The following is a 45,867-nucleotide window of genomic DNA, read 5'->3' as shown; positions in this document are numbered from 1 at the left end:
GAATTCAAGTCCGCAAAGCCTCCACTCCGTCGTTTTTAATTCCCTAAATCTTTAAAAATGCAAAGTTTCCCCCTTCTCCCTCTTCTGGAAACCCATCCCCTAGCCCCGATAGAAGCGGAAATCCTTTTGTTTTGGGGTTCAAAACAAAAGATTGCAGCGGATAGCAGGAAATTGCTCCTAATTATTATTAAAATTCCAATTTTAGAAATTCCAAATTCCAAAAATAAAAGGCTTCGCTGCGCTCAGCCTGATAAACTGTACCTATATATTATATATCTATAAAAACAAACCCGACAGATTTTAGAAACTTGTCGGGTTGGAAATGAGAATTACTCTATTATATACAATAGAGCAAAAAGCTATATTATATAATATGTATTACTGATTTAAAGTATCTATTACTTCTTTGGTGATTTCGATGCTTTTTAGTTTTGCTTGGTGACCGAAGATCAGACTTATTACCATTAGTTCGTCGACTCGAACGCAGCCCATAAACTTTTTTTCCAACCAATCACCAAACCACCTCAAGCCAGCAAGAAAACCACACCACTTAAAACCAAAAGAAACAAAACTTCATCACAATCCCACACTCCCCTTCGTAATTATAGCACAATTTTATTTACCATTAAAAGCCAATAACAAATAAAAACCTACCCAAACAACTCCCTACCAACAAAAAAAGAACATAAAACCTCAATCACCAAACAAACACTTCACCAATCCAAACCACACAATCAATTATTTAAAAATCTCCAAAAACAAAACTGAAAACCATTCAAACAAAAAAAGCCACTCGATCTGAGTGGCTTTTGTGATCCCAGAAGGATTCGAACCTTCGACCTACGCATTAGAAGTGCGTTGCTCTATCCAGCTGAGCTATGGAACCATTACTGTAAAATTTCTTAGAAAAGAAATCAAAACTTGTTACATAAAAACAAAAAAGCCATTCCTAAAGAATGGCTTATTGTGATCGCAGAAGGATTCGAACCTTCGACCGCCTGCTTAGAAGGCAGGTGCTCTATCCAGCTGAGCTATGCGACCATTATTTCAATTGTAGTCGGGGTGGCAGGATTCGAACCTGCGACCTCCTGCTCCCAAAGCAGGCGCGATAACCGGGCTACGCTACACCCCGAGGCAAAATTAAGCGGAGAGACAGGGACTCGAACCCTGGCGACGGTTACCCGTCGACAGATTAGCAATCTGCTCCATTACCGCTCTGGCACCTCTCCTTGCTCAAGGAATTGCTTCCGTTTTGCGAGTGCAAATGTATAACAACATTCCATATCTCACAAGCTTTTTTTTGAGTTTTTTTAGTTTTTTTTGATCTTTTTTCAAAACCACTTCACAATCAAACGAATAGAATTAACAAAAATTTCACCTTAAATTTAAAATTCACCCTATTCAATACAAAATTTGAATTTATTCAAATAAACATTAAATTTGCTTACTAACTATTATTAAACAGAAAATGAACAAAAGAGTTGTTATCGTTTCTGCCGTTAGAACACCTATCGGAAGTTTCATGGGCGGGTTATCAACTGTACCTGCACCAAAATTAGGCGCTGCTGCTATAAAAGGAGCCCTTTCAAAAATTAACCTTGACCCAAAATTAGTCGATGAAGTTTTCATGGGAAATGTAATTCAGGCGGGCGTTGGACAAGCTCCAGCACGTCAGGCTGCATTATTTGCCGGATTATCAGACGAAGTTGCTGCTACAACAGTAAACAAAGTATGTGCATCTGGAATGAAAGCCGTAATGTTTGCTGCACAAGCAATTGCATGCGGAGATGCTGAAATTGTTGTAGCGGGCGGAATGGAAAGCATGAGTTTGATCCCTCACTATGTACAAATGCGTGCTGGAAACAAATTTGGTCCTGCAACTATGTTGGACGGAATGCAGAAAGATGGTTTGACAGATGCTTACGACAACAACGCAATGGGAGTTTGCGCTGATTTATGTGCTACTGAATACAAAATCAGCCGTGAAGAACAAGACGCATTTGCAATTCAATCTTATGAGAGAAGTGCAAAAGCTTGGGACGCTGGAAAATTTGACAATGAAGTTGTTCCTGTTGAAGTACCGCAAAGACGTGGCGAACCAATTATATTCGCTAAAGACGAAGAATATACTAATGTGAAATTAGACAAAATCCCGTCTTTAAGTGCCGTTTTTACAAAAGACGGAACTGTAACTGCTGCAAATGCATCAACAATTAATGACGGAGCCGCTGCTCTAGTTTTAATGTCTGAAGAAAAAGCAAATGCTTTAGGTTTAAAACCTCTAGCTTACATAAAAGGCTATGCAGATGCTGCTCAAGAACCAAAATGGTTTACAACAAGTCCGGCAAAAGCTTTACCAAAAGCTTTAGACAAAGCGGGAATTTCGATTTCAGATGTTGATTTCTTCGAATTCAACGAAGCTTTTTCTGTAGTTGGATTAGCCAATGCAAAAATATTAAACCTTGATAACGATAAAGTAAACGTAAATGGTGGTGCAGTTTCTTTAGGACATCCTCTTGGAGCTTCTGGAGCGCGTATAATCGTAACTTTAATTAATGTTTTAGAACAAAACAATGCAAAAACTGGAGCTGCTGCAATTTGCAACGGTGGTGGTGGTGCATCAGCAATTGTTATCGAAAGAGCTTAAAAAACAATATCTCAAAAAATCAGGAGTTATAAATGTAACTCCTGATTTTTAACTAATAAATTTCCTTAAATGTTTGGAATTTGCAATTTAGCCATAGTACCCGTTAGAGCTGAAGCCAGCGACAGAAGTGAAATTGTCACACAACTTTTGTTTGGCGAACATATCGAAATTTTAGAACGTAAAAATCAATGGGCGCGAATCAGGATTCAGTTTGATGATTATGAAGGATGGGTAGATTCTAAGCAATATCAGGAAATTACCAAAGAGCAATTTGATTTGTTGAGCAAAGAATCAATCATCATGAATGCTGATTTGATTGATTACATCACAGCTCCAAACAACCTATTACTACCAATTCCGCTTGGAGCATCTTTATCCTTTTTAAATAACAACGAAATCAATACCGCTAATTTTGATTTTGAAGGAACTAAAACCAGTGGAATAAAACCCAAAAGCGCTTTAATCAAAACGGCTTTTATGTATTTGAATGCTCCCTATTTATGGGGCGGAAAAACACCTTTTGGTATTGACTGTTCTGGTTTTACCCAAATGGTTTACAAATTAAACGGTTACAAAATTCATCGTGATGCTTCACAACAAGCACTTGAAGGCGACCCTTTAAGTTTTATTGAAGAATGCGAACCTGGTGATTTGGCTTTCTTTGATAACGACGAAGGAAATATTACACATGTAGGAATCATTATGGACAATAATTACATCATCCACGCAAGTGGAAAAGTACGTATTGACCGTTTGGACCATACTGGAATTTACAATCCTGAAATAAATAAACATACTCACAAACTTCGTGTAATCAAGAAAATTATTTAAGTTTTATATAAAAAAAATCCTACTTTTGTAAAAACTTAAAAAAATGAAAACAGATGGCAAAACTTGAATTATCCAAAACAGGCTTTCAGATTAATAACGTAAAAATCGAATTCCCAATTGACATTTCAGTTTTAAAACAAGCGTTAGGAGAACCCAGATACATCAAAAAACAATACAATCATGTTTTTACTTGGGATAACCAAGGCATTATGGCTTTTTCCAAAGAAGGAAATAAAGTTGAAAGTATTGGAATCGAATTAGAACTTAGAGAGTATGATTTTTCACCAAAAAAAATCTTTACGGGAGAATTTCTTTTTGAAGGACAAGAATTGTTTCAACACTACGAAAACAACAAAAATGAGCTTGTAAAACTTTTTAAAGGCGACAGAAGTGGCGCTTTCATTCTTAGCGGAATAAGTATTTGGTTTGACAAAGAAGGTGGAAAAATTACTGGTTTAAGCATTTCCCCAGCTGAAGAAAAAGAAAAGAAAATCACGGCGCCTCTTGATCCCGAATTCACTTTATTCAAGCCTTTGTGGCAAGAATGGATTTCAGAAATCAATAAAATTGTTTCAACCAATAATGACTATTACAATCTAGAAGATGGGATTTCTTTAGAAGAGATTCAACAACATTCTTCTTTAGAAGATGATATTACAATTCCTCTGGCATTAGTTAACTTTTACAAAGTTCAAAATGTATATTACGATGCAGTTACTTCGGCTTTTCAGATTTTGATCAATAATTGGCCATACGAACTTATTCCGTTTGAAGATATTAAAGAAGAATGGGAATCAATTCAAGATTTACAATTCCACGAAGATGATTTGCCAGAACAAGAAATAGATTTCGAAAAAATCAACACAAACAATTACGCCAACCCAAAATGGATTCCGTTTGCTACAGGAAGAAATGGCGATTATCTAGTTTACGATACAGATCCTGCTTCAAAAGGAAAATTTGGGCAGATTATCGAATTACAAAACGAATCTTGGTCTAGAGATATTGTCGCAGAATCGTTAGAAGAATTGATTCAAAACGAGATCAATAATTTGAGATCTGGTAAAACAGAACATTTTGATTTTATTATTGGCAAAGAGAATTAATGCACGCGGATAAAACGTATTCGCTTTGCGAAAACGCGGATTTTGTGCGGATTTCTTTTTTGTTTTTCTCCCGCAGATTTAGCAGATCTAGCAGATCTATTTTTTCTTTTAATCTATTTAAAATCCGCTTAAATAACATCGCTAACCATTCGTGAAATTAATCCATTTACCACTCTTTAATGTGTAATAAATAAATTCGCGAATTGGTGGCTTAAAAAACTAAGCACTCAATCGAATCGTCTTTCTAAATTAAGATAGACTGTTTCGCTTTTATTTATTAAAGACTTTTTCTATAAAACCAAATTTTATAAGCAATTTAATCAATACACTTATCATCGTATAGATTAGCTCCCATATTTATATTTATGATGTTGCATATTTTACATTCACAAAATAAACAAATCACATTTTTAATTATAAACAAAACCTTACATTTTCTATCGATTTTAAATATTTAAAAACATGGCAAAACTAGAATTATCTAAAACAGGCTTTCTGATTAACAATGTAAACATCCAATTCCCAATTAATATCTCAGTTTTAAAACAGGCTTTGGGAGACTACAGATATATTAAAAAACAATACAGCCATATTTACACCTGGGATGATCTTGGAATTATTGCCTACTCTAAAAAAGGAAATAAAATTGAAACCCTAGCTCTTAAACTAAAACATAGTGAGTATGATTACTATCCTAAAAAAAACTTTTCAGGTAAATTTACATTTGACGGCCATGAATTATTTCAATATTATGAAAACAACAAAAGTAAACTTGTAAAAATTTTTAGAGGAGATAAAACAGGAGCTTTCATCCTAAACAGAAAAAGCGTTTGGTTTGGAAAAAGAAATGGAAAAATTGCAACAATAGAAATTTCCGTTAGCGAACAAGAAGAAAAAAAAGAAAAAAATAAAGCTATCCTTGATCCAGAATTCAAATCATTTGAATCTTTATGGCAGGAATGGATTACAGAAATAAATAAAATTGTCTCAACTAATAATGATTATTATAATCTTACTAATGGGATTTTCGAAGAAGACATAGCAGAACACACTGAACTTGATGCCAATATAAAAATACCAGCGGCATTAATCAACTTCTACAAAGTCCAAAATGTAAATTATGATCCTGTAGCATCTGTTTTTCAATTTGGAGTAAGCAATGGGATCTATGATTTAATTCCTTTTGAAGATATAGCAAGGGTATGGAATTTTATACAAAGTTTACAATACGATGAAGAAGATTTAGAAGATTTACCAGAACAAGAAATAGATTTCGAAAAAATACAAACCAACAACTATGCGAATCCAAGATGGATTCCCTTTGCCACAGACCACAATGGAGAATATTTGCTATACGATACAGATCCTGCTGCTAAAGGTATAGCTGGACAAATCATATTACTTCACCGATACGGAGGAAGATACATTGTCGCTGATTCTCTAGAAGAATTAGTTCGAAATGAAATCAAAAATTTAAAAGAAGGTAAAATCGAGCATTTTGATTTTATTCTCGGTAAATAAAATTTATTCTTTTTTCTCTCGTAGTCCCGATAGCTATAGGGAACAAATCGAACAGATTATAAAAAATCCTTTTTAAATCAGCTTAAATCATTTAAAATCTGCGTGAAATAAAAAATCATTTCTAATCCACTTAATCTGTGGCAAAAAAATTAGCGAAAATTCGTGAAATTCGTGGCCAAAAAACCTAAGCACTCAATCGAATCGTTTTTCTAAACTCAGAAGGACTATTCCCTTTTTGTTTTTTAAAGAATTTATTGAAGTGGCTTTCATCAGTAAAACCAAATTCATACGCAATTTCATTAATACGCTTATCGCTGAATTTCAAACGATGTTCAATCAGTTTCGTTTTATAATTACTGATATATTGTTGCATGGTTTCGCTCGCATGTTTCTTAAAATAACGACCTAAATACGTATTCGAAATTCCGAAATAATCGCTGATTGATTCCGCTTTAATCTTTTCAGGATAGTAAATATTATTCTGAATATATTGTAAAATATCCATCGCTTTAGCTTCTGTACTTATTGAAACTTGCTCCGGCAGATATTTCGCAATATTCCTTGCCACAATAATAATCAGCGTATTCACCAATTGCTGAATCAATTCCTGATTATAAACATCTTTATCCTGATGTTCACGGCAAATCGCTTCAATCATCACTTTTACCAAACATTTATCCGGATCATTTTTAAGAATACAACCCGGTTGATGATTTGCATTTTGAAGAATATATTCCAAACGCTGAATATTTTCATTTTGCAGACTCGAATTTTTCAAATAAATATCATTGAATCTTAAAAAGAAGAATTTCGTTTCCGTTTCAATCGTGAAATTATGACAATCCTCAGGGGTCAATAAAAACAAATGTCCAGGATCGTATTCAAAAATATTCTTATTAATACATTGTCTTCCTGTTCCTTCCAGAATATAAACCAATTCGAAAAAATTATGACGGTCTCCAACATCTGGATATTCATTCAGCGTTTCAAAAGAAACCGTAAAAGGCTCATATAAATTTTCTTTTTTCATAATTCAAATTATTTGAAGATGCAAATATACCTAAAAAAGACAAATATATACCAAATAAGAATCATAAAAACAGTATAATTTTGCCCTATCAATTTTAAACGAAAAAAATCACTATCATGGAATATAGAAAATTAGGCAATTCAGAACTAGAATTATCAACCATCACTTACGGTGCTTTTGCGATTGGCGGAACAATGTGGGGAGGAACAGAAAAGAAAGATTCTATCGACTCGATTCACGCTTCAATCGATCATGGCGTAACTACAATTGACACAGCTCCTTTTTACGGATTTGGCTTAAGCGAAGAAATGATCGGAGAAGCGATTAAAACTCACGACCGTTCTAAAATTCAATTGCTTACTAAATTTGGAATGGTTTGGGACGGAAGCAACAACGGAAAAGGTGATTTCTTTTTTGACGCAGATGATAACGGTAAAAAAGTTCCAGTTTACAAATATTCATCAAAAGCAAACGTCATTAAAGAAATTGAAGAAAGCTTAAAACGTCTTCAAACCGATTATATAGATCTATTGCAAATTCACTGGCCAGACTCCACTACTCCAATTTCTGAAACAATGGAAGCTGTGGAAACTCTTATTCAACAAGGAAAAATCAGAGCTTTTGGAGTAAGTAATTACAACGTTGCACAAATTCAAGAAGCACAAAAAACAGTTCAAATTGCTTCAAATCAAGTGGCTTACAGCATGCTGAATCGAAAAATAGAAGAAGAACTTATTCCTTTTACAGTATCAGAAAACATCGGAATCATTGCTTACAGTCCAATGGAAAGAGGTTTATTGACTGGAAAATATTTCACAGACAGCAAATTAAAAGAAAACGATCACAGAAACGGTTATTTCAGCCAATTCGATCTTCAAAAAGTAAAAACTTTAGTAGAAGAATTAACTTCTTTAGCACATGCAAAAGAGGCAAGTTTGTCGCAATTAGTTCTTCGTTGGACATCTTTACAAAAAGGAATTGCAATAGTTTTAGCTGGAGCAAGAAACGCTGAACAAGCTATTTCTAATGCCAAAACAATGGATTTTGATTTATCAGCTTCTGAATTGGAATTCATCAATCAAGCGATTGCTAAAATAAAATAATTCTCTTTTTAAAAATTTTAAACACATAGAAACATAGCTTTACTCTACGAACAAAGGCGTTTCACTTACATCAATAAACATAGGCGCTATGTGTTAGAAACGAGTTTCTTTCAATTTCCTTCTCAAGAAAGAAAAATCTATGTTTCTATGTGTTTAAAAAATCTCAAAACTTAAACCATAAAAATAATTTGGGTGTGTCCCAAGGGCCGGGCTATCCGTTGCAATCTTTTATGCCGAACCCCGGCACAAAAGGATTTCCACTCCTATCCCTCACACATCCGTTTTCATAAGAACAATTAATAAAATGAAAAAGATATTTATAATTAACGGCGGACAAAAATTCGCACATTCAGGTGGAAAATTCAATAAAACCGTTCAAGATTGGACAGTTGAATTTCTTTCTAAAAACAACGATTACGAAATAAAAACAACTCACGTTGAAGACGAAATTGATCTTCAAAAAGAAGTAGAAAAATTCGTTTGGGCAGATTTAATTATTTATCACACACCCGTTTGGTGGTTTCAAATTCCGAACCTTTTCAAGAAATACATCGACGATGTTTTCACGCAAGGACACAACAATGGAATTTACAAAAGCGACGGGAGAAGCCGTGTAAACCCAGACATTAATTACGGAACTGGCGGACTTTTACACGGACGCAAATACATGCTTACCACAAGCTGGAATGCACCCGCAACGGCTTTTACACTTCCAGGAGAATTCTTCGACGAAACTTCTGTAGACGACGGTGCAATGTTTGGCTTCCACAAAATGAACAAATTCACAGGGATGGAACGCATAAACGGATTTCATTTCCATGACGTTGAAAAAGGAGCTACACCAGAAAATATCGTTATCTTTAAAGAGAATTACACGAAACATCTTGAAGAAACCTTTAAAAACTTATAATTATGATTTCGATTACAGCAATTTTAAAAAGTAAACCAGAACATTTAATTGAAGTTCAAAACATGCTGACACACCTAGTAGCCGAAACTAGAAAAGAAGCCGCTTGTATTCGTTACGATTTACATACTTCAGAAAATGTTTTTATTCTTTGGGAAGAATGGAAAGATCAAGTTGGCTTAGATTTACACAACAGCCAATCTTACCTTCAAGATTTCATCAAAAAAACTGAAAGCTTAGTTTCAACACCTATTCAGGTTTACAAAACAGCTCAGATTCTATAAGTTTTGTTTGCCACGAATTACACTAATTCCACCAATTTTCTTTTTTAAAATTAATTCGTGTGAATTCGTGTAATTCGTGGCGAAAAAAAATCTTACACATTATTCAGAAAAAAGCTAAATTGCCTCACATTCACAAACATAAAAATATGAGTCATTATCATCTTGCCGAAATTAATATTGCCAAAATGAAAGGAATCGATATTAACGACCCAATAATGAAAGAATTTGTAGATAATTTAGACACCGTAAATACTTTAGCAGAAGAAAGCGAAGGTTTTATCTGGAGATTAAAAGACGATACAGACGGTTACAATGCCACAAGCTTGAATCCGTATAATGACGAGCAGATTATTATCAATGTATCCGTTTGGGAAAGTATCGAAACTTTAGAACATTATATGTACAAAACTTTTCACAGCGAATTCTTAAGACGCAGAAAAGAATGGTTTCATAAATTCGGAAAAGCGCATACTGCTATGTGGTGGATTCCAAAAGGACAAATTCCAACTATGGAAGAGGCGGTAGAAAAATTAGATTACCTGCAAAAAAACGGTCCATCAGAATTAGTCTTCGATCTTCGAAACAAATACCCCATGCCAATTAACGCATAGTTTTCTTTTGCCACGAATTACACTAATTTCACTAATTTTCACTTTCCGAATTAAAAATTAATTCGTGCAAATTCGTGTAATTCGTGGCAAAAAAAAATCTTTATTTAATCCCTCCAAAAGCTCCGAAACACATGTTTTTGTGTAAAATTTCGACTTTTGAAAAACCTACTTTTTTCATCAAATCCAATTGGTAATTCATAGACCTTGGTGAATCTTCTTTTTCGATATAATCCAAAACTTTCTGGCGATACTCCGCACCTCCTATTCCTTCCAAATATTCTCCGTAACGTTGCCAAGTATATTCGTTCAACAAATCAGTATCTTGTGTGATTAAGTCCGAAATCATTAAACAGCCGCCTGGTTTCAATAATTTGAATAATTTAGTGAAAGTCGTTTCCCAATCGTTATCATCACGCAAATGATGCAAAACCGCACCAGCCAAAATAATATCAAAACTTCCTTCTTCTAAAGCTATCTCACGAATATCGCCTTGTTTTATTTCTACTTTTCCGTTTGTTTCCTTTGAAACTCGTTCAAAAGCGCGCTCTAACATTGGCAAACTCAAATCGACCAAAGTGCAATTTAAGCTTGGTACTTTAGATAACATCATTAAAGTATAATTTCCTGCTCCACAACCTACATCCAAAACGTTTTTTGCATTCGGAACAATTCTTTTTGAAGCTTCGGTTATTAATTCTAAAGAAGTAGTAGCATCAATTGTAGCTACTTGTCCAGTTTCTAAATTTGAAAATCGTTCGACATCATTGTCAAATCGTTCTTTGATTTCTTCAATAGTTGATTTTTTCATGGTCTTTGTTTTTTGATTTTTCACGCAGATTTAAAAGAGATTAAAGCAGATTTAAAAATGATTTTCTTTTTTTATTCTCTACGATTCAGATAAAAAAGATCTGTTTTGATCAGCTTAAATCTGCTAAATCTGCGTGAAACTTATTTTTTATCTTTTTTAATCTCTCGCAGATTGGGCAGATTGAGTGAATCTTTTTGCTATTATATTGATCGGGAAATTACTATGATTATAGATGATTTATCTAAATTAATAATCTGCTAAATCTGTTTAAATCTGCGAGAGGTTTATTTTCATATTTCAAAATTACCTCTTTCATAAATACTTTAAAAATACTATTTTTATCAATTAATAATACTCTAAAAGTATCATGGAATTACGTCACTTAAAATATTTTCTGGCTGTTGCCGAAGAACTAAACTTTACCAAAGCCTCAGAAAAACTATTTATTTCTCAACCACCATTAAGCCGACAGATAGCAGAATTGGAAGAAGAACTTCAGGCAAAACTTTTCATTCGAAACAATAAAAAAGTAGAACTTACTGAAGCGGGAAAATATTTTAAAGAAGAAGTAACCACAATTTTTCAAAATTTGGAACGTATTTCAGTCAAAACAAAAAAGATTGCAGAGAATGTTTCGGGTGAATTTAGAATTGCCTATATCAGTTCGATTTATTCTGCTGTCATTTCCGATTTAATAAAACATCTGAAAGCACAATTTCCTTACGTTAATTTCAAACTTTTCGAAATATCCACAACCAAGCAAATCGACGCTTTAGAACAAGGGAAAATTGAAATGGGAATTATCAGATCTCCTATTCATTCTCCTAAAATAAAATCGTATTTATGGTTTAAAGACGGATTTTCATTGGTTTATAATAAAAATGCCTTTCAGCTAAAATCAGAAAACGAGATTTTAAAACTGAAAGACGAAACGTTTATATTTTTCAACAAAGATTACGCACCACATTATCATGAAGTTTTACTGGAACTTTGTGCTTTTTATGGCTTTACGCCGAAGATTATCCACGAAGCTAATAATATCAACTCAATCGTACAATTAGTCAAAAACGGATTGGGAATTTCGATTGTTCCATCCAATATTGCGAAAAATAATAATGACTCAGAAATTGGTTTTATTGAGTTGAAAAAAGTCAATTTATATACGAATGTGTCGCTGATTACTTCAAAAGATGATTATTCTGAAATCACGCAATCTGCTGTTGCCTTTTTATTGCCACAAAGGCGCTAGGACACTAAGTTCATATTTAATCTCGCAAAGACGCAGAGTCGCAAAGTTTTTTTGTCATTTCGACGAAGGAGAAATCACACGCGGGATTCGATAAAGATTGGCGATCTTGATTGTGGAGTTTCTAGTGTGATTTCTCCTTCGTCGAAATGACAAACTATGTAAAAAACATCTGTGCAATCAGCTTAAATCTTATAAAATCTGCGTGAAGTAAAAAACTTTGCAATTCTGCGACTTTGCGAGAGATTCTTTTCAAACTATAATTAGTGTGAATTCGAGTAATTCGTGGCTATAAAAAAATTCGTTACAAATTAGTACAGAAATCCACATCAGAAAAAGAGAACTTTTAAATACCTTAGCAAACTATAATTCCATTCCTTAAAAATTAATACAAAATGGCTGAACAATCTTCAATTCAGTGTCCAAACTGCGGAACTCCTATCGACGTCAATGATGTTTTAAAACATCAGTTGGAAGATAGCATCCGTAAAGAATTTCAACAAAAAGCAAACGTTCAAAACCGTGAGTTAGAGCTTAAAAACGAGCAATTGGAAAAAGCCAAATCCGAATTTGAAGCGAAGAAAAAACAGGAAAACGAACTTTTTGCTGAACGTTTGGAGCGCGAGAAAAAGACTGCCGAAAAAGAAATTTCAGAAAAACTAAAAGCAAAACTGGAAGAAGAAAACAAAGATCGTTTGTTATTAATGGAAAAAGAACTCTCTGAAAAGTCTGAAAAAATCAGAGAATTGAATAAAATGGAAGGTGAAATCGCAAAATTACAACGCGAGAAACTGGAAATGAAAGAAGCGATTCAAGCTGAAGCCGAAAAGCAGTTAAATGCGCAATTGGCTTTGGAACGCGAAAAAATTAGAAAACAGGAAGACGATAAAAATGAATTGAAATTCAAAGAACTTCAGAAACAGCTCGAAGAACAAAAAAAGCTGACTGAAGAAATGAAACGCAAACAAGAGCAAGGTTCAATGCAATTGCAAGGAGAAGTAATGGAATTAGCAATTGAAGAATGGCTTGCCAACAACTTCCCTCTTGACAGCATTGACGAAATCAAGAAAGGCGCCAACGGTGCTGATTGCCTTCAAGTGGTAAACACAAGAGAACATCAAAATTGCGGTTCTATTTATTATGAAAGTAAAAGAACCAAAGCGTTTCAACCTTCTTGGATCGAGAAATTCAAAAACGATATCAGAACCAAAAGAGCCAATATTGGAGTTTTAGTTACTGAAGTAATGCCTTCAGGAATGGACCGAATGGGAATGCGCGACGGAATCTGGATTTGCACGTATGAAGAATTTAAAGGTTTAAGTGCCGTTTTGCGTCAATCTTTAATTCAAATTAATCAGGCGGTTCAGGCGCAGGAAAACAAAGGCGATAAAATGTCGATGTTGTACGATTTCCTAACGAGCAACGAATTCCGTTTGCAGATTGAAGGAATTGTAGAAGGTTTTACTCAAATGCAAAGCGATCTGGATTCTGAGAAAAGAGCAATGCAGAGAATCTGGAAACAAAGAGAAAAACAAATCGAAAAAGTGGTTCACAATACGTTAGGAATGTACGGTTCTATTCGCGGTATTGCCGGAAATGCTGTTCAAAGCGTAAAAGCTTTAGAATTGGATTTTATTGAAGAAGAATCTGATGATGAAGAACCAAAAGAATTGTTTGAATAATACCATAGACGCCAACAAACTGAATAATCATTCCGATTTAAAGTGTTTTTTTCTATTACCACTTTTTTCATAAGCAAACTATATTACATAAGAAAAGTAATACATTTGCAATTACCATATGGAAGTAAAAAATAAACTACTTAAATATCGAAATTGAAATATGCAAGACAATCATTTTTTAAACAATGTTTTCCAAAATTCAGAATTGACTAAAGACGAATTAGTACAAATTATTCCTCACTTTAAGCAAATAGCATTTAAAAAAAATGATTTTTTACTTCAGGAAGGAAAAACAGCAAATTATTATTGGTTTGTAGAAAGCGGTTATATTCGTTCGTATGTTATCGATCCTCAAGGAAAAGACATTACTACAAATTTTTATTCCGCTCATGATATTGTCATCGACTGGCCTTCCTTTTTTCTTCGTACCCCAACTCGAGAGAACATACAAACATTGACAGATTGTATTTGTTGGCAATTGGATTTTCAAACATTTCAAGAGTTGTTTCATAGCATTAAAAATTTTAGAGAACAAGGCAGGACAACATTGGTAAAAAGTTATTTTGGCTTGAAAAGGCATAACGTTTCTATGATTGCAGACCAAGCAAAAGACAGATACATGCAGTTATTAAAAGAAAAACCACATATTATTCAAAATGTTTCTATACAGCACATTGCAACCTATTTAGGAATTACAAGATTTTCTTTAAGCAGAATTAGAAAAGAAATTTCACAATAATTGATTTATTGCCATATGGCAACTTTTTTACAATACTAGCGAGATACTTTTGTCAAAATAAAAATGAAAAATTATGACAACTTTAAAAGAATTTATGCTACTATTCCGATTTGTTTCGTCTAATGAAAAGTTCACTCAGGAGCAAGAACAAGAAATGCACAAACAATGGGGAAATTTTATTGGCAATATTGCAATGCAGGGAAAATTGGTAAGCACCCATCAATTAGGATTTGAAGGAAATCAAATACTATCTGATCTATCAACTGTGAATGGTTTTAAAATTTCTAGCAATGAAATCGTTGGTGGTAACATGATTTTAAAAGCAAAAGATATGGAAGAGGCTATTTTATTAGCACAGAAATGTCCAGTTTTGCAAATGGGAGGAAATGTTGAAGTACGAGATATTTTACCAATAAGTTAAAAATTCACCTAAAATGAATAAGAAAATGATTTTCGCAATTTTAGGTCTTGCTATCATAGTATTTTTGGCATTTGGATTTTACAAAGCCAATGAACTGCAAACAATCAACATCGTAAAAACGATTACCATTAAGAGCACAAATGAAAAAGCATTTGACATGGTAAAGCTTTTAGGAAATTATCCAAAATGGTCGCCATTTTTAGCGCAAGATCCAAGCCAAAAATATGAAGTAAAAGGCACCGATGGTACTGTTGGAGCTCAGTTTCATTGGAATGGAAATAAAGGAAAAGATTTAGGCTATCAGGAAATTACCAAAATACAACCTTTTAGTTTTATTGGGATGAAATGTAATATTGAAAAGCCATTTAAAGCAGAACCTACATTCAATTATAGCTTTAAGGAGGTCAAAAATGGTATTGAAGTTACACAAGATTTTAAATTGCAATCAGGTTTAGTAGATGCATTTTTTATGTGGTTATTTGGAGTGAAATCTCAAATGGATAAAACCAATCAACAAGGAATGGATTTACTTAAAAAAACAATAGAAAATAATTAATGCTAATCACAGTTTTTATCATCATCACTCTTTTGGCTCTGCTATTGTTTTATTTTGGAACAAGCGGAAACAAAAGAGTTTTGTTTTTATTTCTAATTTGGCAAATCGTGATTGGAATTCTTGCAGGTTCTAAAATCTTTGAAAGTAAACCTTATTTGTTCCCACTTGTAATTTTAGTAACCCTCACAATAACTTTTTTAGCATTAAGACAAATTGGTACAGAAAAAATCAACACCAATATTTTGCTATCTATTCATGTTTTAAGAATACCTGTGGAACTTGTTTTATTTGAGCTTTTTCTACAAGACAAAATTCCATACCTAATGACATTTAAGGGATGGAACTTTGATATAATAAATGGAATTTCTGCATTAGCAATTTTGATTTATCAAATAATAAGCAGAAGAAAAATCAAAAATCAATTTTTCTTTCTTTGGAATATTTCTGGAATATTATTCTTGATATTTATTGTTTCATTGGCAATTTTATCATCGCCTTTACCCATCCAACAATTCGCATTTGAGCAACCAAACATTGCTGTTTTAGAATTTCCATATTGCTTTTTACCAACTTGCATTGTTCCGATTGTTTTAATGTCGCATATTTTATTCTTGAAAAGCTTAAATACTAAGTTTATCCAAAAATGAGAATAAAAAAAACTCTCGCAGATTTTGTAGATAAAGCAGATATAAATCCATTTAATCTGTAAAATCAGTGGCAAAAAATAAATCCGCTCAATCTGCAATCCCGATAGCTATCGGGAGCGGGAAACGAAATAATAAGCAAAATCAATCCACTTTCTTAAAGACAATCAATTTCCCCGAAGGATTAGACAAAGTCAATTGATTATTTCCTAGAGAATAAGTTGTAGTATTTTGTAAAGCTTTCAAAAACTCACTTTCTTTGTTTCCTTGCGGACATGCCATTAAAGTAGAAACAACTTTTGTAAAACGTAAAAGATCTTTTTCAAAAAAGATTTGTCCAGTTATGGAATTACAACCGCCATATCCCATAAACTTATTTTCAGCCGAATTAATTTCAATTCTTGGAAACTCTTTCTGAAAATCAGTTGCAAAAACTTTGTAGCCATTTAATTCTTCTAGAACCCAGATGTCATGAAGTCGATAATCGGTTAAATATTTTCCGCATCCGCTTAATTTCTTCGTTTCTAATTCTGAATTATTTTTGATTTCAACTTTTACGCTATAAGGTGAAATTGCTCCAGACATAGAATCCTGACAATCTAAATGCTGAATTGTAATGGTTGCTGAAGTAGTTTCATTACTTACTTTATACATTTTCACATTAGCATCCATCGCTCTAATCGCATCGACGGCAGGAAAAGTAATTTTTTCTTTCCCTGGTATTAAAGATGTAAAAACGATTTCTTCATTCCCTATTTTAATTCCCCAAAACGGTTCGTTTCCAGTTCCTTTAAAATAATATTTTAAATCTTCTTCTGTAGAACTTGTTGAAGTAGTTCCTGCAGCATCATTATTTGATGTCGTTTTACAGCCTATTATTAAAATTGATAATAACAATATTGAAAGTATTTTTTTCATGAGATATCAGTTTAAAAAGTATTTATTTTTAAAAACACCTATAAAATTCTTATGAATTTACGACATTTTTTTGAAACGCTTATTTAGAATCTTTTCAAATTTAAAAAAACTAAGTAGCTAAAAAATCATTCAAAACCCGCACTAAGTATAAGATTAAGACGAAATACGTAGTATTTAAAACATACATACGACTTAAAAAATACTCGACATACGTATTTTTATAAGTATAAATACTTATATTTGCGTAGTAATACTTAATTAAAGAAATCATGATTAGAGTAATAGTAGTTGGAAACGGCATGGTTGGTTATAAATTTTGTGAAAAGTTTGTTGCAAAATCAGGACAAGAGAAGTATCAAATCACAGTATTTGGTGAAGAACCAAGACGTGCTTACGATCGCGTTCACTTAAGCGAGTACTTTGGAGGAAAAACAGCTGATGACTTATCACTGTCAACTACTGAATGGTACGAACAAAACAATATTATTCTAAACACATCTGAATTAATTACAGATATCAATCGTGATGTAAAAACAATACATACGCACTTAGGCAAAACACATATGTACGACTACTTAGTTTTGGCTACAGGTTCTTCAGCTTTTGTACCGCCAATTGAAGGCGTAGAAAAAGAAGGTGTTTTTGTTTACAGAACCATTGAGGATCTAGATGCAATTATGGCTTACGCCAAAAAAATAAAACAAAAAGGTGCTACTGAAGCTGCAGTTTTAGGGGGAGGTTTATTAGGACTAGAAGCTGCAAAAGCTGTTCGTGATTTAGGATTAAATCCTCATGTAGTAGAATTTGCACCGCGTTTGATGCCAAGACAATTGGATCAAGGCGCAAGTGATATGCTTCAATCAAAAATAGAAGAATTAAATATCGGAATTCATCTTAACAAAGCAACACAATATATTGACGGAAAGGAAAGTATAACGGGAATGATGTTTGCAAACGACGAATTGTTAAAAGTAGACATGTTGGTTATATCTGCCGGAATTAAACCTCGTGACGAACTGGCTAGAGTTTCGGGACTTGAAGTTGGCGTAAGAGGCGGAATTGTGGTAAACAATCAAATGCGAACATCAGATCCTTCTATTTTTGCAATTGGCGAAGCGGCACTTTACAACCAAAACATCTACGGACTTGTTGCTCCAGGTTACGAAATGGCTGATGTAGCCGCTGAGCAAATCTTAAATGGCGACAAAACCATGAGAGAAACCATCGATATGTCAACACAATTGAAATTGATTGGTGTAGAAGTGGCAAGTTTTGGGGATCCTTTTATTGAAAATGAACATGTTACTGCCATTGTTTACGAAAACAAATTAAGTGGTATTTATAAAAGAATCAACGTTACAAAAGATTCTAAAACACTTTTAGGTGGAATTTTAGTTGGTGATTCTAGCGATTACAATTCACTTTTCCAGATTTATAATAACGGAATGGCATTACCTAAAAATCCAGAAGATTTGATTTTAGGTTCTCGCGACGGTTCTGAAGGTTCATCTTTAGGAAGCGTAATGGATTTGCCAGACACGGCTGTAATCTGTTCTTGCGAAAATGTTACGAAAGGCTCTATCTGCTGTAAAATCTTAGACGAATCTTGCGCTACTTTTTCAGATGTTGTAAAAGCAACTAAAGCAACTTCTGGCTGTGGAGGCTGTAAACCAATGGTTTCTGATTTGGTAAAAGCTACTCAAAAATCTTTAGGAAAAGAAGTAAAAGAAGTCATCTGCGAGCATTTTAGCTATACCCGTCAAGAATTATTTGATTTGGTAAAAATCAATAAATATGAGAATTTCTACGATGTGCTGGATCATCATGGAAAAGGCGATGGTTGCGAAATTTGTAAACCCGTTGTAGCTTCGATTTTCTCCAGTATTTACAATGATACAGCGAATAAACACGTAACCACTCAAGATACCAACGATAGGTTTTTAGCGAACATTCAACGAAACGGAACTTATTCAGTTGTTCCAAGAGTTGCTGGAGGCGAAATCACTGCCGAAAAACTAATCGTTATTGGCGAAGTAGCCAAACAATTCGATTTATATACAAAAATCACTGGAGCACAAAGAGTTGATTTATTCGGAGCGCATTTAAGTGATTTGCCAAAAATCTGGAAAATCTTAATCGAAAATGGTTTTGAAAGCGGTCACGCTTACGGAAAATCGCTTCGTGCTGTAAAAAGTTGTGTTGGAAACGCTTGGTGTCGTTACGGAATGGACGACAGTGCCGGATTTGCCATCGAACTAGAAAATAGATATAAAGGAATTCGTTCTCCTCATAAATTAAAAGGCGGTGTTTCTGCCTGCATTCGCGAATGTGCCGAAGCACGCGGAAAAGATTTCGGATTAATCGCTGTTGAAGGCGGATGGAATTTATACATCTGCGGAAATGGTGGAGCAAATCCAAAACACGCAGTTCTTTTAGCTGAGAAAATCGACAAAGAAACTGTGATTAAATACATGGATCGTTTCTTAATGTATTACATCCGCACTGCTGGTCCACTTATTAGAACTTCAACTTGGTTAGAAAAATTAGACGGTGGCTTAGATTATTTGAAACAAGTAATCATCGAAGACAGTTTAGGAATCTGCGAAACGTTGGAAGCCGAAATGCAGACAATGGTAAACACATTCGAATGTGAATGGAAACAAGTGCTAGAAAAACCAAGATTAATGAAACGTTTCAACCACTTTATAAACTCAGATGAGAAAGACGACAACATCGCTTTTGTTCCAATGAGAGATCAAAAAATGCCAAAAGCTTGGTTATAAACATAGTCTCGCAAAGACGCCAAGTCGCAAAATTGAATTAGTAAAGACTTTAAAAAAAACTTTGCGCCTTAGCGCCTTTGTGGCAAAACAACATAAGCTCCAAAAAAAAGAAAAAAAATCATTAAACGTTTGCTGTCCTTCTTACCCTCTTTTTACTGCGCCATCATAACTCTCATGATTGTAAAAGAGGGCTAAGAAACAGGAACCAAAAATTCAATCAAAATGGAAGAAATCTTAAATCAATACGAAACAGTTCACGCGAGCGACGCAACAATTTGGTTCAAAGCTGGTAAAGTAGAAGATTTTCCAACCAACCGAGGCGGATGCATCAAATACAAAAACAAACAAATCGCGATTTTCAATTTTGCTCGTCGCAACCAATGGTACGCTTGCCAAAACGCATGTCCGCACAAAATGGAAATGGTACTTTCAAGAGGAATGACGGGTTCAGCAGACGATATTCCGAAAATTGCCTGCCCGATGCATAAAAAAACTTTCTCTCTTGTTGATGGTTCGAATTTAAACGGTGAAGATTATAGCATTGCCACTTATCCGATTAAGATTGTTGAAGACGAAGTTTTTGTTGGTTTCATAGATTAATTTTTTAAGCCACAGATTTCACAGATTAAATGGATTATCCTTTCTTTGCCACGAATTCTACGAATCTACACGAATTATATTTAGTGGAATTCGTGAAATTCGTGGCAAAAAAAACAACTAGATTGTTGATACAGAGTAATCGGCTTCAACAGATTTAATCCAAAAATCCCTTTAATCTGTGGCAAAAAAGAAAAACAAAAATTCGCGCTAATTCGTGAAATTCGTGGCAAAAAAAATTACGTATCTTTGAAATCTATTATCCAACCAAAAAATGAATACACCTTTTCAAAAAGCAAGTGAATGGATTGATGCTGAAAATGCTCAGGATCCAAACATCGAATTAGACCAAAACACCGAATATCCAAAAGAATTACTGTATTCAAACAGGATGTACGAAAAACTGATGCAGTTTGAACCAAATGCGTCAGAAGAAGTTCAGATCGCTTCAAAAGCGCAACATATCTGCCGTTGGAAAGTGGCCCGCGAATCCTATCCAATGGATCGTGTGGGTTATTTAAAATGGAGAGAAGAACTGAAAAAATTCCACGCCAAAACTACCGCAGGAATATTAGAAAAAGCTGGATACGACCAAACTTTCATTGATCGTGTTTCTTTTTTAATTGAAAAGAAATTACTTAAAAAAGATGCTGAAACACAATTGCTGGAAGATGTAATTTGTTTGGTATTTTTAGAATATTACTTAGAACCTTTTGTTGAAAAACACGATGAAGAAAAGCTGAAAAACATCATCAAGAAAACTTGGGATAAAATGTCTGAAAAAGGACACCAGGAAGCTTTAAAAATCAACTATTCTGAAGAAAACTTAAACCTTATAAAAGCTTCTTTGGGATTGTAAAAAATATGAAAAAGGACAATCAAGAAGCAGAAAAAATCACTTTCAAAAATTTACGACGACTGTATTTTTTTGCGCTTCTTACTATTGCCTTAACCATAATTATTAGTCAGTTTCTGGTTCAATACAATCTGAATCAGCAGTTAAGCGATTCTAAAATCATTAATTTTTCTGGAAAACAGAGAATGCTGAGTCAGAAAATCGTCAAAGAAGTTCTGATTTTACATTACGTATCTGATTCGGCTACAGCCAAAAAAATTTCGCACTTAAAAGAGGTTTTAGCACTTTGGAAGAAAAATCAAAATGCATTAGAAAACGGAAATGATAGTTTGGCTTTTCCAAAACAAAAATCAGAAACACTTTCTAAATTGTATCTGGAAATTAATCCGATTTTCAATAAAATTGCACAGACAACCGATGCTTTTTTATTAAATCTTCAACAACAAAAATCAACTTCTGAAAATCAAAAACTGGTTCAAACTATTTTAAGAAACGAAGGAATCTTTCTTTCGAAAATGAATCAGATTGTAACCCAATACGATCTTGAAGCACACGAAAAAGTAACCGAACAACGCCGAATCGAATATTGGATTTTTGGTTTTACTCTTCTGGTTCTGCTTCTAGAATTCTTCTTTATTTTCAAACCAACCAACAAGAAAATCGAAAGGTTAATTGCCAAGCTTTTATCTTCTGAAAAGAAAGCTTTAAAATTGGCTTATGACACGGAAATTATCTCTGAAATCAAAGAAAACTCGGTAAAAGAACTGAAATCGCTCAATTATGCGATGGAAAATACTTTGCTGTATTGCCGAATTTCCCCAGACGGTTCGATCATTCATATTGGAGAAAAATTCGCCAAACTTCTTAATTACACCAAGTTTTCTTCCAACAAAAAGTTCTCTGAAGTTTTAACCGAAGACGAAAAAGAACAAGTTAATTTCGATCGTCTTATTTTCGAAAAACAACGAAGTGGCTGGCAAGGCGAAATCAAAATCGTCAATAAAGACGAAAAAGAAATCTGGCTCGATTTATCAATGGTTCCTGTAATGATCAAAAAAGACGAACTGGAACTTTTGATTGTTTGTTTCAACATTACCGAACGCAAAAAAGCGCAACGCGAAGTCGAACGTTTGAATCTTGAAAATACAACAGAAAAAATCAATCAGCAAAAGATTATTTCAAGCAAAATCGTTGAAAATCAAGAAAACGAACAAAACCGAATCGCCAAAGAAATTCACGACGGAATCGGTCAAATGCTTACAGGTTTAAAATTCAGTTTAGAAAGCATCAATCTGGATGACAGAGAAAAATCAGAACAAAAAATTGAATATTTAAAGAAGCTTTCTCTGGATATTATAAAAGGAGTTCGCACGGCAACTTTTAACCTAATGCCACCAGAATTAAGCGATCACGGAATCGTTTCCTCACTTTCAAAACTGACTCAGGAACTTTCAAAACTTACCGGAAAAGAAATCCTTTTCTACAACAAAACCGATTTTGACCAACGTTTAGATTCGCTAATCGAAATCAATATTTATCGCCTTACGCAAGAAGCAATCAACAACGCCATCAAATACGCCGAATCGTCACACATTATTGTACAACTTTCGCATAGCGAAACACTTTTAAGCATCATCGTAGATGACAACGGAAAAGGCTTTGACGTAAATTCAGTCGACAAAAAACGCAACAGCGAATCTGGAATGGGGCTTTTATTTATGAAAGAAAGAATCCAATACATTAATGGCCGTGTTTTCATGAATTCTATTCCTGGCGAGGGAACTAGAATTACTTTCAACATCCCAATACTTAAATGAGTGAATGTGCCAATTTGATAATTAGATAATTTTCAGCAATGAAGTAATTTTCTAATTGACACATTAACTAATTATTTCATTAATCAGGGCGAGCCACCATTAGAAAAAGTGGGCAAACAAACTTTGTCTACATTCGCCCACTTTCCCTAATGCTGTCGGGCTATCCGCGCTACTTCGGTAGCCAGCTCCTATCCCTCTCGCGGGCAAACGATTTCAAAAGACGTTTTTATTTTCAACGGTTTGTCATTTCGACTGAAAGGAGAAATCACACTAGAAACTCCACAATCTAAATCGACAGTCTTTGTAGAATCCCGTGTGGGATCTCTCCTTCGTCGAGATGACAAACTAGAAGGAAAAAACTTTGTCAAAGTTTAAAACTTTGACAAAGTTAAACGTGCAACATTTGGAATTTGAAATTTCAATATTAGAACTTAACTTTCTAATGATTTTTTAATGTTGGAATTTGGAATTTAAAAATTTTGGAATTTATTTTTAAAAAAGTACGTATATTAGCGTCTTCTTTATAGATGAATATACGTAAAAATCGAGAATATAAATTAAGTAATTATGAGCAATATCATTCGTGTAGTATTAGCAGATGACCATGTTTTTGTTAGAGACGGAATCAAATCTTTACTTGAAAACGAAGCAAACATTGAGGTTGTGGGCGAAGCGATTGATGGTCTTGACGCACTTGAGGTGGTTGCTGAAACAAAACCCGATTTACTTATAGCCGATATCCGTATGCCAAACATGACGGGTATAGAATTAGTAGAAAAACTTAGAAGCGAGAATAACAATGTGAAAATCATCATGCTTTCGATGCACGAATCGGAGGAATATGTTTTGAAATCTATAAAAGCTGGAGCTGATGGTTATTTGCTAAAAGGTTCTTCAAAAGAAGAATTTTTAAAAGCTTTACATAGTGTTTCTGCTGGAGGAAAATATTTCAGTGGTGATATTTCATCTATTTTAATTGGACAATTGACCAATTCGTCAGTATCATTAGAACCTAAACAAACTTTAGGAGAAGAAATGATGATTACCAAAAGAGAAAAAGAAATCCTGACACTTTTATTATCAGGAAAAGGAAACAAAGAAATCGCTGAAGCTTTAGATATTAGTAAAAGAACTGCCGAAGTACACCGTTTCAACTTAATGAAAAAACTGAAAGTGAAAAACTTAATGGAACTTTCTAATAAAGCGGCTGAGTATTCTTTAATTTAAAAAAAATACGTATAAATACGTAATTATTTTTCAAAAACTGCGTTTTAGCAGGTTTTAACTAAGTTATAGTACTTATTTTTACATAAAAATATAAGTGCTATGAAAAATACAAACTCACTATCGCAATCACACAAAATTTTATTTTTGAACACATTGGCTTTTACAGTGTGTTTTGCCTGTTGGACATTAAACGGCGTTCTAGTAACCTTTTTAGTTGATAACGGAATTTTCCATTGGGATGTTATTCAGGTTGGATGGCTTTTAGGTATTCCAATTTTGACTGGATCAATTATGCGTTTACCAATCGGAATCTTGACAGATAAATTTGGCGGAAAATATGTTTTTTCACTTTTATTACTGCTTTGTTCAATTCCACTCTTTCTCCTTCCCTACGCCGACAGTTTCGCGATGTTTGCTTTACTAAGCTTCTTATTCGGAATGGTCGGAACTAGTTTTGCTGTTGGAATTGGTTATACTTCTATCTGGTACCCAAAAGAATGGCAAGGACGCGCCCTCGGAATCTTCGGAATGGGAAATGCCGGTGCAGCAATTACTACCTTTTTAGCTCCTTCTCTGCTAAATCATTTTTCAATAGATGATCCACAAAATGGTTGGAAAGTGTTGCCTGTTATTTATGCCGTTTCACTAGTGGTTATTGGTATTGCCTTTTTAATCTTCGCTCAAAACAAAAAAATAGAAAGCAGTGGAAAAACAATTTCTCAAATGCTTACACCGCTTAAATCACAAAGAGTTTGGCGTTTTGGGGCGTATTACTTCTTAGTTTTTGGTTGTTTTGTGGCCTATTCACAATGGTTATTGCCAAACTTCATGAACGTTTACCAAACCAGTTTAGTTCTGGGAGGTTTATTTGCAACGATGTTTAGTCTGCCTTCTGGAGTAATTAGAGCATTTGGCGGGTATTTATCGGATAAATTCGGAGCGAGAAAAGTGATGTACTGGGTTTTGGGTTCTTCTGTAATTTTAAGCGCTTTATTATCAATTCCTAAAATGGAAATCACTACTTCAGGACCAGGAATATTAGCTTCAAAAAAAGGAGTTGTAAATGCAATAAGCGATAAAACAGTAAAAGTTGGAGATAAAGAATATCCTATTGCGCAAAAAACAGCAAATACAGCTGAAAATGCAATTTTTCCAACAACTTCAAGCTGGCAAGATGTAGTTGTAGCGCACAATCAAAGTGTTGCTAAAAAGGAACTAATTGCAAAAGGTGTTACTGTAATTAAGTTTGATGCGAATATGTGGGTTTTCTTGGTTTTAGTAATTCTAATTGGAATTTCTTGGGGAATTGGGAAAGCTGCAGTTTACAAACATATTCCTGAATATTTCCCAAATGAAGTTGGAGTTGTGGGTGGAATGGTTGGAATGATTGGCGGTTTAGGCGGATTCTTTGGCCCAATCATCTTCGGATACTTATTGACTGCAACCGGAATTTGGTCAAGTTCATGGATTTTTATTCTAATCTTTTCAATTGTTTGTTTGGTTTGGATGCATTATACTATAACACAACTTTCTAGAGAAAAAGAAATTAAAGTTCGTAAAGCAAAATTAGAGCCTGCTTATTAAACTTAGATTAAAAAAAAATTAGAAATATGATTGTAATCATAGCAAAGAACAGCTTTTTCTTATAATTTTACCCTCGATAAAAACTTACCAATTTTATGAAAAAATTTAAACTAATCTTTTTACTTATCGTCGGATTAAGCTTTGAAATTCAGGCACAGGAGTTAGATGTCAATCTTCAAATCAGACCACGTTTTGAATATCGAAACGGATTCAAACAACCTCTGAATTATGGTCAAGAAGGAACATCGCAAATTTCTCAGCGATCCCGCTTAGGTATTAATTACAAACAAGAAGATTTTATTGTAAAACTGACTTTACAAAATACCCGAACTTGGGGAGATGTACCAACAACAGCTACAGCCGATAAAAATGGAGTAGCAGTATTCGAGGCTTGGGCGCAATACAATTTTACTGAAAAGTGGAGTGCCAGAATGGGACGTCAAGTGCTTTCTTACGATAATCAGCGTATTCTTGGAGGATTGGATTGGGCACAGCAAGGACAAAGTCACGACGCATTAATTGTTTCTTATCATGATGAAACTCAAAAATTGGATTTTGGAGGTGCATACAACTCAGATGCTGAAAATCTTGTTCAAACAACTTATAATGTACCTAATATGTACAAAACACTGCAGTATGCTTGGTACCACAATCAATTCAGTGAAAATTTCGGAGCAAGCTTCTTAGCATTGAATACAGGTTACGAATATACTCGTAATCCAAATACTCCAACGAATAAAATTCTGGTAGATTACAAGCAAACTTTTGGATCTTATTTGACTTATAAAAAAGGTAAATTAGATACTAGCTTTTGGGTGTACGGACAAACTGGAAAAAGCAATGATCGTCAAGTAAGCGCTTGGAATGCTGCTGCAAATTTAGGTTACAACATAACAGAAGCTTTTAAAGTAGATTTAGGTTATGAATTTTTATCTGGAAAATCTTCAAATGATGGAAGTTCAGTACTTAAATCTTTCAATCCGCTTTTTGGAACCAATCATGGATTTAATGGCTATATGGATTATTTTTATGTTGGAAATTACACAAACAGTTTTGGTTTACAAGATGCTTTTATTAAACTAAACTACAATGTAAATAAATGGCAGTTTGCTTTGATTCCACATGTATTTTTAACTGCTGCCGACGTAGTTACACCTGTAAATGAGAAACTAGATTCTTATTTAGGAACTGAGGTTGATGCAACTTTTGGATATAATTTCAAGAAAAACATAACAGTTACAGGAGGTTATTCTCAAATGTTCGGATCTAAAACAATGGAAGTTGTAAAAGGCGGAGATACTAGCCATACTAATAATTGGGCTTGGTTAATGATTTCTGTAGATCCTAAAATTTTTAGTTGGAAAAAATAATTTTTCAATAAAATTAAGTTGTAAAAATTACCCTTTTCTGAAATCAGAAAAGGGTAATTTTTTTTTAACATACAAAAGCTTGTTATATAATTTAATTATCTATATTTGAATCGATTATGAACCCCCAATTCTATCCTGATGAAACCATTTTTAAAATTATCTATGTTGACCACTTTTGTGGTTACTCAAACTGGTATTGCTCAAAAATTTAATGATGCTTTAATTTCGCAAGGCTCAGAAATAAATTTCGCAAAAACAGAAAAAAGAGGCATTAAAAAAAACAACATGATCTACTATGTTGAAAATGACTTACAAACAATATCTGCTTACAAAAAGAAGAAATTAAAATGGCAGACCAATGTTATTTCTGTTTGTGGAAATCCGAAAAAAGGAAATCCTGAAATAAGATACATCGGTTACAATACAGACAAACTTCTTATCGTAATGGGAAAACACCATTTTGCAGAAATTGACATCAATTGCGGTACCACAAGACTTGTTGGTTAGGATTTAAATACAGAGTGATTTTTATAAATCGAATTTTACACAAAAACACCCTCTTTCAAAATCAGAAAGAGGGTGTTTTTTTTTTACAAAATAAATTTAATTATTAAGTATATTTGATTTCTTTCGTCAACTAATATCTAATCACTATGGAGACATTCACAATTCAATTTAAAGAACATATTGCAAAATTCTCTACAGCTCCATTTTTATTTATAGGATCAGGATTTTCTAGAAGATATATAGGATTACCCACATGGGAATTATTATTAACAGAAATCTGTGAAGAACTAAAATTATCTAAACCATATAACTTCTATAAATCTAACGCTGATTCACAACTGCCAAGGGTTGCTTCATTGATTGGAAATGAATTTAATGATACATGGTGGAGTAACGATGATTTTAAAGAAAGTAGAGAAATTTTTCAAACTCTAACTAATAGTAAATTTTCACCCCTAAAATATGAAATTGCAGAGAAGATAAATAAAAATATGCAACTTTCAACAGAAGAAATAATTGAAAAAGAAATTAAACTACTAAAAAAAATTAATATTGATGGAATAATAACAACAAATTGGGATCAATTACTTGAACAGTTGTTTCCTGATTTTATAAAATTTATTGGCCAGCAGGAACTAATTTTTTCAGAATTATTTTCAATTGGTGAAATCTATAAAATACATGGCTGTTCCTCTGCTCCTAATTCATTGGTTTTAACCGAAGAAGATTATGAAAATTTCGAGGATCGAAATGAGTTTTTAGCTGCTAAACTACTTACAATATTCGTTGAAAACCCAATCATTTTTATCGGTTACAGCTTAGATGATAAGAACATTCAATCCATCTTAAAATCAATAATTAGATGTTTAACCAAAGAAAATATTGGTAAATTAAAAGATAGATTAATATTTTGTCAATGGAGTTCGACAGCTACTGAAACCACAATAATTGATAGTACAATTTTGATCTCTGACACAGTAATTCCATTGAAACTTATAACACTAAATAACTTTCTAGACATTTATACAGTACTTGCCAACAACAAAAGGAAATTACCAATAAAAATCTTAAGACAGATGAAAGGCATGGTTTATGACTTCGTCAAATCGAATTCTTCTAAATCCAAAATATATGTAGCCGATAACTTAGATGATATTGAAAATTTACATGAAGCAGAATTTGTATATGGCGTTGGCCTTAAAGATCGCTTTGCAGAAGTTGGAATAAAAGGTATAGAATTTAAAGACGTTTTAATAGATTCAATAATATCCAGAAACTGGGATCCTTTGAAAATTTCAATCCTTTGTTTACCATCATTAATGGGAAGATACATCCCTTTCTTTAAACATTTAAATGCTGCTGGACTTTTAAATGAATCGGGTAAAATAGATGAAAATAGCGACATCAAAGAGTTTTCCCCTGAATTTATCAAAAAAGTAATGATGTAAAAGTAGAGTCTTTCTATCCCTCAAAAAACTATGCAAAAAAGAAAGATGAAATAAATGAAACCTACTCTACATTACAAGAATTGCATCAAACAGATAATCAACTACATATCTTAATTTACACACCATTATTATCTCCAGAAAAAATAAATTTAGAGCAATTAAAGATTTATTTGGAAGCTAATATTGATTTGATTAATGATAGCAAATTAGGCACGCACTTTAGAAAACTTATCTGTCTCTATGATTATCTTTCATTTATTAATAGTAATGCAAACTAAATGGATACCTGGACTCAGCGTTGGGACGACCGTTATAAAACAGAAGAATTCGCATACGGCGAAGAACCCAACAATTATCTTAAAGAACAAATTCAAAAATTAGAAACTGGCTCGATTCTTTTTCCAGCCGAAGGCGAAGGACGAAATGCTATTTTTGCTGCAAAATTAGGCTGGGAAGTTTCCGCTTTTGATAGTGAAGAAGGCAGAAACAAAGCAATTTTATTAGCAAAAAACAATAATGTTTCAATCGATTATCAAGTTGGCGAATTGGGAACTTTAGATTTTCAGGAAGAACAGTTTGACGCAATCGCTTTAATCTATGCACATTTTCCAGCTGTCATAAAATCTGAAATACACAAACAACTGAATCAACTTTTGAGAAAAGGCGGAATTCTAATTTTTGAAGCTTTTAGCAAAAAGCATTTGGAATATGTAACCAAAAATGAAAAAGTTGGCGGACCAAAAGACATTGAATCCTTATTTTCAACAGAAGAAATCAAAGCTGATTTTCATAATTATGAAATCATAGAATTAGAAGAAAAAGAAATCGAACTCAGCGAGGGTCTATTCCATAACGGAACTGGTTCTGTAATTAGATTTGTGGGAAGAAAAAAATAATAACTATTCGACGTGGAGACGCACTGCGGTGCGTCTCTACAAAAAAACTCAGCATCTTAGAGTCTTAGCAACTTAGAATCTTAGATTAAAAATACTTATGCTCCATAATCTCAGATCGAAGCGTTGAAACTTCCAAAATCCCAACACGTTTTCCTTCCGTTTTAATTAAAGCTTCTTTTTTAAGACTTGATAAAATGCGAATCGCTTGTTCCTCTGTAGTTCCAGCAAAATCTGCGATTTCCTTTCGCGAAAGCTCAATATCAATCAAGCCATTTTTTTGTCCGAATTTACGATGAATATAAAGCAGTAAATCAATCACACGTTCGCGGACATTCATATGAGCAATCTTTCGGATATTATTTTCGCTTTTGTTTAATTCATCAGCATAAAAAAGCATTAAAGCATACGTAAACTCTGGAATATTTTGAAGAATTTCTTGCATCGTTTCATTACTGAAATTACACAATACAGTATCTTCCAGAGCGTAAGCGCCGATCAAATAACGCTTGCTCGTTCCGAATCCTCGAAAGCCAACTGTATCTCCATTTGTCGTTAAACGAACAATTTGTTCACGACCGTTAATTCCTGTTTTTACCGTTTTTGCTTTTCCTTTACAAATAAAATAAAGTCCTTGCAAAGGCGCTCCTTCCGTTATAAAACGTTGTGACTTTTTGCAAACAAAACTATTTTTCTTCAAAATGTATTGTTTCATTTGCTCTAAATGCAAATGCCTTTTGATGAAACAATTTTCATTTAAACAATTGTAACAAATAGATTCTTCTTTCATGAGTTCAATTTTTCGGCATTAAAAGTATTTGTTGATCCTCAATTCTTTTATCAAAAGTAAAAAAATAAATCAAAAATTAAGTATTAATACTTAAAAAATACTTATTTTTGTTTTGAGTTAAGTAAGTGATTTATTTAAAACCGAACTATAATGCAAAGTACGAAGATCAAAACTACCTGTTCCTACTGTGGCGTTGGCTGTGGTATAATCGTAACCAACGATGCTAAAAATGGTGTAATGGTCCAAGGTGACAAAGATCATCCGGTAAACAAAGGAATGCTTTGTTCTAAAGGAATGAATCTGCATTACGTAGTTAACGATACTTCAGACAGAATTTTATATCCTGAAATGCGAGGCAGCAAATCTTATCCGCTGGAACGCGTAAGTTGGGATACCGCTTTGGATCGCGCAGCGGCAGTTTTTACTTCTATCATTAAAAAACACGGACCAGACAGCGTTGGATTTTATATTTCGGGACAATGTTTAACAGAGGAATATTACTTAGTCAATAAACTCGTAAAAGGTTTTTTGAAAACCAATAATATCGATACCAATTCCAGACTTTGCATGAGTTCTGCGGTTGTGGGTTATAAAAAGACTTTCGGAGAAGATTCTGTTCCAATTGCTTATGATGATATTGAATTAGCAGATACTTTTTTAATTACAGGTGCAAATCCTGCTTGGTGCCACCCTATTCTTTTTAGAAGATTAGAAAAACACAAAGAGAAAAATCCGAAGACTAAAATCATCTGCATCGATCCAAGACGAACAGATACTGCCATTTTCTCTGATTTACATTTACAGATTATTCCGGGTTCAGATATTATTTTATATCATGCCATTGCCAAACGTATTATCGAAAAAGGTTATGTCGATCATGATTTTGTTAAAAATCACGCAGAAAATTTCAAACAATATAAAGATTTAGTTTTAGGAACCTCGCTTGAAAAAGCTTCCAAACTTTGCGGTATTCCAGTAAACGATATCAAACTCGCTGCTGATATTATCGGAAAAGCAAAAGGATTTATTTCACTTTGGGCTATGGGTTTAAATCAAAGTGCTGTTGGTGTTGACAAAAACACAGCTTTACTGAACTTATCTTTATTGACGGGACAAGTTGGGAAACCAGGTTCTGGACCATTTTCATTAACGGGGCAGCCCAACGCAATGGGCGGACGCGAAGTGGGCGGCATGGCAACACTTTTGGCAGCGCACAAAGACATTGCAAATCCAACGCATAGAAAAGAAGTTGCTGATTTTTGGGGCGTCGATGAAATTTCAGACAAACCAGGTTTAACGGCCACAGAAATGTTTGAAGCCTTAGAATCTGGTAAAATGAAAGCGGTTTGGATTATCTGTACTAATCCATTAGTAAGTTTACCCGATTCTAGAAGAGCCGAAAAAGCACTTCAAAATGCAAAATTTGTTGTAGTTCAAGATATTTCGCATAATGCAGATACGGCCAAATTTGCCGACTTATTATTGCCTGCTGCGGGTTGGTTGGAAAAAGAAGGAACAATGACCAATTCAGAACGTCGTATTTCGTATCTGCCAAAAGGGATTAATCCGCCGGGAGAAGCACTTCCAGACATTGAAATTTTAATTCGTTTTGCTAAAAAAATGAATTTCAACGGATTCAATTTCAACAGTGCCGAAGAAGTTTACAAAGAGCATTGTGCACTTACCAAAAACACTAATATTGACATTTCCTTTTTAAATTATAATCGTTTAAAAAGTGAAGGCACTTTTCAATGGCCAGTTCCAGACTACAATCATCCTGGAACTCCACGATTATTTACAGATAAAAAATTCTATACACCATCTGGAAAAGCAATTTTTAATCTTCCTGTTTCTATCGAAAATACATCGGTGCAACCAAATGACGAATTCCCTTTTATTTTAACAACGGGAAGAATCCGCGATCAATGGCATACGATGACCAAAACTGGAAAAGTATCGCGTTTGTTAACGCATATTCCAAGTCCGGTTTTAGAAATAAATCCGATTGATGCTTTTAAAAACGATATTAAAAATGGCGACATTGTTGTGGTTTCAAGTAAAAACGGAGAAGTTCGCGTAAAAGCAAAAGTTACCGATTCCATTAAAGAAAAAGTATTATTTCTGCCAATGCACTGGGGAAAACAGCTTGAAAATGATTTAAACAGAACCAATAATTTAACGAATATCGTTGTCGATCCAATTTCAAAAGAACCTGATTTTAAGTTTACAACAGTTTCGATTAAGAAATACGTAAAACCTTTTCACAAAATTGCCATTGTTGGCGCTGGAGCGGCTTCATTCCGATTCATTCAAAACTATCGTGAATTTAATTCTACAGATGAAATTATAGTTTTTTCGAATGAAGTAAACCCGTTTTACAATCGTGTTTTACTTCCAGAATATATGACGGGAGAATTTACTTGGGAACAGCTTCTAAAAGTCAAAGACGGCGAAACTTTCAGTAAATTAAAAATTACCATGAAAGCCGGAGTTGCCATTGAAAAATTAGATCCAAAACAAAAAACAATCGTAGATAGTCAAGGCGAAACCCATACTTTCGATTCGTTGATTATAGCAACCGGAAGTCGTCCATTTGTACCTGAAAATGCACAGCTTCATCTTCCTGGACGTTTTACAGTTAGAAGAAAAGAAGATGCCGACCGTTTAAAAAAACATTTAGACAGCACGAATCTTCCACCAGAAGAACAACATGTTGTCATTATCGGTGGTGGGTTATTAGGATTGGAATTAGCTGCGGCTTTAAAACATAAAAAAGTAAAAACTACGATTATTCAGCGTGCTTCACGTTTGATGGAACGCCAGTTAGACCGAATTTCAAGCAAATTACTAGCCGAAGAAGTGCAGCTTCGTGATATTCAGATTTATTTTGACAATGAAGTCAGCACCGTATTTGAAACCGATAATCCAAACGAAATTGAAATTGCTTTAAAAAGCGGTAAAATCATAACTGCAAATGCGATTGTCTATACAATTGGAACAATTCCGAATATCGAAATTGCTCGCGAAAGTGGGCTTGCATGTGGACGCGGCGTCAAAGTAAATCAATATTTACAGACCTCAAATCCAGATATTTTTGCAATTGGAGAAATAGCCGAATTCGAAAATAAACTTTTCGGAATCACTTCTGCTGCCGAAGAACAAGCTAATATTTTAGCAAATTTCCTTGCGGGTGATATCAGCAGTTATTACAAAGGCTCGATTTTAATGAATATTCTAAAATTAGAAGACATCAATCTTTGCAGTATCGGCGATTTGACCATTCCAGAAAATGATGATTCGTACGAAGAAATTGTTTTTACCGATTTGAAAAAACGTTACTATAAAAAATGCATCGTAAAAGACGATCTTTTAGTCGGTGCGATTTTAATGGGCGATAAAAATGAGTTTGCCGAATTCAAAACCATGATTGAAAGCAAAATCGAATTGTCAGATAAAAGAAATACACTTTTAAGAGGAAGCTCAAACGCAAAACCTGTTTTAGGAAAACTAGTTTGCTCTTGCAGTCAAGTCGGTGCTGGAAATATTGAAGAAACTATCAAAAGTGGGGTCAGTGATTTCACAGAATTATGTAAAAACACAGGCGCAGGTTTAGGCTGCGGAAGCTGTAAAACAGAAGTAAAAGAGATATTGGCGAAGTGTAAATAAGTTTTCAGTTACAGTCACAGTATCCAGTGAAAACTGTGACTGAAAACTGTGACTGAGACTGCGACTGAGACTGCGACTGAAAACTGAGACTGAAAACTAAGAAAAAATGGAACTAACAAGATTAATAGTAAAAGGAGGCGTTATTTCGCCAGGGGAATTACGAGAAGTAGTTAATATTGCTTTGGATGAAGGTTTGGATTCTATCTCCTTTGGTTCCAGACAGGATATTATTTTTCCGAAAGGATTTAAATCTCTTGACAAAACCACTTTAGGTAAACATCATTTTGTTTATCCAGATCAAAAAAGCGGAAATAATATTGTTTCCTCTTATGTTTCAACCGATATTTTCAGAAATACAAACTGGCTTACCGGAAACCGTTTTTTATACATTTTAGAAGAATTCAAAGAACAGCAAAAACTCAAAGTCAACATAACTGACCCAAAACAGCAATTGGTTCCTTTGTTTACGGGGCATTTGAATTTTATTGCTTCGGAACTGGAAGATTATTGGTATTTGTACATTCGTCTTCCAAAATGGGAAAAAATGGAAGTTTATCCAGTTTTACTTTACACCTGGGATTTGGCTAAAATTTATTACGAAATTGAAAAAATCTACGAAGAAGATTCTATTGACATCGAATTGCTTTTCACTTTGGTCAGCGAAGCTTTGGACACCAATAATCGAACCATTGATAAACCATTAAATATTCCGTTTTATCCATTTCCATATTATGAAGGAATGAATAGAATGGGAATTGATCAATATTGGCTTGGATTATATTGGCGAAATAATCTTTACGATTTGGATTTTCTAAAAGAAATGTGCGATTTGTGTTTTGAATGCAAAATCGGGAAAATCTGTATCACACCTTGGAAATCTTTCATTATAAAAGGAATTCCAAAAGATCGAAAATTAGAATGGGAAAAATTTCTCGGAAAAAGAGGAATCAATGTTCGTCATTCTTTGTTAGAATTAAACTGGCATTTACCCGTTGCAATGGAATGGGCTTTAAACTTAAAAACTTTCTTAGTTCGAACATTAGATCAATTCGACATCAGCACATACGGATTAAATTTCGGAATTTCGGAATACAACCGTGATGGACATTATTTTACTTCAATTGTCATCGAAAAGAACGAACTTCCTGCGGCTTTAGAATCCATCAAAATTCGAGATACTTACAATGTTTTGTTTGCCAAGAACTTCGACCCTAATACACGAGAATATATTGTGCACTCTCAAGACATTGACAAATTGGAACTTCCAACAATTTTAATTGAATTAAGCCGAAAATATTTTGAAGAATTAGGAAATACAGCTTCAGAAACAACTGAAAATCTGCAGAAAAAAGAAAAACCGCAGTTGGATATTTACCAATGCCAGGAATGTTTAACGCTTTACAATTCAGAATACGGAGACGAAACACAAGGCATTCCAAAAGGAGTTTTATTTGAGAATTTACCCGAAGATTATTGTTGTTCTTTATGTGAAGCTCCAAAAAGTAATTTTACAATTTTAGAACTTGTAAAACAGTAAAAACTTAATTTTCATGTATTTAAAAAAAATGCGTATATTTAGCTAAGCTAAGAATCCGCATCAAAGCATTATACCTCAGATGCCATTTAACATTCTTAGTATCAAGCTATTTTACTCAACAAAAAAATACAGTTATGATAAAAAGAAATCCAAGTACTCCTGCTGAAAATGCAACCGATATTCCAGCAGAAACAGCTGTAGAAACCACTACAGAAGTTCAACCAGAAACTAAGACAACAGTTAAAAGAACAACGAGAACTGCTACAAAAACACCAGCAACAAAAGCTACTACTTCTAGAACTACAGCCGCAAGAACAACAGCTACAAAAGCACCTGCAGCCACAGTAAAACCAGTAACAAAAACACCAGTAAGAGCCGCTTCTAAAACGACTCCAAAAGCTACCGTAAAAAAAGTCGCTGCAACACCTGCAAAAAAAGAACCTATAGTTTCTGAAATTGTAGAAATTAAAACTAATGATGCTTCTGAAAACAAGCCCGTTGTAACTGTTGAAAAAATTGGCAAAGAAAAAAACGATATAAAATCAAAGCTTAAAGCTAAACTGAAAGCCAAAAAAGAAAAGGAAAAGAAAAGAGAAAAGGCAATTAAAGCGGTTATCAAAAAATTGGAAAAAGCGAAAAACGCCAAACTAAAAGCTGCTGAAAAGAAAAAAGAAAAGGCGAAAAAGGAAAAGGCAAAAGCTCAAGCTAAAAAAGCCGCTGAAAAGAAAGCACAAGCTTTGAAAAAATCAAAGGCAAAAGCTAAAAAGAAAAAATAATTTGAAGTAAGGTTTGACGTAAAGTTGAACCTTTTTTTATTTAGTCTTTTTTGTCATTTCGACCGAAGGGAGAAATCGCACTAGAAATTCCGCAAAGTAAAGAACCAATCTTAGTCGATCAACTAGTGCGATTTCTCCCTTCGGTCGAAATGACACACTAAATGAAAAATACCGTATCTACCCTCCAATCGTAATCATACTGCGATTATCAAAATGTTTAGCAGGATCATTTATTTCTGAAACACTAACCATTCCTGCTCGAACTTTCTTTTTATTTTGAATAGAAGTCATAATTAAATTCTCAATAGATTCCCCATTTCTAAAAGCCGTCAATAAATCAGTTTCAGAATTAGAGAAAAGGCAATTTTTTATTTTTCCGTCAGCCGTCAAGCGGATTCTGTTGCAGCTGTCACAAAACGGATTGGTAATGGAACTGATGATTCCGAAATCGCCTTGAAAATCTTTTATTTTATAATTTCTTGAAGTGAAGTTTTTTTCGTCTTCCAACTTTTGAATTTCATCTGAAGAAAAACTGTTTTCAACTAAAGACAGAATTTCTTTTTGTGAAACCATTTTACTCCTATCCCACTCGTTTCCTGCAAAAGGCATGAATTCGATAAAACGAACAGAAATTGGTAAAAATTGAGTCAGTTTTACAAAATCAACAATTTCATTATCATTAAAACCTTTCATCAAAACTACATTTACTTTTACCTGAAAATCATTATTCAAAAGCAAATGCAGATTGTCAATTACTTTCTCAAACTGATTTCGAAGCGTTATAGAAGCAAATTTTGACGAAACTAAAGTATCTAAACTCAAATTGATTTTTTGAACTTTAAATTGTTTTAAAGTCTCAATATGACGGTCAATTAAAATTCCGTTTGTTGTTATCGAAAGCGAAATATCTAATTCTGACAATTTAGAAACGATTTCTGGAAAGTCTTTTCGAAGCAAAGGTTCGCCACCAGTTAATCGTATTTTGTCAACACCATTTTTTACGAAAGTTTCAGCAATTGCAAAAATCTCTTCAGCCGTCATTAAACTGGCTTTTGGAGAAAGCACGATTCCGTCAGCCGGCATGCAATACGTACAACGCAGATTGCATTTTTCCAGCAGCGAAATGCGCAAATAATTATGTTTGCGCCCAAAACCATCCGTTAAAATAATGTTAGAGGATGTCATGATTTTTTCCTTTTAAAATATGAAAAACGTGCATCACATGCGGAAAAACAGCATCCATCGATTCTCGTACGCCGTTTGTTGAGCCCGGCAAAGCCAAAACCAACGTTTTGCCTAAAGTTCCTGCAACGCTTCTAGAAAGCATCGCATATGGCATTCTTTCTTGTCCATAACTACGAATTGCTTCTTCGATTCCTGGAATTCGACTTTCTAATAATGGCGCCAAAGCTTCTGGTGTAACATCTCTTGGAGACAAGCCTGTTCCGCCTGTAAAAATCACTAACTGATTTTCTTTCGCGAAAGCTTTAGTTTTTTCCTGAATAATATCCAATTCATCTGGAATAATTTCATAATGCGAAGTTTCAACTCCATACGAATCTAACTTTTCTACAATTGTTTTACCAGAACGATCTTCTTTATCGCCTGCAAAAATCGAATCGGAACAAACGAAAACCGCAGCTTTGATTACATTCGGGAATTTATTTTTGAAAGATGATTTTCCACCTTCTTTATTGATTAATTTGATGGTCGAAATTTCGATTTCTTTGTCTATCGGTTTTAGCATATCGTACATCGTCAATGCTACAATTGATGCGCCGTGCATGGCTTCAACCTCAACGCCTGTTTTGTAAACCGTTTTTACTTTGAAAATAATATGAATATCCAAAGCTTCGATATTATATTCTACAGCAGTAAATTCAATTGGAAGTGGATGACAATCGGGAATAGATAAATGCGTGTTTTTAACAGCAAATAATCCTGCCGTTTTTGCCATTTCAAATACGTTTCCTTTTGGCACTAAATTATTCACAACCGCATCAATTGTTTCCTGCCTGCTGACTTTTACAATTGCAGTTGCAGTTGCGACTCTTAAAGTACTTATTTTATGCGTAATATCTACCATTATTATTTCTTAGGTATTTTGTTTCCAAGTGAATGTATCGTTTTCAAACATCTCTTTTCCAAAAATCGGCACATCGGTTTTGATCCAGTTTACGATGGCTTCGGTTGCTTCATAAACTTGTTTGCGACGAGTTGCCGAAACAAAAACGAACAAACAGATTTCGCCTGCTTTTACAACGCCCAAACTGTGGTAAATATGCATGCAGGTTAAATCGAATTTAGCGAAGGCTTTTTCTCGAATTGTATAAAGTGCTTCATTAGCCATGTCTGTATATGCCGAATAATCGATTGCTACGACAGTATTATCGTGAATAACATCAGCACGAACTTGCCCTAGAAAAATATTATGTGCACCAATGGTATGTTTAGATTGGTGTTTGGCGATCGATTCTGCAATAAATTCTGGAGAAATCGGTCCTTCTACAAATACATTTTTACTCATTATCTTTATTTTTTTCTGCCACGAATTCACGAATTATCACGCCATAATTTGTGTAATTCACATTTCACGAATTAATCCAATACTTTGCGCATAGATTTAAAAAATAAAATTCGTGAATTCGTGGCTACCCTTTTTTTCTTCTAATAAATTTCGCATTACTAAAGCGCCTCCAACAATGCTTTTTACATTTTGAAATTGATTTTTCTGAAGCAATTCGGTCGCGATTTTACTTCTAATTCCTGATTGACAGAAAACGTAAATAACTTGATTTTTATTTAGGCTTTTAATTTCGTTTTCTAAATTTAAAAGCGGAATTTGAATGCTGTTTTTTAATTTTATTCTTGGCAATTCATCTACATTTCTAACATCCAAAAAAAGAACCTCATCGTTTTCAATTTCATCCAAAATGGACTCAAATTTTATTTCTTCAATTTGATTTTCATCAGAATTATATCTTTTTTCAAAATCTTCTTTAACCATTTTTAAAGTTGAATTATTGTCGAAATTATACTTCTGCTGTTCGTTCTTCAGTATATTATAAACTAATATTTTTCCGCTTAAAACTTCTCCGATTCCGAGAATCATTTTAATAACTTCATTGGCTTGAAGCATTCCGATAATTCCAACAGAAACTCCAATTACTCCGGCATCTTCACAATTGGCAAAATTCGAATTTTCATCTGGATACAAACATCTATATGTAGGTCCGTTTTGATAATTGAAAACTGAAACTTGTCCCTGAAATCTAAAAATAGATCCGTAAACCATTGGTTTATTCGTTGCCAAACAAGCATCATTAATTAAATATTTAATGGAAATATTGTCTGTTGCATCGACAATAATATCGTATTTTTCAAATAAGAAAAGGGCATTTTTACCAGACAATTTCTCTGCATAAACATTCACCTTAACAAGAGGATTCAGTTCTGAAATCATCTCTTTAGCTTCAGCTGCTTTCCCTTTTCCAACGGCGGAAGTTTTGTAAATAACCTGTCTGTGTAAATTCGAAACTTCGATAAGATCATCATCAACAATTCCAATTTCTCCAACTCCAGCGCCAGCTAAATAGGGTAAAACTGAAGCACCTAAACCTCCCGCACCAATTACCAAAACTTTAGCTTTTAGTAATTTGTACTGACCGACATCTCCAATTTCTGGAAGTATCATTTGTCTGTTATATCGTGAGGTTCCGCTCATAAATTTATTTTTAACCTCCAGCAAATGGAGGCAACAAAGCCACAATATCGCTCGTTTGCAAAGTATAATCTACAGCTTTCGAAACTATTTTTTGATTTACTGCAACGCTGAAAGTCAAAGATTCGAACTCATATTTTTCGTTTAAATCTTGCAATAGTTTTTTTAGTGAAACTTCTTCTGAAAAAGATAATTTTTCGAATTCACATTTTGTTTTTTCAGCAACAGCTCCAAAATATTTAACCTCGATCATGCTTATAAGTTTAAATTTTGAAAGATAAATTCATCATCAAAATGCTCTTGAAAATATTCCGTTAATTTTGATGTATTTTTTACTACTTCGCCAATTACTATAATAGCCGGTGATGAAATATTCTTTTCGGATACCAATTTAGTAATTGTGTTTATAGTTCCAATCACTTTTTGTTCAGAATTTTTTGTTCCGTTTTGAATAATAGCAATTGGCAAATCATCATTTCTATTTTCCTGATAAATAGAAATAATTTCATCTAATTTATGCATTCCCATCAAAATAACCACAGTCGCAGCCGATTTTGACGCCAAATGAACATCTTTAGAAAGTTCATGATTGGAAGTTGTTCCCGTAATTACCCAAAAACTTTCAGCAATTTTACGTTGCGTCAAACTGATTCCAGCAGAAGCCGGAACGCCCAAAGCAGACGAAATTCCTGGTACAACAGAAGTTTCTAAACCAAATTTTACAGCATAATCTATTTCTTCGCTTCCTCTTCCAAAAACAAAAGAATCGCCTCCTTTTAAACGAACCACATGTCCGTGAAGATTTGCCATGGAAACAATCAAATCATTAATTTGATCTTGGGTGTAAGCGTGACAGCCTAAACGTTTTCCAACAAAAACAATTTCAGCATTTGATGCATATTCCAGTAATTCTTCATTTACTAAAGCATCGTACAAAACTACATCGGCACTTTCCAAAGCTTTAATTGCTTTTAATGTGATCAATTCAACATCGCCTGGACCTGCGCCTACAATCGTCAATTTGGGTGTTTTTACATTTCGCATAGTCTTTAAATTAAATTGATATTCAGGTCGTTTAATTCGTCAGCCGAATTAATATTGGTTAAATGAAAGTTTTCGCTTTCTTCTATGTTTATGATTTGATGCGGTAATTTCGTCAGCAAATCCATCATCTTTAATTCGTTAGATTCGATTGCTTCTTTGATGGTCGGAACAATACTTTTCGAATAAATTCCGATTAACGGATGCGTTTTACTTTCTGAAGCAAAAATTGTAATTCCTGCTTCTTTAGTATGTTTTGAAATTAATTCCTGTAATAATTCGGTTGAAATTAACGGAATATCACAGCTTAAAATCAGATTGAATTCTGTTTCAGAATGTGACAAGGCGGTGTAAATTCCGCCCATCGGGCCTTTATCTAAAACCAAATCTGGTATTTTTTCATATTCCAGATAATCGTATTCTTTAGATCCTGTAATCAATTTTATGTTATCGGTAATCGGTAAAATCGCCTGAATAATGTGCTCAATGAATGGTTTATCCTGAAACAAAACCAATCCTTTTTCTGACTGCATTCGGGAGCTTTTTCCTCCGCAAAGAATAAATACCGTTAATGTTTCCATGTCTTTTTGTTTCAAGTTTCAGGTTTTCTACTATTGTCTTTCAATAATCCATATTTAGCAAGCTATGTGTTTTTATTTATACAGCGCTTTTCATTATTGTCCATAAAATCTATATCCCTTTCTTATTGCCTCTTCTTCTAAAAAAACTAATCAATCGGCAATACCGTAACCAATTGTCCTTTTTTAATATTCTGAACATCTTGCGGTACAATCACTAAACCATTCGCGATGGCAAAAGAATTAAGCATTGCAGAACTTTGTCCTTCAAGAATGGTCACATTTGTTTCCTCGTATAAAGCTTTTAGAAAAAGTGTTTTACCCGTTGTATTTTGTATTGTACTATTTAATTTACGAACTATTTTTGGCAAATGTGTATTCGAAAATCCCATTCTGTTTTTGATAGCCGGATAAACGTAAATATAAAAATTAGTCAATGATGACGCCGGATTTCCAGGAAGTGCAAAAACCAAAGTATCTTTTTTAGCACCAAAAAACATTGGTTTTCCTGGTTTCTGATTGATTTTATAAAAAAGCTCTTCTACACCATTTTTCAATAAAGCTTCTTTCACAAAATCATAATCTCCAACTGAAATTCCGCCCGAAATTAAAACAACATCATTTTCTTCCAAAATTGTTTTTAAAGCACTTTTTGTAGCTTTTAAATTGTCCTTAACGGTATGAATTTTAACTTTCTTAATACCAATTGTTTCAAGTGCCACCTCTAACATCACCGAATTACTTTCATAAATTTTACCTTTTGAAAGTTTTTTTCCAGGCTTTACCAATTCATTTCCTGTAACCAAAATGGCTACTTTCGGTTTTTTATAAACCGTAATCTCTGTAATTCCTAAACAAGCTAAAAATCCGATTGCGGCTGGTGTAATCAAAGTATTAGCATCAAAAACAACGTCTTCAGCATTAATTTGTTCTCCCTTACTTCTAACATTGGCAAAAGGTTCAGGCTTTTTTGCAATTAAAATAGAATTTTCATTTGCCATTACATGTTCCTGCATAATAACCGTATCGGCATTATCTGGAACGTACGCTCCGGTAAAAATTCGAATCGCTTCGTTTTCTTTTAGTTTTATGTTAGCATGATCTCCAGCCTGAGAAATTCCAACAATATCAAATTGATGTCTTTCTGAATGAATAAAAGCATAACCGTCCATTGCAGATTGTCTAAAAGGCGGCATTGAAATTGGCGAATAAATTGTTTCTGCCAAAATAAATCCAAGTGCTTTTTTTACTGCAATCTTTTGTGTGGACAAATTTGAGCTGTTTGCTGCTACAATTTCTAATGCTTCTTTTACTTCTATCATTTCGTTAATTTAAAACTAAGTAAAAATACTTATTACAAATATAAGTATTTATCCTTATCATGAATAAAAAAATTTGTTTTCTTTTTGGTCTCTATAAATTTACTCTAATTTATTCAAAATCAACTTTAAAATTAAGTTAGAAATTTGCATAATAATGAGTCAAAAGTATTTTGCTGACGTTTTTAAGTTGATTTTAGCTTAAATCAATCCATTAGATTAAAGATAAAGAGTCTTTAAAACCATGTAAAATACTACAATTTTAATTTTCATTTCATTTTTATTTTAACATTTATTCTAGTGGAGAATATTTCTTTAAACCCTTTAAAATAAGAGATTATTTAATAATTAGAATTTCAGCGCACCTTCTTAAACACAGTTTTTTCAAAAAAAAATCTACAAACTTTTGGTTTTTATTATATAAAATTTAACTTTGTCTATAGGATTAGTAGAGTTTAATAATGTTTCAAACTTAAAAATTATTATTGTGAAAACGACAGAAAGCATATCGCGTTACATTCTTCCTAAAGTATACACTTATAACACTTTTTGTTATATGTGTTTCTGTTGTTAAAAATCTACATTTATTTTATGTGCTTTTTCATTTTTTCAAAAGCAGATTTCTTAAAAATTCACCACCGAAAATATTTACTGAGTTTACCCAAAAATCTTTCAAATGCCTTTTTATCGCGTTTGACTGATTCTTGAAAACCTACCTATTATTCAAAAATTAAAATGACTAACAATTAAAAAAAACTAAAATGAAAACAATGCAAAGCTGCTGCTGTAAATAAAAAAAGCCATTTCTGCGGCAACAGAAATGGCGAGGCTTAAAGAACATTTATCACTAAATCAAGAACACTTTTAGAGTGCTGTATAAACAGTGCTCAGGGCGTCTTGTTAATTACTTAAAACCAACACAAAGAAATGAAAAAAATTTCAAACATATACATATTGTTATTTCTCCTGCTGCTGACGGCAGGAATACAAGCCCAAAATACCACCCCGCTAATCCAGTCTAAACTTGACGGAACTGTTGTAGATGCCATTACCAATCAGCCTGTTATTGGTGCTTCTGTTACCATTAAAGGAACAACTCATGGTGTTATTACAGATGCTGAAGGAAAATTTTATTTTCAGACAGGACAAAAATTCCCTTACACTTTAATTGTAAGTTACATTGGATATAAAAAAGCCGAAGTAATTGTAGAAAAAAATCCGGTAATTATTAATTTGAAAGAAGAACGCCAAGAACTAGATGAATTAGTAGTTGTTGGTTACGGAACTCAGAAAAGAAAAGACATTACGGGTTCTGTTGCTTCGGTTCCAAAAGCCAATTTATCTCAAGTAACTTCTTCTGCAGATAATCTCTTAAGAGGCGCAGTTGCAGGGGTTGTAGTTACACAAAGTTCTGGTCGTCCAGGCGCTTCTTCGAGTGTCCGTATTCGTGGAGGAAACTCTATTACAGCTGGTAACGAGCCACTTTATGTTGTAGATGGAATTCTAATTTATAATGATAACGCCAATAGTTCTGCTGGCGTAACTTATGCTGGAGCAAGTGTAAACGTTTTGTCGACCATAAATCCAGCTGATATTGAATCTATTGAGGTTTTGAAAGATGCATCTGCTACAGCCATTTATGGTTCACGTGGAGCAAATGGAGTTGTTATTATTACCACTAAAAAAGGAACAAAAGGTCAAGACAATATTTCGTACCAAGGGTATTTCGGATTTCAGAATATTTCGAAAAAACTGAAATTAATGAATGCCAGCGAATGGGCCAGTTTAAGAAACGATGTTCAGGCGAGTATCGGTCAGGCGCCTTCTTTTACTGATGCACAAATTGAAGCTTTCAAAACTTCTGGAAATTACGATTGGCAGTCGGCAGCTTTTAGAACTGCAGCGCCTGTTCAAAGTCATAATTTATCTTTTTCGGGTGGAGATGAAAGATCGAGATATTCGGTTTCTGCAGGTTATTTTGATCAGGAAGGAATTGTTTTGGGTTCTGATTTTAAACGTATTTCGCTGCGTGCCAATTACGAAAGAAACTATTCACAGAACTTTAAATTTGGTGTAAATACCAATTACACTTATTCTCTTGCCAATGGTGTAGGAACTGCGGGAAGCGGTAGAACTCCAAACCCACTAGTGGCTGCTGTATTGACTGCTCCAGTTGTTCCAATAAAAAATGCTGATGGAAGTTATAATGTAACCAATAATCCGTATGCCACTTCTGTAAATGGTTATGTTCCTAACGCAATTAACGATTTAGACAATACTATAAACGAAACCAGCTTAAACAG

The 45,867-nt window shown here is 33.8% G+C and carries 40 protein-coding genes and 4 tRNA genes (1 of these 44 cut by a window edge); 28 read left to right on the top strand and 16 right to left on the bottom strand.

From position 1 onward, the window contains the following. Positions 1 to 812: 812 nt before the first annotated feature. From NQQ59_RS21910 to NQQ59_RS21895, 4 genes are all read right to left on the bottom strand, one after another. Positions 813 to 886: transfer RNA gene (locus tag NQQ59_RS21910), tRNA-Arg, on the bottom strand. Between the two features lie 81 nt (positions 887 to 967). After that, a tRNA-Arg gene (locus NQQ59_RS21905) sits at positions 968 to 1,041 on the bottom strand. Positions 1,042 to 1,057: 16 nt separating this feature from the next. Beyond that, positions 1,058 to 1,132: transfer RNA gene (locus tag NQQ59_RS21900), tRNA-Pro, on the bottom strand. Between the two features lie 13 nt (positions 1,133 to 1,145). Beyond that, positions 1,146 to 1,229: transfer RNA gene (locus NQQ59_RS21895), tRNA-Ser, on the bottom strand. Positions 1,230 to 1,468: 239 nt separating this feature from the next. Between NQQ59_RS21895 and NQQ59_RS21890 the strand changes: the two genes are divergently transcribed. From NQQ59_RS21890 to NQQ59_RS21875, 4 genes are all read left to right on the top strand, one after another. Continuing rightward, entirely contained in the window at positions 1,469 to 2,647 is a 1,179-nt protein-coding gene (locus tag NQQ59_RS21890; RefSeq protein WP_144219038.1) for an acetyl-CoA C-acyltransferase, read from the top strand. Positions 2,648 to 2,716: 69 nt separating this feature from the next. Further along, on the top strand, positions 2,717 to 3,478 hold the full coding sequence (locus tag NQQ59_RS21885) for a C40 family peptidase (protein WP_144219037.1): 762 nt from the start codon (positions 2,717 to 2,719) through the stop codon (positions 3,476 to 3,478). Positions 3,479 to 3,531: 53 nt separating this feature from the next. Further along, a complete protein-coding gene (locus NQQ59_RS21880; RefSeq protein WP_144219036.1) occupies positions 3,532 to 4,584 on the top strand; it encodes an SMI1/KNR4 family protein in 1,053 nt (350 codons plus the stop codon). Positions 4,585 to 5,046: 462 nt separating this feature from the next. Further along, positions 5,047 to 6,105: an SMI1/KNR4 family protein gene (locus tag NQQ59_RS21875; protein ID WP_144219035.1), complete on the top strand. Its 1,059-nt coding sequence runs from the start codon at positions 5,047 to 5,049 to the stop codon at positions 6,103 to 6,105. A 184-nt stretch (positions 6,106 to 6,289) separates the two neighbouring features. On the opposite strand, the gene NQQ59_RS21870 is transcribed toward NQQ59_RS21875, so the two are convergent. Next, positions 6,290 to 7,135: an AraC family transcriptional regulator gene (locus tag NQQ59_RS21870; RefSeq protein WP_144219034.1), complete on the bottom strand. Its 846-nt coding sequence runs from the start codon at positions 7,133 to 7,135 to the stop codon at positions 6,290 to 6,292. A 116-nt stretch (positions 7,136 to 7,251) separates the two neighbouring features. Here NQQ59_RS21870 and NQQ59_RS21865 point away from each other — a divergent pair, with 116 nt between their 5' ends. The 4 genes from NQQ59_RS21865 (at position 7,252) to NQQ59_RS21850 (ending at position 10,040) form a co-directional block, all read left to right on the top strand. Beyond that, positions 7,252 to 8,238 (top strand): aldo/keto reductase, encoded by a 987-nt coding sequence (locus NQQ59_RS21865; protein ID WP_144219033.1) that lies wholly within the window; start codon positions 7,252 to 7,254, stop codon positions 8,236 to 8,238. A gap of 304 nt (positions 8,239 to 8,542) precedes the next feature. After that, positions 8,543 to 9,148, top strand: a complete 606-nt coding sequence (locus tag NQQ59_RS21860; RefSeq protein ID WP_144219032.1) for an NAD(P)H-dependent oxidoreductase — start codon at positions 8,543 to 8,545, stop codon at positions 9,146 to 9,148. 2 nt (positions 9,149 to 9,150) lie between these two features. Continuing rightward, entirely contained in the window at positions 9,151 to 9,429 is a 279-nt protein-coding gene (locus NQQ59_RS21855) for a putative quinol monooxygenase (protein ID WP_144219031.1), read from the top strand. A 146-nt stretch (positions 9,430 to 9,575) separates the two neighbouring features. Next, positions 9,576 to 10,040, top strand: a complete 465-nt coding sequence (locus NQQ59_RS21850; RefSeq protein ID WP_144219030.1) for a DUF3291 domain-containing protein — start codon at positions 9,576 to 9,578, stop codon at positions 10,038 to 10,040. Positions 10,041 to 10,140: 100 nt separating this feature from the next. Here the strand turns inward: NQQ59_RS21850 and NQQ59_RS21845 are convergent, their stop codons facing one another. After that, on the bottom strand, positions 10,141 to 10,848 hold the full coding sequence (locus tag NQQ59_RS21845; RefSeq protein ID WP_144219029.1) for a class I SAM-dependent methyltransferase: 708 nt from the start codon (positions 10,846 to 10,848) through the stop codon (positions 10,141 to 10,143). A 367-nt stretch (positions 10,849 to 11,215) separates the two neighbouring features. Between NQQ59_RS21845 and NQQ59_RS21840 the strand changes: the two genes are divergently transcribed. From NQQ59_RS21840 to NQQ59_RS21815, 6 genes are all read left to right on the top strand, one after another. Then, positions 11,216 to 12,097, top strand: coding sequence for a LysR family transcriptional regulator (locus NQQ59_RS21840; protein ID WP_144219028.1), 882 nt, complete (start codon positions 11,216 to 11,218; stop codon positions 12,095 to 12,097). 392 nt (positions 12,098 to 12,489) lie between these two features. Beyond that, positions 12,490 to 13,776, top strand: a complete 1,287-nt coding sequence (locus NQQ59_RS21835; RefSeq protein ID WP_144219027.1) for a DUF2130 domain-containing protein — start codon at positions 12,490 to 12,492, stop codon at positions 13,774 to 13,776. Positions 13,777 to 13,936: 160 nt separating this feature from the next. Then, a complete protein-coding gene (locus NQQ59_RS21830) occupies positions 13,937 to 14,515 on the top strand; it encodes a Crp/Fnr family transcriptional regulator (protein WP_144219026.1) in 579 nt (192 codons plus the stop codon). A gap of 73 nt (positions 14,516 to 14,588) precedes the next feature. Beyond that, on the top strand, positions 14,589 to 14,936 hold the full coding sequence (locus NQQ59_RS21825) for a YciI family protein (RefSeq protein WP_222104887.1): 348 nt from the start codon (positions 14,589 to 14,591) through the stop codon (positions 14,934 to 14,936). Between the two features lie 13 nt (positions 14,937 to 14,949). Next, positions 14,950 to 15,492 (top strand): SRPBCC family protein, encoded by a 543-nt coding sequence (locus NQQ59_RS21820; protein WP_257698433.1) that lies wholly within the window; start codon positions 14,950 to 14,952, stop codon positions 15,490 to 15,492. 107 nt (positions 15,493 to 15,599) lie between these two features. Then, entirely contained in the window at positions 15,600 to 16,139 is a 540-nt protein-coding gene (locus tag NQQ59_RS21815; protein WP_144219025.1) for a hypothetical protein, read from the top strand. Positions 16,140 to 16,280: 141 nt separating this feature from the next. On the opposite strand, the gene NQQ59_RS21810 is transcribed toward NQQ59_RS21815, so the two are convergent. Then, positions 16,281 to 17,054 (bottom strand): META domain-containing protein, encoded by a 774-nt coding sequence (locus NQQ59_RS21810; protein WP_144219024.1) that lies wholly within the window; start codon positions 17,052 to 17,054, stop codon positions 16,281 to 16,283. Positions 17,055 to 17,323: 269 nt separating this feature from the next. Here NQQ59_RS21810 and nirB point away from each other — a divergent pair, with 269 nt between their 5' ends. From nirB to NQQ59_RS21760, 10 genes are all read left to right on the top strand, one after another. After that, complete coding sequence (gene nirB, locus NQQ59_RS21805) at positions 17,324 to 19,837, top strand: nitrite reductase large subunit NirB (RefSeq protein ID WP_144219023.1); 2,514 nt, start codon at positions 17,324 to 17,326, stop codon at positions 19,835 to 19,837. Positions 19,838 to 20,059: 222 nt separating this feature from the next. Further along, entirely contained in the window at positions 20,060 to 20,437 is a 378-nt protein-coding gene (gene nirD, locus NQQ59_RS21800) for a nitrite reductase small subunit NirD (RefSeq protein ID WP_144219022.1), read from the top strand. A 271-nt stretch (positions 20,438 to 20,708) separates the two neighbouring features. Next, positions 20,709 to 21,293, top strand: coding sequence for a DUF4202 domain-containing protein (locus NQQ59_RS21795; RefSeq protein WP_144219021.1), 585 nt, complete (start codon positions 20,709 to 20,711; stop codon positions 21,291 to 21,293). 5 nt (positions 21,294 to 21,298) lie between these two features. Further along, positions 21,299 to 23,107, top strand: coding sequence for a PAS domain-containing sensor histidine kinase (locus NQQ59_RS21790; RefSeq protein ID WP_144219020.1), 1,809 nt, complete (start codon positions 21,299 to 21,301; stop codon positions 23,105 to 23,107). A 567-nt stretch (positions 23,108 to 23,674) separates the two neighbouring features. Continuing rightward, positions 23,675 to 24,334, top strand: coding sequence for a response regulator transcription factor (locus NQQ59_RS21785; RefSeq protein ID WP_144219019.1), 660 nt, complete (start codon positions 23,675 to 23,677; stop codon positions 24,332 to 24,334). 99 nt (positions 24,335 to 24,433) lie between these two features. Continuing rightward, positions 24,434 to 25,918, top strand: coding sequence for an MFS transporter (locus NQQ59_RS21780; RefSeq protein WP_144219018.1), 1,485 nt, complete (start codon positions 24,434 to 24,436; stop codon positions 25,916 to 25,918). A gap of 95 nt (positions 25,919 to 26,013) precedes the next feature. Further along, entirely contained in the window at positions 26,014 to 27,288 is a 1,275-nt protein-coding gene (locus tag NQQ59_RS21775; protein ID WP_144219017.1) for an alginate export family protein, read from the top strand. 138 nt (positions 27,289 to 27,426) lie between these two features. After that, a complete protein-coding gene (locus tag NQQ59_RS21770) occupies positions 27,427 to 27,795 on the top strand; it encodes a hypothetical protein (protein WP_144219016.1) in 369 nt (122 codons plus the stop codon). Between the two features lie 146 nt (positions 27,796 to 27,941). After that, positions 27,942 to 29,243, top strand: coding sequence for an SIR2 family protein (locus NQQ59_RS21765; RefSeq protein ID WP_144219015.1), 1,302 nt, complete (start codon positions 27,942 to 27,944; stop codon positions 29,241 to 29,243). Positions 29,244 to 29,521: 278 nt separating this feature from the next. Further along, positions 29,522 to 30,139, top strand: coding sequence for a class I SAM-dependent methyltransferase (locus NQQ59_RS21760; protein ID WP_144219014.1), 618 nt, complete (start codon positions 29,522 to 29,524; stop codon positions 30,137 to 30,139). An 85-nt stretch (positions 30,140 to 30,224) separates the two neighbouring features. Here NQQ59_RS21760 and NQQ59_RS21755 read toward each other — a convergent pair whose 3' ends face one another. Continuing rightward, complete coding sequence (locus NQQ59_RS21755; protein WP_144219013.1) at positions 30,225 to 30,926, bottom strand: Crp/Fnr family transcriptional regulator; 702 nt, start codon at positions 30,924 to 30,926, stop codon at positions 30,225 to 30,227. Between the two features lie 150 nt (positions 30,927 to 31,076). Between NQQ59_RS21755 and NQQ59_RS21750 the strand changes: the two genes are divergently transcribed. The 3 genes from NQQ59_RS21750 (at position 31,077) to NQQ59_RS21740 (ending at position 36,905) form a co-directional block, all read left to right on the top strand. Then, positions 31,077 to 34,592 carry a nitrate reductase gene (locus tag NQQ59_RS21750; RefSeq protein ID WP_144219012.1) on the top strand — a complete coding sequence of 1,172 codons (3,516 nt, stop codon included), beginning with the start codon at positions 31,077 to 31,079 and terminating at the stop codon, positions 34,590 to 34,592. Between the two features lie 106 nt (positions 34,593 to 34,698). Further along, positions 34,699 to 36,129 carry a rubredoxin gene (locus NQQ59_RS21745; RefSeq protein ID WP_144219011.1) on the top strand — a complete coding sequence of 477 codons (1,431 nt, stop codon included), beginning with the start codon at positions 34,699 to 34,701 and terminating at the stop codon, positions 36,127 to 36,129. Positions 36,130 to 36,263: 134 nt separating this feature from the next. After that, the gene (locus tag NQQ59_RS21740; protein ID WP_144219010.1) at positions 36,264 to 36,905 is read left to right on the top strand and encodes a hypothetical protein; all 642 of its coding nucleotides are present in this window, start codon (positions 36,264 to 36,266) and stop codon (positions 36,903 to 36,905) included. 177 nt (positions 36,906 to 37,082) lie between these two features. Here NQQ59_RS21740 and moaA read toward each other — a convergent pair whose 3' ends face one another. The 8 genes from moaA to NQQ59_RS21700 form a co-directional block, all read right to left on the bottom strand. Next, positions 37,083 to 38,090 carry a GTP 3',8-cyclase MoaA gene (moaA, locus tag NQQ59_RS21735; RefSeq protein WP_144219009.1) on the bottom strand — a complete coding sequence of 336 codons (1,008 nt, stop codon included), beginning with the start codon at positions 38,088 to 38,090 and terminating at the stop codon, positions 37,083 to 37,085. Then, positions 38,077 to 38,991, bottom strand: coding sequence for a bifunctional molybdenum cofactor biosynthesis protein MoaC/MoaB (moaCB, locus tag NQQ59_RS21730; protein ID WP_144219008.1), 915 nt, complete (start codon positions 38,989 to 38,991; stop codon positions 38,077 to 38,079). The genes moaA and moaCB overlap by 14 nt, the downstream gene beginning before the upstream one ends. Positions 38,992 to 39,000: 9 nt before the next feature. Beyond that, positions 39,001 to 39,432: a molybdenum cofactor biosynthesis protein MoaE gene (locus NQQ59_RS21725; protein ID WP_144219007.1), complete on the bottom strand. Its 432-nt coding sequence runs from the start codon at positions 39,430 to 39,432 to the stop codon at positions 39,001 to 39,003. 96 nt (positions 39,433 to 39,528) lie between these two features. Beyond that, the gene (locus NQQ59_RS21720; protein ID WP_144219006.1) at positions 39,529 to 40,629 is read right to left on the bottom strand and encodes a HesA/MoeB/ThiF family protein; all 1,101 of its coding nucleotides are present in this window, start codon (positions 40,627 to 40,629) and stop codon (positions 39,529 to 39,531) included. Between the two features lie 10 nt (positions 40,630 to 40,639). Then, on the bottom strand, positions 40,640 to 40,879 hold the full coding sequence (locus NQQ59_RS21715) for a MoaD/ThiS family protein (protein ID WP_144219005.1): 240 nt from the start codon (positions 40,877 to 40,879) through the stop codon (positions 40,640 to 40,642). Between the two features lie 2 nt (positions 40,880 to 40,881). Next, positions 40,882 to 41,670, bottom strand: coding sequence for a uroporphyrinogen-III C-methyltransferase (cobA, locus tag NQQ59_RS21710; protein ID WP_144219004.1), 789 nt, complete (start codon positions 41,668 to 41,670; stop codon positions 40,882 to 40,884). Between the two features lie 5 nt (positions 41,671 to 41,675). Continuing rightward, complete coding sequence (locus NQQ59_RS21705) at positions 41,676 to 42,248, bottom strand: molybdenum cofactor guanylyltransferase (protein WP_144219003.1); 573 nt, start codon at positions 42,246 to 42,248, stop codon at positions 41,676 to 41,678. A gap of 146 nt (positions 42,249 to 42,394) precedes the next feature. After that, positions 42,395 to 43,567 (bottom strand): molybdopterin molybdotransferase MoeA, encoded by a 1,173-nt coding sequence (locus tag NQQ59_RS21700; protein ID WP_144219002.1) that lies wholly within the window; start codon positions 43,565 to 43,567, stop codon positions 42,395 to 42,397. 924 nt (positions 43,568 to 44,491) lie between these two features. On the opposite strand from NQQ59_RS21700, the gene NQQ59_RS21695 reads away from it, so the two are divergent. Next, positions 44,492 to 45,867: the beginning of a SusC/RagA family TonB-linked outer membrane protein gene (locus NQQ59_RS21695; protein WP_144219001.1), read on the top strand. 1,747 nt of this gene lie beyond the right edge of the window; the window shows 1,376 of its 3,123 coding nt (coding positions 1-1,376); it begins with the start codon at positions 44,492 to 44,494; its stop codon lies beyond the right edge, outside the window.

Origin of the sequence: Flavobacterium panacis, assembly GCF_024649945.1 — a bacterium.
Lineage (GTDB): Bacteria > Bacteroidota > Bacteroidia > Flavobacteriales > Flavobacteriaceae > Flavobacterium > Flavobacterium panacis.
This window is presented reverse-complemented; position numbering and strand designations above follow the sequence as displayed.

What these genes read in the sequence shown, in the direction of transcription:
- NQQ59_RS21890 (WP_144219038.1), top strand. Translation starts at nt 1,469, where the DNA reads ATGAACAAAAGAGTTGTTATCGTTTCTGCCGTTAGAACACCTATCGGA.
- NQQ59_RS21885 (WP_144219037.1), top strand. Translation starts at nt 2,717, where the DNA reads ATGTTTGGAATTTGCAATTTAGCCATAGTACCCGTTAGAGCTGAAGCC.
- NQQ59_RS21880 (WP_144219036.1), top strand. Translation starts at nt 3,532, where the DNA reads ATGGCAAAACTTGAATTATCCAAAACAGGCTTTCAGATTAATAACGTA.
- NQQ59_RS21875 (WP_144219035.1), top strand. Translation starts at nt 5,047, where the DNA reads ATGGCAAAACTAGAATTATCTAAAACAGGCTTTCTGATTAACAATGTA.
- NQQ59_RS21870 (WP_144219034.1), bottom strand. Translation starts at nt 7,135, where the DNA reads ATGAAAAAAGAAAATTTATATGAGCCTTTTACGGTTTCTTTTGAAACG.
- NQQ59_RS21865 (WP_144219033.1), top strand. Translation starts at nt 7,252, where the DNA reads ATGGAATATAGAAAATTAGGCAATTCAGAACTAGAATTATCAACCATC.
- NQQ59_RS21860 (WP_144219032.1), top strand. Translation starts at nt 8,543, where the DNA reads ATGAAAAAGATATTTATAATTAACGGCGGACAAAAATTCGCACATTCA.
- NQQ59_RS21855 (WP_144219031.1), top strand. Translation starts at nt 9,151, where the DNA reads ATGATTTCGATTACAGCAATTTTAAAAAGTAAACCAGAACATTTAATT.
- NQQ59_RS21850 (WP_144219030.1), top strand. Translation starts at nt 9,576, where the DNA reads ATGAGTCATTATCATCTTGCCGAAATTAATATTGCCAAAATGAAAGGA.
- NQQ59_RS21845 (WP_144219029.1), bottom strand. Translation starts at nt 10,848, where the DNA reads ATGAAAAAATCAACTATTGAAGAAATCAAAGAACGATTTGACAATGAT.
- NQQ59_RS21840 (WP_144219028.1), top strand. Translation starts at nt 11,216, where the DNA reads ATGGAATTACGTCACTTAAAATATTTTCTGGCTGTTGCCGAAGAACTA.
- NQQ59_RS21835 (WP_144219027.1), top strand. Translation starts at nt 12,490, where the DNA reads ATGGCTGAACAATCTTCAATTCAGTGTCCAAACTGCGGAACTCCTATC.
- NQQ59_RS21830 (WP_144219026.1), top strand. Translation starts at nt 13,937, where the DNA reads ATGCAAGACAATCATTTTTTAAACAATGTTTTCCAAAATTCAGAATTG.
- NQQ59_RS21825 (WP_222104887.1), top strand. Translation starts at nt 14,589, where the DNA reads ATGACAACTTTAAAAGAATTTATGCTACTATTCCGATTTGTTTCGTCT.
- NQQ59_RS21820 (WP_257698433.1), top strand. Translation starts at nt 14,950, where the DNA reads ATGAATAAGAAAATGATTTTCGCAATTTTAGGTCTTGCTATCATAGTA.
- NQQ59_RS21810 (WP_144219024.1), bottom strand. Translation starts at nt 17,054, where the DNA reads ATGAAAAAAATACTTTCAATATTGTTATTATCAATTTTAATAATAGGC.
- nirB (WP_144219023.1), top strand. Translation starts at nt 17,324, where the DNA reads ATGATTAGAGTAATAGTAGTTGGAAACGGCATGGTTGGTTATAAATTT.
- nirD (WP_144219022.1), top strand. Translation starts at nt 20,060, where the DNA reads ATGGAAGAAATCTTAAATCAATACGAAACAGTTCACGCGAGCGACGCA.
- NQQ59_RS21795 (WP_144219021.1), top strand. Translation starts at nt 20,709, where the DNA reads ATGAATACACCTTTTCAAAAAGCAAGTGAATGGATTGATGCTGAAAAT.
- NQQ59_RS21790 (WP_144219020.1), top strand. Translation starts at nt 21,299, where the DNA reads ATGAAAAAGGACAATCAAGAAGCAGAAAAAATCACTTTCAAAAATTTA.
- NQQ59_RS21785 (WP_144219019.1), top strand. Translation starts at nt 23,675, where the DNA reads ATGAGCAATATCATTCGTGTAGTATTAGCAGATGACCATGTTTTTGTT.
- NQQ59_RS21780 (WP_144219018.1), top strand. Translation starts at nt 24,434, where the DNA reads ATGAAAAATACAAACTCACTATCGCAATCACACAAAATTTTATTTTTG.
- NQQ59_RS21775 (WP_144219017.1), top strand. Translation starts at nt 26,014, where the DNA reads ATGAAAAAATTTAAACTAATCTTTTTACTTATCGTCGGATTAAGCTTT.
- NQQ59_RS21770 (WP_144219016.1), top strand. Translation starts at nt 27,427, where the DNA reads ATGAAACCATTTTTAAAATTATCTATGTTGACCACTTTTGTGGTTACT.
- NQQ59_RS21765 (WP_144219015.1), top strand. Translation starts at nt 27,942, where the DNA reads ATGGAGACATTCACAATTCAATTTAAAGAACATATTGCAAAATTCTCT.
- NQQ59_RS21760 (WP_144219014.1), top strand. Translation starts at nt 29,522, where the DNA reads ATGGATACCTGGACTCAGCGTTGGGACGACCGTTATAAAACAGAAGAA.
- NQQ59_RS21755 (WP_144219013.1), bottom strand. Translation starts at nt 30,926, where the DNA reads ATGAAAGAAGAATCTATTTGTTACAATTGTTTAAATGAAAATTGTTTC.
- NQQ59_RS21750 (WP_144219012.1), top strand. Translation starts at nt 31,077, where the DNA reads ATGCAAAGTACGAAGATCAAAACTACCTGTTCCTACTGTGGCGTTGGC.
- NQQ59_RS21745 (WP_144219011.1), top strand. Translation starts at nt 34,699, where the DNA reads ATGGAACTAACAAGATTAATAGTAAAAGGAGGCGTTATTTCGCCAGGG.
- NQQ59_RS21740 (WP_144219010.1), top strand. Translation starts at nt 36,264, where the DNA reads ATGATAAAAAGAAATCCAAGTACTCCTGCTGAAAATGCAACCGATATT.
- moaA (WP_144219009.1), bottom strand. Translation starts at nt 38,090, where the DNA reads ATGACATCCTCTAACATTATTTTAACGGATGGTTTTGGGCGCAAACAT.
- moaCB (WP_144219008.1), bottom strand. Translation starts at nt 38,991, where the DNA reads ATGGTAGATATTACGCATAAAATAAGTACTTTAAGAGTCGCAACTGCA.
- NQQ59_RS21725 (WP_144219007.1), bottom strand. Translation starts at nt 39,432, where the DNA reads ATGAGTAAAAATGTATTTGTAGAAGGACCGATTTCTCCAGAATTTATT.
- NQQ59_RS21720 (WP_144219006.1), bottom strand. Translation starts at nt 40,629, where the DNA reads ATGAGCGGAACCTCACGATATAACAGACAAATGATACTTCCAGAAATT.
- NQQ59_RS21715 (WP_144219005.1), bottom strand. Translation starts at nt 40,879, where the DNA reads ATGATCGAGGTTAAATATTTTGGAGCTGTTGCTGAAAAAACAAAATGT.
- cobA (WP_144219004.1), bottom strand. Translation starts at nt 41,670, where the DNA reads ATGCGAAATGTAAAAACACCCAAATTGACGATTGTAGGCGCAGGTCCA.
- NQQ59_RS21705 (WP_144219003.1), bottom strand. Translation starts at nt 42,248, where the DNA reads ATGGAAACATTAACGGTATTTATTCTTTGCGGAGGAAAAAGCTCCCGA.
- NQQ59_RS21700 (WP_144219002.1), bottom strand. Translation starts at nt 43,567, where the DNA reads ATGATAGAAGTAAAAGAAGCATTAGAAATTGTAGCAGCAAACAGCTCA.